39 protein-coding genes (1 of these 39 only partly in view) are annotated in these 42543 nt (G+C 69.8%); 13 read left to right on the top strand and 26 right to left on the bottom strand.

Features of this window, described 5'->3' with window-relative positions; all coding sequences use genetic code 11:
- Positions 1 to 76: 76 nt before the first annotated feature.
- The 5 genes from HCR68_RS02875 to HCR68_RS02855 all read right to left on the bottom strand — a co-directional run bounded on the left by HCR68_RS02875 (position 77) and on the right by HCR68_RS02855 (position 3696).
- Complete coding sequence (locus HCR68_RS02875) at positions 77 to 373, bottom strand: transposase (protein WP_167145991.1); 297 nt, start codon at positions 371 to 373, stop codon at positions 77 to 79.
- Between the two features lie 85 nt (positions 374 to 458).
- On the bottom strand, positions 459 to 1424 hold the full coding sequence (locus HCR68_RS02870) for a dihydrodipicolinate synthase family protein (RefSeq protein WP_243858889.1): 966 nt from the start codon (positions 1422 to 1424) through the stop codon (positions 459 to 461).
- Positions 1425 to 1445: 21 nt separating this feature from the next.
- On the bottom strand, positions 1446 to 2210 hold the full coding sequence (locus tag HCR68_RS02865) for a hypothetical protein (RefSeq protein WP_167145989.1): 765 nt from the start codon (positions 2208 to 2210) through the stop codon (positions 1446 to 1448).
- Positions 2207 to 2914 (bottom strand): SatD family protein, encoded by a 708-nt coding sequence (locus HCR68_RS02860; RefSeq protein WP_167145988.1) that lies wholly within the window; start codon positions 2912 to 2914, stop codon positions 2207 to 2209. Before HCR68_RS02860 ends, HCR68_RS02865 begins: the two co-directional genes overlap by 4 nt.
- A gap of 134 nt (positions 2915 to 3048) precedes the next feature.
- Entirely contained in the window at positions 3049 to 3696 is a 648-nt protein-coding gene (locus tag HCR68_RS02855) for a thymidine kinase (protein WP_167145986.1), read from the bottom strand.
- Positions 3697 to 3832: 136 nt separating this feature from the next.
- Between HCR68_RS02855 and HCR68_RS02850 the strand changes: the two genes are divergently transcribed.
- On the top strand, positions 3833 to 4576 hold the full coding sequence (locus HCR68_RS02850) for a phosphatase PAP2 family protein (RefSeq protein ID WP_167145984.1): 744 nt from the start codon (positions 3833 to 3835) through the stop codon (positions 4574 to 4576).
- On the opposite strand, the gene HCR68_RS02845 is transcribed toward HCR68_RS02850, so the two are convergent.
- Positions 4541 to 6241, bottom strand: a complete 1701-nt coding sequence (locus HCR68_RS02845; protein ID WP_167145982.1) for a DNA polymerase Y family protein — start codon at positions 6239 to 6241, stop codon at positions 4541 to 4543. The genes HCR68_RS02850 and HCR68_RS02845 overlap by 36 nt on opposite strands.
- Entirely contained in the window at positions 6238 to 7107 is an 870-nt protein-coding gene (locus HCR68_RS02840) for a hypothetical protein (RefSeq protein WP_167145981.1), read from the bottom strand. Before HCR68_RS02840 ends, HCR68_RS02845 begins: the two co-directional genes overlap by 4 nt.
- Before the next feature lie 233 nt (positions 7108 to 7340).
- Between HCR68_RS02840 and HCR68_RS02835 the strand changes: the two genes are divergently transcribed.
- Positions 7341 to 7916, top strand: a complete 576-nt coding sequence (locus HCR68_RS02835; RefSeq protein ID WP_167145979.1) for a YbhB/YbcL family Raf kinase inhibitor-like protein — start codon at positions 7341 to 7343, stop codon at positions 7914 to 7916.
- Positions 7913 to 8773 carry an SDR family oxidoreductase gene (locus tag HCR68_RS02830; RefSeq protein ID WP_167145977.1) on the top strand — a complete coding sequence of 287 codons (861 nt, stop codon included), beginning with the start codon at positions 7913 to 7915 and terminating at the stop codon, positions 8771 to 8773. The genes HCR68_RS02835 and HCR68_RS02830 overlap by 4 nt, the downstream gene beginning before the upstream one ends.
- Positions 8774 to 8806: 33 nt before the next feature.
- On the opposite strand, the gene HCR68_RS02825 is transcribed toward HCR68_RS02830, so the two are convergent.
- The gene (locus HCR68_RS02825) at positions 8807 to 9265 is read right to left on the bottom strand and encodes a tRNA (cytidine(34)-2'-O)-methyltransferase (RefSeq protein ID WP_167145975.1); all 459 of its coding nucleotides are present in this window, start codon (positions 9263 to 9265) and stop codon (positions 8807 to 8809) included.
- A 153-nt stretch (positions 9266 to 9418) separates the two neighbouring features.
- Here HCR68_RS02825 and HCR68_RS02820 point away from each other — a divergent pair, with 153 nt between their 5' ends.
- Entirely contained in the window at positions 9419 to 10012 is a 594-nt protein-coding gene (locus HCR68_RS02820) for a YbaK/EbsC family protein (protein ID WP_167145973.1), read from the top strand.
- A gap of 62 nt (positions 10013 to 10074) precedes the next feature.
- Here HCR68_RS02820 and HCR68_RS02815 read toward each other — a convergent pair whose 3' ends face one another.
- From HCR68_RS02815 to acnA, 4 genes are all read right to left on the bottom strand, one after another.
- Complete coding sequence (locus HCR68_RS02815) at positions 10075 to 11574, bottom strand: FAD-dependent oxidoreductase (protein WP_279586959.1); 1500 nt, start codon at positions 11572 to 11574, stop codon at positions 10075 to 10077.
- Between the two features lie 209 nt (positions 11575 to 11783).
- Positions 11784 to 12371 (bottom strand): TetR/AcrR family transcriptional regulator, encoded by a 588-nt coding sequence (locus HCR68_RS02810; protein ID WP_167145971.1) that lies wholly within the window; start codon positions 12369 to 12371, stop codon positions 11784 to 11786.
- A 1-nt stretch (position 12372) separates the two neighbouring features.
- Positions 12373 to 13152 carry an alpha/beta hydrolase gene (locus HCR68_RS02805; RefSeq protein WP_243858897.1) on the bottom strand — a complete coding sequence of 260 codons (780 nt, stop codon included), beginning with the start codon at positions 13150 to 13152 and terminating at the stop codon, positions 12373 to 12375.
- A 329-nt stretch (positions 13153 to 13481) separates the two neighbouring features.
- Positions 13482 to 16190 (bottom strand): aconitate hydratase AcnA, encoded by a 2709-nt coding sequence (gene acnA / locus HCR68_RS02800; RefSeq protein ID WP_167145967.1) that lies wholly within the window; start codon positions 16188 to 16190, stop codon positions 13482 to 13484.
- Between the two features lie 567 nt (positions 16191 to 16757).
- Between acnA and HCR68_RS02795 the strand changes: the two genes are divergently transcribed.
- Positions 16758 to 18356, top strand: coding sequence for a DUF5979 domain-containing protein (locus tag HCR68_RS02795; protein WP_243858888.1), 1599 nt, complete (start codon positions 16758 to 16760; stop codon positions 18354 to 18356).
- 84 nt (positions 18357 to 18440) lie between these two features.
- Here HCR68_RS02795 and HCR68_RS02790 read toward each other — a convergent pair whose 3' ends face one another.
- Positions 18441 to 19838 carry a TRAM domain-containing protein gene (locus HCR68_RS02790; RefSeq protein WP_167145963.1) on the bottom strand — a complete coding sequence of 466 codons (1398 nt, stop codon included), beginning with the start codon at positions 19836 to 19838 and terminating at the stop codon, positions 18441 to 18443.
- A complete protein-coding gene (locus tag HCR68_RS02785; RefSeq protein WP_167145961.1) occupies positions 19835 to 21943 on the bottom strand; it encodes an APC family permease in 2109 nt (702 codons plus the stop codon). The genes HCR68_RS02790 and HCR68_RS02785 overlap by 4 nt, the downstream gene beginning before the upstream one ends.
- Positions 21944 to 22034: 91 nt before the next feature.
- On the opposite strand from HCR68_RS02785, the gene HCR68_RS02780 reads away from it, so the two are divergent.
- Complete coding sequence (locus HCR68_RS02780) at positions 22035 to 22658, top strand: TrkA family potassium uptake protein (RefSeq protein ID WP_232023278.1); 624 nt, start codon at positions 22035 to 22037, stop codon at positions 22656 to 22658.
- Between the two features lie 3 nt (positions 22659 to 22661).
- Positions 22662 to 23324 (top strand): TrkA family potassium uptake protein, encoded by a 663-nt coding sequence (locus HCR68_RS02775; RefSeq protein ID WP_167145959.1) that lies wholly within the window; start codon positions 22662 to 22664, stop codon positions 23322 to 23324.
- Positions 23325 to 23339: 15 nt separating this feature from the next.
- Here HCR68_RS02775 and HCR68_RS02770 read toward each other — a convergent pair whose 3' ends face one another.
- From HCR68_RS02770 to HCR68_RS02755, 4 genes are read right to left on the bottom strand one after another with little or no spacing between them, the layout of a single operon-like run.
- On the bottom strand, positions 23340 to 24131 hold the full coding sequence (locus tag HCR68_RS02770; RefSeq protein ID WP_167145957.1) for a DUF3159 domain-containing protein: 792 nt from the start codon (positions 24129 to 24131) through the stop codon (positions 23340 to 23342).
- A gap of 45 nt (positions 24132 to 24176) precedes the next feature.
- Positions 24177 to 24554: an OB-fold nucleic acid binding domain-containing protein gene (locus HCR68_RS02765; RefSeq protein WP_167145955.1), complete on the bottom strand. Its 378-nt coding sequence runs from the start codon at positions 24552 to 24554 to the stop codon at positions 24177 to 24179.
- The gene (locus tag HCR68_RS02760; protein ID WP_167145953.1) at positions 24555 to 25268 is read right to left on the bottom strand and encodes a DUF3710 domain-containing protein; all 714 of its coding nucleotides are present in this window, start codon (positions 25266 to 25268) and stop codon (positions 24555 to 24557) included. It abuts the gene before it with no gap.
- Positions 25269 to 25292: 24 nt separating this feature from the next.
- A complete protein-coding gene (locus HCR68_RS02755; RefSeq protein WP_004565030.1) occupies positions 25293 to 25598 on the bottom strand; it encodes a DUF4193 domain-containing protein in 306 nt (101 codons plus the stop codon).
- 320 nt (positions 25599 to 25918) lie between these two features.
- Here HCR68_RS02755 and sepH point away from each other — a divergent pair, with 320 nt between their 5' ends.
- The gene (gene sepH / locus HCR68_RS02750; protein WP_167145951.1) at positions 25919 to 27394 is read left to right on the top strand and encodes a septation protein SepH; all 1476 of its coding nucleotides are present in this window, start codon (positions 25919 to 25921) and stop codon (positions 27392 to 27394) included.
- Between the two features lie 56 nt (positions 27395 to 27450).
- Here sepH and HCR68_RS02745 read toward each other — a convergent pair whose 3' ends face one another.
- On the bottom strand, positions 27451 to 28755 hold the full coding sequence (locus HCR68_RS02745) for an alkaline phosphatase family protein (protein WP_167145949.1): 1305 nt from the start codon (positions 28753 to 28755) through the stop codon (positions 27451 to 27453).
- 11 nt (positions 28756 to 28766) lie between these two features.
- Entirely contained in the window at positions 28767 to 29387 is a 621-nt protein-coding gene (locus HCR68_RS02740) for a DUF5998 family protein (protein WP_208320480.1), read from the bottom strand.
- 150 nt (positions 29388 to 29537) lie between these two features.
- Here HCR68_RS02740 and HCR68_RS02735 point away from each other — a divergent pair, with 150 nt between their 5' ends.
- Positions 29538 to 32096, top strand: a complete 2559-nt coding sequence (locus HCR68_RS02735; RefSeq protein ID WP_167145947.1) for a DNA topoisomerase (ATP-hydrolyzing) — start codon at positions 29538 to 29540, stop codon at positions 32094 to 32096.
- Positions 32097 to 32167: 71 nt separating this feature from the next.
- Complete coding sequence (locus HCR68_RS02730) at positions 32168 to 33811, top strand: amidohydrolase family protein (protein WP_167145945.1); 1644 nt, start codon at positions 32168 to 32170, stop codon at positions 33809 to 33811.
- Positions 33812 to 33840: 29 nt separating this feature from the next.
- Here the strand turns inward: HCR68_RS02730 and HCR68_RS02725 are convergent, their stop codons facing one another.
- The 3 genes from HCR68_RS02725 to HCR68_RS02715 form a co-directional block, all read right to left on the bottom strand.
- Positions 33841 to 34893, bottom strand: a complete 1053-nt coding sequence (locus tag HCR68_RS02725; RefSeq protein WP_167145943.1) for a GNAT family N-acetyltransferase — start codon at positions 34891 to 34893, stop codon at positions 33841 to 33843.
- Positions 34894 to 35040: 147 nt separating this feature from the next.
- Positions 35041 to 37293 (bottom strand): DNA topoisomerase IV subunit B, encoded by a 2253-nt coding sequence (locus tag HCR68_RS02720; RefSeq protein WP_167145941.1) that lies wholly within the window; start codon positions 37291 to 37293, stop codon positions 35041 to 35043.
- 56 nt (positions 37294 to 37349) lie between these two features.
- Positions 37350 to 38087, bottom strand: a complete 738-nt coding sequence (locus HCR68_RS02715; protein ID WP_243858887.1) for a hypothetical protein — start codon at positions 38085 to 38087, stop codon at positions 37350 to 37352.
- A gap of 235 nt (positions 38088 to 38322) precedes the next feature.
- Here HCR68_RS02715 and HCR68_RS02710 point away from each other — a divergent pair, with 235 nt between their 5' ends.
- Together HCR68_RS02710 and HCR68_RS02705 are read left to right on the top strand one after the other, a co-directional pair.
- The gene (locus tag HCR68_RS02710) at positions 38323 to 38595 is read left to right on the top strand and encodes a hypothetical protein (protein WP_208320479.1); all 273 of its coding nucleotides are present in this window, start codon (positions 38323 to 38325) and stop codon (positions 38593 to 38595) included.
- 201 nt (positions 38596 to 38796) lie between these two features.
- Positions 38797 to 39207 carry a rhodanese-like domain-containing protein gene (locus tag HCR68_RS02705; RefSeq protein ID WP_167145935.1) on the top strand — a complete coding sequence of 137 codons (411 nt, stop codon included), beginning with the start codon at positions 38797 to 38799 and terminating at the stop codon, positions 39205 to 39207.
- Positions 39208 to 39260: 53 nt separating this feature from the next.
- Here the strand turns inward: HCR68_RS02705 and HCR68_RS02700 are convergent, their stop codons facing one another.
- The gene (locus tag HCR68_RS02700; protein ID WP_167145933.1) at positions 39261 to 40163 is read right to left on the bottom strand and encodes an arginase family protein; all 903 of its coding nucleotides are present in this window, start codon (positions 40161 to 40163) and stop codon (positions 39261 to 39263) included.
- Positions 40164 to 40460: 297 nt separating this feature from the next.
- Between HCR68_RS02700 and HCR68_RS02695 the strand changes: the two genes are divergently transcribed.
- Positions 40461 to 40784, top strand: coding sequence for a hypothetical protein (locus tag HCR68_RS02695; RefSeq protein WP_167145931.1), 324 nt, complete (start codon positions 40461 to 40463; stop codon positions 40782 to 40784).
- Between the two features lie 20 nt (positions 40785 to 40804).
- Here the strand turns inward: HCR68_RS02695 and HCR68_RS02690 are convergent, their stop codons facing one another.
- Complete coding sequence (locus HCR68_RS02690; protein WP_243858886.1) at positions 40805 to 41833, bottom strand: hypothetical protein; 1029 nt, start codon at positions 41831 to 41833, stop codon at positions 40805 to 40807.
- A gap of 169 nt (positions 41834 to 42002) precedes the next feature.
- Positions 42003 to 42543, bottom strand: partial view of a bifunctional hydroxymethylpyrimidine kinase/phosphomethylpyrimidine kinase gene (gene thiD / locus HCR68_RS02685; protein WP_167145927.1) — the 3' portion only. It continues 296 nt past the right edge of the window; only the last 541 of its 837 coding nucleotides appear in the window; its start codon lies off the right edge, out of view — the gene reads right to left on this strand; its stop codon occupies positions 42003 to 42005.

Below are 42543 nucleotides of genomic sequence, written 5' to 3'. Positions count from 1 at the left end.
AAGCCATCATCCGCACAACGACTTCGAGGGGCCACAACCCTCATCATCTACGCAACACCATCCAGAAGCTACAGAACTACACCCACAGCTCCCTTCCGTTCAGGACACACGAAGGCCGCCGCTTTTTCAGGAACTCGTTCTCCTGACGCAGCTCCCTGTTTTCCGCTCTCAGCTTCGCGATCTCGGCTGACTCGGAGGCTTTCTTGCGGTCCTGATCGGTAGCATGATCTTTTCTGTACTTTGCGACCCAGTTACCCACCGTCTGGGCCACAAGATCATACGAGGCGGCTACCGAGGCGATCGTGCGGTCCTTCTCAATGACCTCACGCACGACCTGGGCCTTGAACTCCTCTGAGTATTTCGCTGCTGGCATGGTCTCCATCCTATCGACTCACGGGAAGAAAAACTCCCCCTGTCCGAGAAACACCACGCACTCCAATCCAGGGTCCTTACGACACTCAAGCAAGACCGAGCTCAGTCACCACATCGATAACGCGTTCGCGCTGAGGGCCAGTCAGGCCCCGGATCGGCAATGGCAGGCAGGATGGCGGAACCAGACCGAGATGCTCGGCGATCACCGCGGTCACACGCAGGCTCCCACCGAGCTCAGTGAACAGGTCCCACAGCGGCGCGAGCCGCTGTGATTCCGCAGCAGCCTCCCACACCCGGCCCGCCTGGGAGGCCCGGGTGATCGAGAGCGCAGGGACCGGGAGAGTGCCTCCAATCACCGAGTACCAGGCGTCGCAGCCGGCGTTCAGGCCGGTAGCTGCGAGTGCGTCACCAGACACGCCGATGGTGACGTGCCCGGGAATCGCGGCCCGAATCGTCGCGACATACTCGCGCGCCGCGGTCGGGTCGACGGGGACACCGGGGATCTTGATCGATGCAACGCCGGGAATCTCAGCGATACGTGCGTACAGCTCCGTAGTGAATGTGAAATGCGTGGTACCGGGGTTGTCGTAGACGATGACCGGAAGGTCGGTGTGATCGGCGACAGTGCGGAACAGCCCGAGCACGTCGTCGTCAGTGAGAGGCTGGTAGGTCATCGGGGCCAGCAGGATTCCGGCCGCACCGGCCTCCTGCGCGCTGTCCACATGGGCGAGAACACGCGAGGTACGAAGGTCACCGACCCCGATGAACACCGGCGTCGGTCCGGCATGCTCGACGGCGAGGCGAGCCACCCGGGCGCGCTCGGTCGGCGTGAGGTACGCATAAGAACCAGTCGAGCCGAGGGCGGTGATGGAGTCCACCCCGGCCGCAGTCAGCCGCTCGACGAGCCCCACGAAGGCGCGCTCATCGACGACGTCGTCGCGAAGCGGCGTAAGGGGGAAGGCGCTGAGCCCGGCGAAGCGCTTCCCCTGATCAACGGGTACGTCAAGGAAGTCGTTCGAGCTCATTGGCGGGTTATTCGTCGAAGTCACCATGTACACAGCCTCTTCCACGACTCAGGCGAGATGAACGGCGACAGCACCGAGAACGGCCAGGATCCATGAGGCGAAGGAGCCGATGAGGAACTCCTCCGCCTTTTGCCCTCCCTCATCCTTACTGATCTCAGGGAATCGGATGACGCCTTTGGCGGCAACGATCGCAGCGACCGCGGCGGGCGCCTCGACGGAGGCGAGCAGGAGAATGAGAATCCGCTCAAGCGGACCGATCCAACGACCGCCACGCATCGGCGCCTCCGGGTCGCGCAACTCGTCATTCTTCTCAGAAGACTGACGGGCGACAGCAAGAATGTCGGAGACGACTCGATTAGCAGGAGCAGTCAGGAAGATGAATACTCCGACGGCGGCCACCACCTTGGCGGCCCGCGAGCCAAGCGGCTGAGACGCAACGACGCCGACCGCCACGATCAGGAGCAGGACGCCCTCGCGAGCAAGTCGCACACGCCGCACCGCTCGGTCCAGACCACCCTCGAAGCCTCCCCGCCCGGCCTGTCCCTGCCGACGGAACCCCGGTAGCCTTGCCCACCACGCCAGTGGAACAAGGTCCCAGCACAGCCACGCGATGGAGACCAGAACGGCGGCGGCAACACCGCCAGCATGAAGACGAAGAACCACCCACCCCACCAAGACACCAAGGACAGTCGGAACCGAGGCCACTACCAGCAACCCGACTACCGGATACGGCCCCCACAGCCTCCGCCCCGCCCGAGCACGGCCACTGAGCGCGGATGCCGTAGCCAGCAGAAGAACCAGGAGCGCCGTCACGAGACCTCACCTTTTCCGCTTCTCCCGCTCATTCCATCAAGGATCTTCTGGACCTCCAACAAAGAGGATCCGACACCGCGAGCGAAATCAGAGACGGCCTGCTGGCTCACCTTCTCCTGGCGAGCGACCTCAACCTGGGTCTGCCCCATCACAAGTCCTGCCATCATGCGACGCTGACGCGGCTGAAAACGGAACACCGCCTGGTCCCGCAGAATGAGCACGGAATTGACGAAGCCCTCACGCTCACTCCTTTTCTCCCCCGATCCGTTCACCGTGTCCGGGTGGATGCGCAGCCAGGTGCGGATGAAGGACCTCCCCTCATCCTGGAGGGTGTGAGCCCTCTCGATCGCCTCACGTGCGGCCCACCACGCCGAGCCGTCCTGGATGGGGCGCCCGGGACCGCCGTCAGACCCGCCTCCCACCGGGTCACCGACTTCAGAGATTGTTCCGGCTCCGACGCCGAAGCGCAGGCCGATCCCTTCAGGCAGAAGAAGATGCGTACGCAGTGTGAGGGTCAGTGCGTCGGCGAGGGTCGCGGAGACCGCCTGCAGCTCATCACCAACCGTGGCGTACGGACGCTGGATCAGCGCCAGCCCCTCAGCGGCGCGGCCCAGGGTCTCGTAGATGACCTGCTGAGCATGCCTGCGGTCGGGCAGCTCGCGAGAGCGGACGATGTCTGCGATGAGCGCGTAGGAGACGTTCACAGTTTCACGATAACGCTTGTAATGCACCCGCTACAAGGAAGATCTCGGAGCATTACCGACCCACCTCTCCACTCCACCCCTTCTCGACCTGCCTTGTACTCCAGTCAGTACAAGCACGCCCCCGGAGCCTCGGCTCACTGGCCGGAAAGCCTCCCACCGGCGGCGAGGTAGCACTTGCCGCACAGCGACTCATAGGTGACGTCCCCGGAGTCGATGGCCACCTGGTCGCCGTCGAAGACGAAGGACTCCCCCACCTTACGGGCGTTGAAGATGGCCTTGCGCCCGCAGCGGCAGATGGTCTTCAGCTCCTCCAGGGAGTGGGCGATCTCCAGCAGTCTCCGCGATCCGGGAAAGCTGACGGTGCGGAAGTCGGTGCGGATCCCGTAGGCCAGGACGGGAACATCGTCGACCAGCACGATCTCCATGAGCTGGTCCACCTGAAGGGGTGTGAGGAACTGGGCCTCGTCAATGAGCACGCAGTCCAGGACCTCCCGCAGCCGCACCACCCCCTGCGGACCGCCATCCCCGGCAGGGGTGGTCTGAGCGCCGGCCAGGGCCCGTCGATGCACCAGGGTGCGCAGGTCGTCGTCGGCGTCGACGAGGAGGTCGACGCGACGCGACACCCCGAGCCGTGAGACCACCGAGTCCTCACCCTTGGTGTCGACCACCGCCTTGATGAGCAGGACGCGTTGACCGCGCTCCTCGTAGTTGTAGGCGGTCTGAAGCAGTCCCGTGGACTTACCGGAGTTCATGGCGCCGTAGCGGAAGTAGAGCTTGGCCACGCGGGTCCTCCTGGCCTGGGGTGGGCACTCGCGCCGGATGCTACCCGCCAAACGGCGCGGACGCGGGCAACACCACTCAGCCATCCCATGGTCTACGCATAGCCTCACCCCGACTGTCGCCGATAGCCTCGCACTCATGCTCTCACTCGACCACCTGCCCGACACCTGGCGCACCAGGCGTGCCGGCACCCTGGCCGTGACCGCCGTCATCACGCTGTCGGTCTTCTCCTGGCTGGCCCTGACCACGAGCGCCGGAACGGGCCTGGCGCCCCACGACCAGAGTGTCACCACCTGGGCCGTAGACGGGCGCCACCCGACCCTGACCGCCATCATGCAGGTGTTCACCTCCCTGGGCTCCACCACGGGGCTGACGATCCTGACCGCGATCTGCGCCGCCCTTCTCTTCCTGCGGGGACACCAGGTGCGCGCCCTGGTTCTGCCCCTCACGATGGTCGGCTCCAGCCTGCTGACGGTGGGACTCAAGGAGATCTTCGGACGCGCACGCCCTTCCACCGACACCCTCCTGGGCTCACCCGCCCTGACGACGTCCTTCCCCTCAGGGCACTCCTTCAACACAGCCGTCTTCGCCGGTCTATTGGCGGGAATGGTTCTTCTGTCCACTGCGACGACCCTGTACCGGGCGCTGGCGATCATGGCGGCCGCGGGGGCGACCCTGCTGGTGGGGGCCTCTCGCGTCTACCTGGGCTACCACTGGATAACCGACGTCCTGGCCGGCTGGTCCCTGGGGCTGGCCTGGCTGTGCCTGGTGGCGCTGGCGCTTCTGTGGCTGCAGGGACGACGGCGCCCGGCCCGGCTCCCTGCAGACGCATCATCAGATGCACTGTCAGGAGTACACGGCATCGAGCCACCATCGACCTGAGCGCACCAGCAGCCGGGGCGGCCCGACGGCGGTGACCACCTGGAGGTAGGCGCGACGCGAGGGCCCCTGCGGGGTCCACCAGCCCTCATCGACCGGCCAGGGCCCGGCCCACAGGAGCACGGGTTCCGGACTCCCTCCGTCAACGGCAGCATCACCCATGCCATCACCCTCGCCGTCCCCGACGCTCAGGAAGCCGGGGACGCCGTCGAGCTGACCGTGAATGTCGACACCGAGCTCGCGTCCCCGGACATCGGTGAGACGTACGGGAACCGGCCGGGGCAGGACGATCGAGGGCGAGGGCTCGGGCAGGGCGCCGGCCCAGGGAGCCGAGCCGTCACCGGCGGACTCATTCACACGTTCCCCCTCGCCCCAGGGGACCAGATGCACCCGCGAGCGCGGGTCGCGTCCGGGCACGATCCTGGGGACCTGGACGGTGCCGGCTCCGATGAGGGACTCCACGCGCTCGGCGGCGCGGCGTGCACGCGCCTCGGCCTGCTGACCGGGTGCCTGCCACAGTCCTGTCTGGGTGGCTGCGGCGGGGCTCAGCTCGAGGGCCGTCAGGCTCAGGCGGGTCAGTCCGAAGGAGGGAGGGCGCCCGGAGCGTCCGGAGAGCCAGCCCTCGAGCTGCCAGCGCACGCGGTCGGTGAGCTCCGTGGTGGTGGGGGTGGTCTCCAGCATCCAGGTGCGGGCCAGCTCGGTGCCGTCCTCGCACCGGGCCTCGATGGCGAGGCGTCCGACGGCGAGCCCTTCGGACAGGAGACGGGCGGCCAGGGTCTCGGCGAGGCGGCGGGAGGCGAAGGCGGCGGTGTCCGTGCGTTCCACGGGCGGGTCGAGGTCGGAGGTGACGGTGATGTCCTGGGCGGGCCGGGTCATGGCGGGGGCATCGTGGTAGGTGCCGGCGGCCAGGTGGTGGAGCCGCTCCCCCAGGGGGCCGAAGCGGGCGGTGACGTCCTTTCGGGGCAGGCGGGCCAGGTCTGCCAGGGTGCGCAGGCCGAGCCGGGTGAAGGTCTCCAGCAGGGGGTGGGCCTCGCGCCTCAGGCGCCTGAGGGGCAGGCAGGCCAGGAGTGCCTCCAGGGGCCAGGGGGCCAGGAAGTCGGGGGTCCGCCCTGGTTCGACGATGATGCCTCGGCGGGCGGCCAGGACGGCTCCGGACAGGGAGTCGGCGATGCCGATCTGGCACTCGACGTCGGCCTCCTGGGTGACGGACTCAACGAGGGCTGCGGCGAGGGGTTCTTCTCCACCGGCCCAGGCGGCGGGTCCTCCGGCTCCGGACAGGGCCAGTCCGGGGCGGGCCACGATGGGGGCCGCCAGGAGGGAGGTGAGGGCCTCCATGACGGTTTCGAAGGCTCTTGCCTCGCGTTCCTCCTGGGGTGGCAGGACGGTGAGAGCCGGGCACAGGGACCGGGCGGTGCGCAGTCGCATGCCGATGGTGACGCCGGAGCCGCGGGCGGGGGCGGAGGCGGCCAGGACCCCATGAGCGCCGACGACGGCGACGGGTTCGGTGGCGGGGTCCGGCAGGTGAAGGCTGCTGTGGCGCGCTCGGGGGTGGCGGCGCTGCCGACGGGCCTCCAGGGTGAGGGCGACGACGGGCCAGTCTGGTACCCAGATGGCCACGAGTCGGGAGGCGGGCGGGCCGGGCGTCCGGCTTGGTTGCGGCTGGGTCATCCGGTCGCCTCCTGTGGCCTGGGGGTCGTCTGGGCGATGTCGTGGGAGCCGGCCTGCAGGCCCTCGGCGGACAGGGAGAGCGTGGGGACGCCGGTGGTGGCGAGCTGGGGGCGCTGGGGATCGGTCAGTGTCCAGGTGAGGCGTCGCAGGTAGCCGGCCGGCATCTCCACGGCCTGCACCGGGGGGCGAGGGCCCTTTCGCCCGATGGGGATGACGACGCCGTCGGCCGCGGAGTTGGACTCCACCGGGGGCTGTGAGGGGGATGTGTCCACGGTTCCGGTGTCGGAGGGCAGGGGGTCGGCCCGAAGGGTGCGGGCACCCTCCCAGGGGGTGGGAGTCAGGATGAGGTGACCGCGTTCGCGGGCCCGGGCCAGCAGGCGCCTGCGGTGCTGGGGTCGCAGCCGCGCGGCGACGGAAGTGCCGATGAGGATGGCGTCGACGCCGTCGAGCAGAGTGGAGACGACGGTCAGGGCGGAGGCGTCATCGAGGGCCGGGGCCGGAACGGTGAGGACCCGACTGAGGTCGAGGCCGGTCTCAGCGGCGGCGCACCAGCCCAGATCCTCTCCCCCGATGACGGCGCACCAGCCGGCGCCGCCCTGGCGCAGGGCGAGGACGGCCAGGAGAAGGGTGGTGGACCCTTGCAGGCTGAGAGCGCCCGCGTCCTGTGAGGCCGCGAGCGCCATGAGGGACGTCGCCTGTGATGAGTCGGCCGAGGTGCCGATCGGTGTGGAGGAGACGGCGCGCTGCACCTCCAGGGCTGCCGAGTCTCGCAGGCCGGTGCGCTCCTCGGCCAGCTTCAGGGCGAGGCGGGCCCGGGCGAGACGGTCCTGGGCACCTGATGGCGCGCGCCTGGTCACGGCCCTCATGACACCTCCTCTTAAGTCGAACACGCGTTCGATGAATGAGGTTCAGGATAGCGCTCCGGTGTGACATCAATCAGGGCCACCAGTAACAAAGCGGCCTCAAGGCAGTGACAAACCTCTTTGAGCCCTCACTCAGGAAATCCACAGGGACGGGCTTACTGAGGGCCGTCTACAGTGGTGGACGTGCCCTAACGGAAGGTCACCGTCCCATCCACAACCTGCCTGGAGGTACACCTATGACAGCCGACCTCACTCGCTCCCGCCCGCCGGCCCCCACCGGATTCCTGCCCTCGGCCCCCTCCTTCACCCTGACCTCTGCGGACCTGACGGAGGAGGGGCGGATCCCGGATGTCTTCACCGCCGTCCACGACAACGTCTCCCCGGCCCTGAGCTGGTCGGGATTCCCCGAGCAGACGCAGTCCTTCGTCGTGTCCTGCTTCGACCCGGACGCTCCGACCATGTCCGGCTGGTGGCACTGGACCATCGTGGACCTGGACGCCTCGGTGACCTCGCTGGAGCGGGGCGCGGGGGCCAGCGACCTTCAGCTCAACGGCGCCGCCTTCCACCTGGCTGGGGACTCGGGTGATCACGCCTGGTTCGGCCCCTACCCGCCCGCGGGCGACGGCGACCACCGTTACGTCTTCACCGTCTCGGCTCTGGACGTGGACACGCTGGGCCTGGACGATGAGGCCAGTCCCGCCATGGCCGCCTTCACTCTGGCTCCGCACTGCATCGCACGGGCCACCCTCACCGCCACCTACTCCGTGCCCGGTCAGCCCGGGGCCGCCGCCTTCCTCAGGGACGGCAAGTGAGCCCACAGATCGCCCAGGTCGACGCGGCCTCCAAGTCGGGCCGACGTCGTCGACAGGGGGAGTCCGTCCCCTTCACCCCCGCCCGCGGTTTCACGCGCGCCGGATCCGGCCGTCACCAGCGCCGCCCCATCGCCCTGATCACCGGGGCGACCTCCGGGATCGGCCTGGCCGTGGCCAGGGACCTGGCCCGGGACCACAACCTCATCCTGCTGGCCCGCTCCACCAACGATCTTGAGGAGCTGGCGCTCGCGCTGGAGGAGGAGTCCCAGACCGCGGTCCTCATCTGCCCGGTCGACCTGACCGATGACTCGGCCCTGGCCAGGCTGATCAGCCGGATCGACATCGAGAGCCTTGACGTGCTGGTGCACAGTGCGGGAATGGAGGCGCCCGGTGCGGTCGGAAAGATCACGCCCACCCGTTGGCGCGCGGTGCTGAACCTCAACCTGGTAGCGGCTGCGTACCTGACGAGCCTGCTGCTGCCGGCCCTGCGGGAGGCTCGCGGGCTGACGGTGTTCATCAACTCCGGTGCCGGAGTGAATCCCCGCTCGGGCAACGCCCTCTACTCCGCATCCAAGGCGGGGCTGAAGTCCCTGGCCGACACGCTGCGCCAGGAGGAGGCGGGCAAGGTGCGGGTGACCTCGATCTATCCGGGGCGGGTGGACACCCCCATGCAGGAGCGGCTGCAGGCCTTCAAAGCGGCACGCCTGCGCACCGAGGGGATCATGGCCACCCCCGCGTACCGAGCGGCGGACCACATGACGCCGCAGTCGGTGGCCGCGGCCGTGCGTCTGGCCGTGGACACCCCGCTGGACGCGGTGGTGGAGGACCTGGCGATCCGTCCCGCCGGCATGCTCTGAAGGGCCGGGAAAGGGCGGATCTGAGACCAGGGCTCATGCCCCACCGGTAAAGCCCAGGGACCGCCAGGCCTCGTACAGGCCGATGGCGGCGGAGTTGGCGAGGTTGAGGGAGCGGTTGCCCTCCACCATGGGGATGCGCAGGTGGGCGCTCACCCGCGGGTGGTCGAGGATCTCCTGGGGCAGGCCGGTGGGCTCGGGGCCGAACAGGAGGGCGTCGTCGCCCCGCCAGTCGACCTGGGTGTAGAGGCGCTCGGTGTGGGAGGTGAAGGCGAAGATGCGCCCGGGGACCTGCTCCAGGCACTCGCGCCAGGTGGCGTGGACGCGCGTGTTGGCCAGGTCGTGGTAGTCCAGGCCGGCGCGGCGCAGCTTGGCGTCGTCCATGTCGAACAGGGGGTCCACGAGGTGGAGCATGGAGCCGGTGTTGGCACTCAGGCGGATCGCGGCCCCGGTGTTACCGGGGATGCGCGGGGAGAAGAAGATGACGTGCAGCACGGGGACAATGAGACCACATGCTGAGGCGCCCCGACGACGACCGAGCTCCGGCTGCCATGATCTCAGCATCACTCCGGAGCAGTGGCCTCAGGTCAGGTCGCTCCTGGAGGATCGCATCAAGAGACGCTCCACGTCGTCGAGAGGATGAGAGACATGACTGACCTGCGTGATCCGGCTGAGGTCTTCGCCGTTGAGATCGGCTGGCAGCCGGCCCTGGAGCGCACCGACCTGCTCGCCGCGCCCGTGGCCGCGGCCCTCAAGGCGCTGGAGGCCTCCTCCCCCGAGGGCGCGGGCCTGGCCCGCCGGGCACAGGTGGTCCCGATCGAGCCGCAGTACTCCGACACCGATGCGCTCAACGCGCACTACCACCTGGACCCCGAGGCGACCGGGAACTGCGTGCTCGTGGCCGGCAAGCGCACCGGCGAGGAGCGTATCGCCGCCTGCGTCGTGCGGGCGCCCGACTTCGCCGACGTCAACCACGTCGTCAAGAAGCGCATCGACGTGCGCAAGGCCTCGTTCCTGCCGGTGGAGCGGGCCGTGGAGATGAGCTCGATGGAGTACGGCGGGATCACGCCGGTCGGCCTGCCCGAGGACTGGCGCCTCCTCATCGACGGCGCCGTGGCTGATCGGGACACGGTGCTCATCGGCTCGGGCGTGCGCCACTCCAAGCTCCTGGTCCCCGGGGCGCTGCTGGCGGCGCTGCCGGGCGCCGAGCGTGTCGACGACCTGGGGATGCGCCCCGCCTGAGCGAGTCCGTCGAGAGACCGCTCAGGCAGGGCTCGGCCCCTTGCCCGTCCTCGCCCGGTCTCTCAGCCCAGGGAGTCCAGGACGATGTTGAGTCCCTCGCTCATGGTGGGGTGGGTGATGACGGCGTCGCGCACCTGCTGCCACCTCAATCCCCCAAGCATCGCCATCTGGATGCTGGTGACGACCTCGCTGGCCTCGGCGCCGATGATGGCGGCCCCCAGGATGAGATCGGTGCGGGCGTCGATGACGACCTTGAAGAAGCCCTCGGTGCGGCCCAGGGTCTTGGCGCGTGGGACGGCGGCCGTGGGGGTCTTGGCGACGCGGACCTCGTAGCCGGCCTGGCGGGCCTCGGTCTCGGTGAGCCCGACGTGCCCGAGCTCGGGCGTGGTGAAGACGGCCCACGGGATGAGGCGCCCGGTGGTGGAGGCCTCCTTGCCGGACAGGATGTCGCGCAGGACGCGGAAGTCGTTCCAGGAGGCGTGGGTGAACTGGGGCGTGCCGGCCACGTCCCCGGCGGCGTAGACGCCCTCGGCAGTGGTGCGCAGGTGGTCGTCGACGCGCACGAAGCCGCGCTCGGTCAGCTCCACGCCGGCGGCCTCCAGGCCGAGCCCGGCGGTGACGGGGGTGCGGCCCAGGGCCACGAGCAGGTGGGAGCCGGTCGCCTCGCGCCCGTCAGCGGTGGTGACGACGACGCCCCGCCCGTCGGCGGCGGCGTCGACCCGGGAGGCACGCGCACCGGTGAGGACCGTGACGCCCAGGGCCTCGAGGCCGGCGGTCACCTCGGCGGCGACGTCGTCGTCCTCGCGGTCCAGGATGTGCGCTCCGGCGTGGACGATGGTGACCGGCACACCGAGGAGCCCCATGAGGGAGGCCATCTCGACACCGATGACGCCGCCTCCCAGGACGACGAGGCCGGTGGGCAGCTCGGGCAGGGTGAGCAGGTCCTCACTGGTCCAGTAGCGCACGTCGGCCAGGCCCTCGATCGGGGGGACCGACGGCGTGGTGCCGGTGTTGATGAGGACCTTGGCGCCGCGAACGCGCCGCAGGCCGCCGTCGTTCAGCTGGATCTCGACGGTGCGCTCCCCCACGAAGTGGGCCGTGCCCTTGACGAAGTCCATGCCGGAGGCGGGGAACATCTTCTCGTGGGCGGCCACCATGCCGGAGACGACGGCCTCCTTGCGTGCACGGAAGGAGGCCAGGTCGATGCGGGCCTGAGCCAGGGCGTCGGCGCCGCCGTCCCGCTCGGGCAGGGTAACGCCGTAGGTTGCCGAGCCCTGGACCTCGCGGAGGGTCCGGGCGGCGGAGATGAGGGTCTTGGTAGGGATGCAGGCGACGTTGATGCAGGTGCCGCCCACCTTGTCGCGCTCCACCATGACGACCTTGTCACCCGCCTTGGCGCGCAGCATCGCCAGGGACTTGCCGGCCTTTCCTCCGCCGACGACGAGCAGGTCGACCTCCTCGAGCGGAGCTCCGGACCCTCCGGCCGGGCCATGGGAGACGGCGGCGCTCTGGTTGGTGTGCTGAGAGGTGGGCTGGAGGCTGGACGATGACGACGTTGACATGGTGTTTCCTTCGGCGGTGCCGCTTGGAGTAGCTCGGTGATCGAAGTGATCCGGACACCTGGGCAACGAGGGGCGCGAAGCCGCTATTCCGCTCTGAGCAGGGCGTTCATGCCGCAGACCCGGGCGCAGGCCGGCTTCCGGCTACCGCTCGGGCACCATCCGACCGGTCATCGACTGCTCTTATTCGTTGACGATTACTCATACGATCTCTAGGTGGACGGCTTCCCCAGAGCGGTCAGTGCCGCATCGAGGGAGTCGATGAGCGTAGCGAAACTCACATCAATGGGGGCGCCCATGGCGAAGCCCCCGCGCAGCTCGATGTCGACGAATCCGTGCAGCGCGGAGCGGGTCATCCTCACCGCGTCGACGATCCGTTCATCGGGGATGCGATAGCCGGACAGCGCCGCGGTCACGACATCGATCGTGCGCCGGGCCGCCGTCGATCGCATCGGGTCCGAGCCCCCGCCCGACACCTCCCTGGGGAACTGGGTCATCGGATAGAGCCCGGGGTGCTCGTGGGCGAAGGCGCGGTAGGCCTCAGCCAGGGCCCGCAACGCGTCACGCCCGGCCCGCCCCATGAGGGAGGCGGCCAAGCACTCGGCGAGCTCGTCCACTGCTTGCACCGACACCTGCTGAACCAGGTCGCTCATGCCTGCAACGTGCTTGTACAGGCTCGGCGGCGCGACTCCGAGGTCGGCGGCCAGCCGGCTCAGGGACAGCGCCTCGTAGCCGTGCTCGTCAACGATCTGGGCCGCCCGTTCCACCACGCGCTGGGCGCTCAGTCCTGCCCGGGGCATCTCACTCCCCCCGCCTCTCCCCCACCGGCCTCGGGATATCGGCGTCAGGGACGATACGCCCGAGGAAGTCGACCACCCTCGGCCCAACGACGTCGGGGCGTTCGAGCATGGGGGCGTGCCCCGCACCGGGAACCATCATGACCTCCGCCGTCTCTCGCGGGTCTCCGCCGACGACGCGAGCAACCCAGGTGGCCTCGGTCTCCGGGTCCTTCCAGTCGGGGTCATCCGACCCCATGACCACGAGGACCGGGCAGTCAACCCTGTCCATCCACGGGGCGACGACGCGGTGGTCGGTGCGAGTCGTGGCCCAGAAGGCGCGCCAGCGGCCCGGACGGCGCAGCAGGGTCACCAGGCGTGCCGCCCGCTGCCGGGCGTCGGGCAGCCCGGGCCACAGCCGGGCCGAGTAGCTGTTCCATACGGCCGGCCCCCAGGGGCGCAGTAGCGCCAGCCCCAGCACAGTGCGCTGCAGGAACGCCCCGACCCGGTTCTCCGGGCCGCGCAGGAAGGGGCAGATGAGGACCAGACCGCGAACCAGATCGGGCCGGCGTCCGGCGGCAATGACCGCAGCAGCCCCGGACATGGAGGCTCCTATGAGGATGGCCGGGCCGGCGTCGAGGGCCTCGATGAGGGAGATGAGGTCCGTGGCAGTGGCCTCGTCACCGTAGTCGGCGAAGGTCGCCGAGCTGTCTCCGTGACCACGTAGGTCTGCCACCGCAACACGAAAGCCCGCCTCGGTCAGGGACCGCGCCAACGGATCATAGGCGCCCCGCACATCCCCCATGGCAGGCGAGCAGATGACAAGAGGCCGACTCGGTGCCGGGAATCCGGAACCCGGACCAGAGGGATCGTGCACCTCGTAGGCGATAGTGCCACCCGGCACCTCAAGTTGGCTAATGTTCATAGCCAATAGGTTACTGATATGTTCTTTCTGGAGCAAGCAGGTCTTCGACAAACCGTCACTTCCCCGAACGCCGGTCCGCAGAGTTGCGCAGTACTCGCCACTCGACTGAGGCGGAGACCTGTTGCTGCTGCGCGGCTGGGATCATCGGTTTCGAGCGGCACAAGGGCACTCTTGTTCACCTGGCCATCACCCGCCGCGCCGCCGCCCGACTACGTCAGGGCAGACGCACCGACACCGTCTGAGGTGCTGGAACTGGCCAGCTGACGCAGCACGTACTGGAGGATGCCGCCGTGGCGGAAGTAGTCGGCCTCACCGGGGGTGTCGATGCGCACGACGGCGTCGAAGGAGACGACCGAGCCATCGTCCTTGCTCGCCTTGACCGCGACGGTGCGAGGCGTGACGCCCTCGTTGAGCGCCGTCAGGCCCGTGATGGAGAAGGTCTCGGTGCCGTCCAGGCCGAGGGACTCGGCGCTCTGGCCCGCCGGGAACTGGAGGGGCACCACGCCCATGCCGATCAGGTTGGAGCGGTGAATGCGTTCGAAGGACTCAGCGATGACCGCCCTGACGCCCAGCAGGGCCGTGCCCTTGGCGGCCCAGTCACGTGAGGAGCCCGAGCCGTACTCCTTGCCGCCCAGGACCACAAGCGGGATACCCGCGGCCTGGTAGGCCTGGGAGGCGTCGAAGATCGACTCCTGCTCGCCGGAGAGGAAGTTGCGGGTGTAGCCGCCCTCGACGCCGTCGAGCAGCCGGTTGCGCAGGCGGATGTTGGCGAAGGTGCCGCGGATCATGACCTCGTGGTTGCCGCGGCGCGAGCCGTAGGAGTTGAAGTCCACGCGGGCCACGCCGTGCTCGGCCAGGTAGCGGCCGGCCGGGGAGTCGGCCTTGATGGCTCCGGCCGGGGAGATGTGGTCGGTGGTCACCGAGTCGCCCAGCAGCGCGAGCACCCGGGCCCCCTCGATGTCGGTCACCGGGGTGAGCTCCATGGTCAGGCCCTCGAAGAAGGGGGCCTTGCGCACGTAGGTGGACTCCTCGTCCCAGGCGAAGGTGTCCCCCTCGGGGGTGTCCAGGCCCTGCCAGCGCTCGTCGCCGGCGAAGACGTCGGCATAGTCGCGCGTGTACATCTCCCGGTCGATCGTGGCGTCGATGACGGCCTGGACCTCGGTGGGGTCGGGCCAGATGTCGGCCAGGAAGACGTCACGGCCCTCGGGGTCCTGGCCCAGCGGCTCCGTGTCGAAGTCGATGTCCATGGTCCCGGCCAGCGCGTAGGCGATGACCAGGGGCGGAGAGGCCAGGTAGTTCATCTTGACGTCGGGGTTGATGCGCCCCTCGAAGTTGCGGTTGCCCGAGAGCACCGAGACCACCGCCAGGTCGGCGTCGTTGACCGCCTGGGAGACCTCGGCCGGCAGGGGGCCGGAGTTGCCGATGCAGGTGGCGCAGCCGTAGCCGACGACGTTGAAGCCCAGCTCGTTGAGGGCCGGCCACAGCCCGGCCTTCTCGTAGTAGTCGGTGACGACCTGGCTGCCCGGGGCGGTGGAGGTCTTCACCCAGGGCTTGGAGCGCAGGCCCCGGGCCACGGCGTTGCGGGCCAGCAGGCCGGCCGCCATCATCACCGAGGGGTTGGAGGTGTTGGTGCACGAGGTGATCGAGGCGATGGCGACATGCCCGTGGTCGAGCTCGGTGGCGGTGCCGTCGGCCAGGGTCACCGGCGTCGGCTTGGAGGGCTGGGCGGCATAGGTGGGCAGGACCTCCTTGAAGGACTCCTTGGCCCCCGACAGGACGATGCGGTCCTGGGGGCGCTTGGGACCGGCGATGGAGGGCACCACCGTGGACAGGTCCAGCTCGAGGTACTCGGAGTAGACGGGCTCGCGGGCCGGGTCGTGCCACATGCCCTGGGCCTTGGTGTAGGCCTCCACGAGACGGACGCGCTCCTCGGAGCGGCCGGTCAGGCGCAGGTAGTCCAGGGTGACCTCGTCGATCGGGAAGATCGCGGCGGTGGAGCCGAACTCGGGGCTCATGTTGCCGATCGTGGCGCGGTTGGCCAGCGGCACCTCGGCGACGCCCTCGCCGTAGAACTCGACGAACTTACCCACGACCCCGTGGGCTCGCAGCATCTGGGTGATGGTCAGGACCACGTCGGTGGCGGTGGCGCCGGCCGGAATGGCGCCGGAGAGCTTGAAGCCCACCACCTTGGGGATGAGCATGGACACGGGCTGGCCCAGCATGGCGGCCTCGGCCTCGATGCCGCCCACGCCCCACCCCAGGACGCCCAGACCGTTGACCATGGTGGTGTGGGAGTCGGTGCCCACGCAGGTGTCGGGGTAGGCCTGGGTGACGCCGTCGGCCTCCCGGGTGAAGACGATGCGGGCCAGGTACTCGATGTTGACCTGGTGGACGATGCCGGTGCCCGGGGGGACGACGCGGAAGTTGGACAGCGCTCCCTGGCCCCAGCGCAGGAACTGATAGCGCTCGGCGTTGCGCTCGTACTCGCGCTCCTTGTTGCGCTCCAGGGAACCGGGCAGACCGAAGGAGTCGATCTGCACGGAGTGGTCGATGACCATCTCGGCAGGGGCCAGGGGGTTGATGACCTCGGGGTCACCGCCGAGGTCGGCGACCGCCTCTCGCATGGTGGCCAGGTCCACGATGCAGGGGACGCCCGTGAAGTCCTGCATGACGACGCGGGCCGGAGTGAACTGGATCTCCGTGCTGGGCTCGGCGCCGGGGTCCCAGGCGGCCAGGGCCCGCACGTGGTCGGCGGTGATGTTGGCGCCGTCCTCGGTGCGCAGCAGGTTCTCGGCCAGCACCTTGAGACTGTAGGGCAGACGCTCCAGGCCGGGAACGGCATCGAGGCGGTAGATCTCGTAGTCGCGACCGTCGACGTCGAGGGTGCTGCGCGAGGCGAAGGTGTTGAGGCTGGTCACCGGGGCTCACTTCCAGTTGTCGTACCGATCCGACCGTCGCGCCCTCACAGGTCCGGCCGCGGAACCGTTGGGACGGTCGGGCGGCGACAGGCCGGAGGGGCAGCAGGCGGACGCTCCGGTGTGGACCGTAGCCCACGGCGTGTCATCCGTTGTCAATACGTAGGCGTGCCTGGCCAAACCTGACGGCCGGAGCGGGTGACGGCACGGCAATTAGGCAACACCCGACGCGCGCAACGAGGGCGGACGCCCTGAAAACGCGTTGTACATCACTCGTGCCAGTACCTCGGTCTCCAAGAGATATCAATGCAGCAACACAGCGGTCACAAAAGGCGCATGAGGTGCTCAGCGATAGACCCATCGCCATAAGATCGCGACGAATGCCTGTGTGATCCCCTGAAACACAGGTTTATTTTCCCCTCATGAAAATGGAGACAAAGGATGCATTTACAGCACCTCTCTGTGCCCCGTAAGCATATGGCGACCCTGCTCGTCAGTGTGCTGCTGGTGGCGCTGGGCAGCTTCGTCGCACTTATCGCACCGAGTGCGAGCGCTGACCAGAATACCGGCGTGAAGGTATCCTTCAGCCCCCTCATTCTCGCTGACAAGGACGGCACGGAATATCCGGATAAGCCTGCGCACCTCGAGGACCCCGTTCGTATGAAGTTCGCCTGGGACGCATCCACCGCCAACCCGCAGCCCGGCCAGTCCTTCAGCATCGGTCTTCCAGCGGAGTACCGGTACCGTGAGACAGGTCGGCACGACGACCTCGTCCTTGGAAACGGCACCAAGGTGGGCGACTGCGTCACAACCGGCGGGACCCTCACCTGCACCTTCAACGCCTCGATCAGCGCCGCCACCGAGCTCAAGGGGTCGGGCAACCAGATGATCGTGGCCCAGAAGGTCACCCAGGACAACAAGACCACGTTCAACGCCAACGGCACCGATGTTGAGGTCTTCCACCCCAACAACGAGCGGATTCTGCCCATCGCCTGGGTGGAGAAGGACCTCGGCAAGTACGCCAACTCCCTCAAGCGCGAGTCCAGCGCCCTGACCTGGCACATCCAGTTCAGCGGTACGACCATCGCCAACCACCTGGGAGCGGAGGCGGGCAGCGTCAACACCGTCACGTTCAACGACGTCTCCGGGGGCGGACAGACCCTCAACCCGGATCTCGGCTCCTGGTACGTACGGGTCAACCCCGAGGAGTACGGCGGTGGGGCCGACGGATACTTCGACGTCGCCAAGGCCGATGGCACGGCGATGAACACCGACCACGGCTCATTCGTCCTGAAGCCGACCATCGGCGCGGACGGGAACACCGCGTCCATCACCCTGACCCGCACGGACGGTACCTTCGCCAAGAACGCGAACTACGAGATCGTCTACCAGTCCCTGGCAGAGGGCGGCAAGATCGTCCCGGGGCGCGTCTACACCAACAGCGCCACCCTGAGCGGCGGTAAGAACACCACGGTGTCGGCACAGATGGCCTACAAGGACCCGATCTCCTACGACGTGCAGCTGACGCAGGGCTTCGGCTCCTTCGGGGTCAAGAAGTACGTCACCGGCGCCCACCAGGACGATGTCACCTCGGACACCAAGGTCCGTGTGAACGTCTCCTACGAGCTTCCCAATGGGACGACCGAGGCCGACTACCCGACCTGGGCCAACAAGCCGACGTCGAACCCCTACACCGTCGAGGTGGCCGTGGGCCAGCAGCAGGCCGCGGACACCCTGCGTGAGTTCCCCAAGGGAACCAAGATCACGCTGACGGAGGACACCTCCGCCGCAGCACTTCCCGGAGCCCTTGAGTGGGGAAGCAAGACCTTCTCGGTGAACGGCACCGAGACGCAGGACAGCACGACGTTCTCAGTCGACACCACCGTGCAGGCCGTGAGCCTGTACAACGATGTCACTCAGAAGGAGGAGCCGACGCCCACACCGACGCCCACCCCCACTGAGGAGCCGACACCGACCTCCACCGAGGAGCCCACACCGACCTCCACCGAGGAGGTCCCCGTGCCCAGCGCAACAGCCGACACGCCTTCGGGTGATGGAGGCAGCAACCTGGCGAGCACCGGCTCCAACGCCGGGACAGTGATCGCAGCCGTCGTTGCCCTCATGGCAACGGGGTACGTGTTCCTGGCCGTTCGCCGTCGCGCATCGTGACCGGCTCTCAGCAGCTGACAAGACTCCTTCCCGGAGCATGAGATGGGTCCCAGTCCGCGAGGACTGGGACCCATCGCCGTTTTCTCAGCCTCGATCGAGCACGGCGATCGTCTCGAAGTGGTGCGTGTGCGGGAACATGTCCAGTGCGCTCAGGGAGCCGAGGACGTAGCCGGCGCGCAGGAGGGTTCCCAGGTCCCGAGCCAGGGCCGCCGGGTCGCAGGCCACGAGGACGATCCGCTCGGGTCCCAGGGCGGCAACCGCCTCGATGACCTCCCGGCCGGCCCCCTGTCGCGGCGGATCGAGGACGACGACGTCGGGGCGGGAGCCGGTGAAGGAGTCTGCGAGGTCGCGCACCGATCGGGCACTGACGCGTCCTGCGGCCAGGCGGGCGCCGGGCTGGTCATGCAGGGTGCGCCGGGCGTCGCGGACGGCCTGCTCACTGCCCTCCAGGGAGACGACCTGGCCGCCGCCTCCCACGAGGGCGGCCAGTGGCAGGGTGAACAGGCCCGCCCCCGAGTAGAGCTCGAGGACGCGACTGCCCGAAGCTCCTTGGAGGTCCTCGCCCAGGGCGGCTCGTACAACCCGCTCGACCAGCACCCGAGGAGCATCGACGTGCACCTGCCAGAAGCCCTCGGCGTGAACGGAGTAGGTCAGCTCCCCCAGCCCCAGGGCAGAGGCGTCCACGACCTCCTGGACACGGCGTCGCCCGGTACTGCGCGCCTGGGCGGTCAGGATCCGGTCGTCGAGCAGGACGACGGGCTCACCACCGCTGGGGGCGATGGCCTCGATACGCATGCCGGGCCGGAAGTGGGCGCGCCAGCGGGAACGCTCCAGCAGACCGATCTCGCCGATGGCGGGCACGGCCAGAGGCGTGCGGTGCAGGGGAAGGACCGTCCCGGAGCGGAAGGCGTGCATGCCGGGCTCGCCGTCGTCGTTGACCGTCAGGCTCACGCGGGTGCGGGTGGCCGTCCCGGCCAGGGCTCGCCTGCGGGCACTGGTGGAGGCCTGGGCCGCGGCGTCGGTGGGCATGGGCTCGATCGGCACGGCGGCTCCGGTGGAGGCCTCCGGCAGGGAGGCGACGGCGTCGGCCACCTCCTGTCCCCCGATCCGGCGCAGGCAGTCGGCCAGGACCCAGCGCTTCCAGGTGCGTTGGGCGTCCAGGGCCACGTGGGCCAGCTCTCCCCCACCCACGCCCCCCGCTCCGGCCTCGGGCCAGACGGACTCGACGCGGTCCGGGGAGGACTGAAGGATCTCGACGGCGTCGGCGCGCCAGGTCCGCGACGTCATCTCGGTCAGTCGGGCCCGCACCGTCTCACCGGGCAGGGCGTGGTGCACGAAGATGACGCGGCCGCCCGGATCGTCCACCGGACGGGCCACGCAGTGCCCGCCATGCGCCGGGGCGCCGACGGCCAGGGTGAGCTCGCGGGGGCGCCCGCGGCTGGGGGCGGGCTGATCGCCGGGCAGGCTGGGCTGGGGTGTCATCGGTTCTCCTGGTGGTCCGCACCGACGGCGCCGGCGACTGGGCTGCTGGGCCGGCTCGGGTGACTGAGGTGGCTGTCCACGTGACGGCGCATGGCGACGTCGGCGTCGATGATGCCCTCGGCGGTGCGAGCGCGCACGCCGTGGTGGAAGTGGCGCTGGCCGGGCAGTCCCAGCTGCCAGGGCACGGAGGCGACGACGACGCCAGGGGTGAACAGCAGGACGGTCTTGAGGCGCAGGGCGGTCTGGTTGTGGAGGATCTGCTCCCACCAGTGGCGCACGATGTACTCGGGCAGGAAGACGACGACGAGGTCGCGGGGGGACTCGCGACGCACCGAGCGCACGTAGTTGATGACCGGGCGGGTGATGTCCCGGTAGGGCGAGTCCAGGACCGTCAGAGGTACCGCGATGTCGGCCTCCTCCCAGGCGTCCAGGAGACGCTCGGCGCCGCCGTCGCCGGTGTCCACCGTCAGGGCCTCCAGGGCCGTCGGGTGGGTCGACTGGGCGTAGGTCAGGGCCCGCAGCGTCGGCTGGTGGAGGCGGGAGGCCAGGACGATGGCGTGGACGTGGGCCGGTAGGACCCGGGCGTCGTGCAGGTCGGAGATGGCCACCTCCTCGCTGACCCTCCGGTAGTGGCGGCGGATCCGGTTCATCACCAGGTAGAGCAGCGCCATGATCGTCAGGGTGATCCAGGCCCCTCGGGTGAGCTTGGTGAGCAGGACGATCACCAGGACCGTCCCGGTCCCCAGCACCCCGATGGCGTTGATGATGCGGGCGCGCTGCATGCGCGAGCGGGCCCTGGAGTCGGTGGCGATCGTCAGCTCGCGCGTCCAGTGGCGCACCATGCCCACCTGGGAGAGTGTGAAGGAGATGAAGACGCCCACGATGTAGAGCTGGATGAGGCGGGTGGTACTGGCCTCGAAACCCACGAGGAAGGCCACGGCTCCCAGCCACAGGACGATGATGCCGTTGGAGAAGGCCAGGCGGTCGCCGCGCTGGGAGAGCTGGCGGGGCAGGAACTCGTCGCGGGCCAGGACACTGGCCAGGACCGGGAACCCGTTGAAGGCGGTGTTGGCGGCCAGCACCAGGATGAGGCCGGTGACGGCGGCGACCAGGTAGAACATCGGCCGGAAACCGGAGAAGACGGTGGCGGCGATCTGTCCGATCGCGGGGTCCTGGTGGTAGCCGGCCCCCACCGGCACGCCGTCGCGCAGGAGCTGGCGGGCCGGGTCCTCCACCATGCGCACGCCGACGGCGCCGGCCAGGTGGATGACACTCATGAGCATCAGGGCGGCGATCCCGCCCAGGAGCAGCAGGGTGGTGGCGGCGTTGCGGGACTTGGGGCGCTGGAAGCTGGGGACGCCGTTGGAGATCGCCTCCACACCGGTCAGGGCCGCGCAGCCCGAGGAGAAGGCCCGCAGGACCAGGAATCCTCCTGCCAGGCCGGTCAGGCCCTGCTCCCAGCCGGCGTGGGTGACGACGTCGAGGCCGGCGGACTCGGCCTGGCCGAGCGTGCCGGTCATCTCCTGAATGAGGCCGACGACGGCCATGATGCCGATAACGCCCATGTACAGGTAGGTGGGGATGGCGAAGGCGCGGCCCGACTCCCTTGAGCCGCGCATGTTGAGCACGGCCAGGACGGTGACGACGGCGACGGCGATCTCCACCTTGTAGGGGGCCAGCCCCGGAAGGGCCGCAGCGAGGTAGGAGGTGCCTGAGGACACTGAGACCGCGACGGTCAGGACGTAGTCGCTCAGCAGGGCCGAGGCCACCAGGAGGCCGGCGTGGGAGCCGAGGTTGGCCGAGACCACCTCGTAGTCGCCGCCGCCCGACGGGTAGGCGTAGACGGTCTGACGGTAGGACGCCACCACGACCGCGAGAACGCCGACGACGGCCAGAGCGACCCAGGGGGACAGAGAGGTGGCGGCGACCCCCGCCACCGCCAGGGTGATGAGCACCTCATCAGGGGCATAGCCCACGGAGGACAGGGCGTCGGAGGCGAACACCGGCAGGGCGATTCTCTTGGGCAGGAGCGTCTCGCCCAGAGCCCCACTGGGGACGGGACGGCCAACGAGAAGCCGCTTGATGCGGTCTGCGAAATCACGCACGCCTCCAGATGTTACGTCCGCGGCCCGACAACGGAGTACCGTCCTCCTCGTGCACTTCGTCATCATGGGCTGTGGTCGCGTCGGAGCGTCCATGGCCGTCCAGCTCGACCGCATGGGGCACTCGGTGTCCGTCATCGACCGGTCCTCAGACTCCTTCCGCCGTCTGCCCTCCGACTTCAACGGCCGCAAGGTCAAGGGGGTCGGCTTCGACCGCGACGCCCTGGAGCAGGCCGGCATTGACGAGGCCTACGCCTTCGTGGCCGTGTCCAACGGGGACAACTCGAACATCGTCGCGGCGCGCGTGGCCCGGGAGAGCTTCGGCGTGGACAACGTCGTCGCCCGCATCTACGACTCTCGCCGGGCCGACGTCTATGAGCGCCTGGGCATCCCCACGGTGGCCACCGTGCGCCAGACCGCCGACCAGATGATGCGTCGGATCCTCCCCGGATCCAGCGCTCGCGAGCTCGAGGACCCCTCGGGCACGATCGCCCTCATCCAGCCCAGTGCCTCACCCCAGTGGGTGGGCACGACGATCGGGGCGCTCGAGGACCGTCTGAGGGTGCGCGTCGCCTGGATCTCGCGGGATGCCACGGCGCTGCTGCCCGAGGCCGCCACCGTCATCCAGGAGCATGACCGCCTGCACCTCGCGGTGAGCACCGACCGCATCGGCCAGGTGCGCCGAGCCCTGTCGCACGCCCCGTCACAGGAGGCCTGAGCCATGCAGATCGTGATTGCCGGAGCCGGATCCGTGGGTCGCTCCATCGCCCGCGAGCTCATCAGCCACGGCCATGAGGTCACGCTCATCGACCGATCCGCCGAGGCCATGCGCATCGCCTCGGTGCCGGAGGCCGACTGGCAGCTGGCGGACGCCTGCGACATCGACGCGCTGGAGCGAGCCGGAGCCGAGACCTGCGACGTCATCGTGGCCGCCACCGGGGACGACAAGGCCAACCTGGTCATCTCCCTGCTGGCCAAGACCGAGTACGGGGTGCCCCGCACCGTCGCCAGAGTCAACAACCCCAAGAGCGAGTGGCTCTTCGATGAGACCTGGGGCGTGGACGTCGCCGTGTCGACCCCTCGCTTCATGACGGCCCTGGTGGAGGAGGCCGTCAGTGTGGGCAGTCTGGTCAGCATCTTCCACTTCCACCAGTCCGGCGCCTCCATGCACGAGCTGACCCTGCCGGAGGACTCACCGGTCATCGGCGAGCTCGTCTCCGACATCGAGCTGCCGCCCCACACGGTGCTGGTGGCGATCCTGCGCGACTACCGACCCATCACGCCGGACCGCGACGAGCGCTTCGAGCGCGGGGACGAGCTCATCTTCCTCACGGCGCGTGAGGGAGAGTCCAGCCTGGAGGAGCTGCCGCTCATCTTCACGTGACTGCGAGCCGGAGGGCTACTGGTCGGCGGCAGCCTGGGCCTGCGCGATCCGGCTGGGGGCGACCAGCAGCCAGATGAACCACAGGGTCACGGCGTACAGCGGCACCCCCAGGACGAGGCGGGCGGCGCCCAGGTAGGACACGGCCTGCTCTCCGGCCAGGTAGAGGGGGACCTCGACGACGAGGCGCAGGGCGAACATCAGGGTGAGGACCCAGGTGCCCGCGTGGTAGCGGAGCCTCACGTTGCGCAGGGCGGGCTCGGTGCGCCAGGCCGACGGGTGCGCGGCCGGATCGTCGTCGGCGCCCTGCGGCTTCCTCGAGCCGTCACTATCCTCGCTATCCTCACTGTCCCGACTCGCCGCTGCGTCGTCCGACTCGTCGGTGACCCGGTGCCACAGGGTGATGAGGGCGCCCACGATCGGCCAGCCGATGAGCAGGGAGACCAGGCAGGCGACCAGCCAGGCCGCGTTGATCATGAGGCCGGTGGCGTAGAAGTTGGAGGCCTCGCCGCTGTACCAGGCCCACAGGGCCGAGACGAGGACCAGCACGATGCCGCCCACGACCTGGGCCGGCGACTGCCGCTGCACCAGGCGGGCCACGAGGCCGACGGCACTGACGACCAGGGAGGCGGCCAGGGCTGCCACCAGGGCGGTGGGCCGCACCGCCATGACGAGGACGAACACGAGGGTGGGCACGACGGACTCGAGGATGCCGCGCCACCCGCCCACGGCGGCCATGGCGTCGAAGCGCTCGGAGTCGATCGCGCCCAGGCCCGTGCGACGAGTGGTGCCCTCAGAACGGCTGCTCATTCGTAAGTCCTTCCCCGGCTCTTTCCTCAAGGTCGCTGTTGGTCACTACTGCCCCGGTCCCAGCAGCTGGTAGGCGGGGTTGTGGATCTGCAGACGGTGGGTGCCGTCGGCGACCCGGCCCTCGGCCAGCAGGTGAGTACCCGGCTTGATGCCGGCGATGCGTCGTCGCCCCCACCACACCAGGTCGATGCTGCCGGTACCGTCGTAGAGCTGTCCGACGAGAATGGGCTTGTCCTGGCTGGAACGGTAGGTGACCGCCTGCAGGACACCTGAGACGCGGGTCCGCCGACGGGGCACCAGGGACCCGATCGGATCGGTGCCCCGCCGACTGGCGGAACGCTCCTCGTCCTCGGCCTCCAGATGCTCACGACTGGTGCGAAGCGACCTGGCCAGCCGCTTCAGGCGGGTGGACAGCGCCGGCATCTAGCGCACTTCGGCGATGGTCGGGCCGGGAGCCAGCGGGTCGATGCCGGGCAGGTCCTCCGCCTCGGGGCCGGCCGCGGCTCCGGGCGCGTGCAGGGGAAGAATCTCCCGAGGCGGGCGGGCCTGACCATCACGGACGACGACGATGCCCCGCAGCACCTCGCGCAGGGCCTGGGCCGACTGCTCGGAGGAGGCCGCGTGTCCCTGAAGCACGCCCCGCAGGAACCAGCGGGGGCCGTCGATCCCCAGGAAGCGGATCGTGCCGGTCGTCGTCGTGCCGTCAGGACCGCGCATGGGCAGGTGAGCGACCAGCTCAGTGCCGTACTCCCCGTAGCTCTCCTCGTAACGGGCGCCGTTTCCGGCGAGCTCATCTGCGATGTCGCCTCGAAGCTCGTCCCAGATGCCGGCCGTGCGCGGTGCGGCGAAGGCCCGCAGCTCGAGCGCCGAGCCGCCCAGCGCGAGGACGACGGCGGTGACGGTACCGTCGGGGGCCTGCTCCATGCGCAGCTGCATTCCGTCAACGGCCGGGATCTGCAACGCCCCCAGGTCGATGCGGGGCACGTCCTCCTGGTCCTCGGGAAGCTCGCTGAGGTCCCAGGGGCCGGAGGCGCCGGGCTCGTTGAGGTCGTCGACATCGGCCTCGGCGTCGCGCTCGAGGGCGGACTCGTCGGTTTCGGTGGATGCGTCGTCACGGCGGCGCGAGAACAGTCCCATGGGGTTCTCCTGAGTTGGGGGGTGTCAGCCGGCGCAGTCGGCGCACACGGGAAGGCCGGTCGCCTCGTCGACGAAGGCAAGCTGGCTGCGGTGATGGACGAGGAAGCACTCCGAGCAGGTGAACTCGTCCTCGAGCTGAGGAACGACGTGAACGCTCAGCTCCTCGCGGGACAGGTCCGCCCCGGGAAGCTCGAAGCCCTCAGCGGCCTCATTCTCGTCCTCCTCGATCGCGGCGGAGGACTGGTCCTTCTGCCGCGAGGTCAGCTCCTCGATGGAATCGGCCTCGGGCTCGTCATCATTCTTGCGCGGGGCGTCGTAGTCGGTCGCCATGGCCTCGTCACTCTTTCTGTCGACGGCTCTCGGGTGACCTCCGAGGACGGACGTCGAGCCGCACGCGCACAGATGGCGTCGTGCCGATGATCGAAGCATCCGCCCCGGAAGGCACGCGCACAATAGCACCGCCAGGCGGCCCGTCAAGCCAAATCGCCCGATGAAAGAACACAGTTCGCTTGCAGTGTGCTCGACCCGAGGGTTTTCACGAGGGTATTCACACGTGCTTCACATGTGGCACACCGCTGCGCCTCCCACGGCTTGGCACCTGCGGATGGCAGGCTGTGAAGCACAGTGGAGCATATCGTGCTGACGTCGGGATGAAGGAGGCCCCACCCATGGTCGAACTCGAGCTGCTGGGTGCCAACGGTGACACGATTGTCATGACGGACGAGAACGGCGAGCGCTACAGCATCGTCGTCGACGACGCCCTCAGGGCCGCGGTGCGCCGTGACCGCGGCGCGATCGTGCCCCCGTCGGGGACGACCAACGAGGGACCGGCACCCCTGCGCCCCCGCCAGCTCCAGGCGTACATGCGCGCCGGCGCCACCGCGGTCGAGGTCGCCATCAGCACGGGCATGGACGTGGAGCACGTGCGCCGCTTCGAGGGACCGGTGCTCGCAGAGCGTCAGTGGGCCGTCTCGCAGGCCCAGTCCTGCCGCATCGGCTGGGAGAAGGACTCCCCCCTGCTCGGCGAGCTGGTGGTGGACCGGCTGGCCACGCGCGGCGTCGACCCCTCCAGTCTGGAGTGGGACGCGCTGCGCGAGGGCCGGGACCCGTGGCTCATCATGGTGACCTTCGTACAGTCCGCTGAGGAGAAGCAGGCCCGCTGGTCGCTGGACCTGACGGCCCGGGCGGTTCACGCGCTGGATGACGAGGCGCGATGGCTCACCGAGGCCGGAGCGGGATCCAATCGTCCGGCCGTCTTCGACCAGGACTCGAAGGCCCCCGGGGCCTCGGCCACCGCACCGTCGGCCCAGTCGGGTCACTCCCCCGCCTCCGTGGGCTCCTCCGGTGCCAGCGCGGTGTCGGCCGTCTCCGCTCCGGCCGCCGCATCCGGTGAGCCCTCCGGCCTGGCCGTCGAGATGCCCGGGATGCTGCCGGTGCGGGAGTACGCCCGTCCCACCGGCGGGGCCATGTCGACGGACGACACCGACGCGCTGCTGGCCGACCTGGCCTCCAGCCGAGGCCGACGTGTCGAGGTCGAGGTGCCCCCGGAGGAGGGCATGAGTGGTTTTCCCGGTGAGGGGCACGGCGACGAGGACGCCTTCACCGATCCTCACGGCATCGACTACACCAGCAGCCCGGACAGCCCCGAGGTCCCCTCGCCCCCGGCCAGGGGGATCGAGGAGCACCGCACCGCAGCCCGAGCCGGGTCGGCCGACGAGCCCCTGGAGCAGGCCGCGGGCCTGAGCGCACAGGTCTACTCGATGTCGGAGCGTCGGCGCCTGCACACCGGCAACCACCCGGCCGGGACCAGGCTGGTGACGGCCTCCAGCGCTCCCTCAGCAGCGCCGTCGGCCCCGAGCCCCGCCGTTGGCCGTGTCCCGGTGGGAAGCCAGGCACCGGTGGGAGCGGACAGTCCCACCGAGCCGGTTCCGGAGATCCCCATGCCCTCACGCTCAGAGGTCATGGCCAAGGCCTCGCCCGGAGCGTCGGCCGCCTCGGGTGCGGGCACGCAGGAGACGCTGCCCGACATGCCCAGAACGGTTCCGGCCAAGAAGAAGTCGCGTCGCCGCTCACGCCGCTCCGTCCCCTCCTGGGACGAGATCGTCTTCGGCGCCAGGCCAGAGTAACCGGGTAGTAACTGGGTGTCCGGGCCGGGCCCGGACACCCGGGAGGCTTGGGGCCTTCAGGCCTCGGTGATGAGCAGCGGCACCTCGGTCTCGGCCGGTGTGAAGGAGCCGTGGACACCGGGCATGGCGATGGCGGACTCGGAGTGGACCCGGGGGTCCACGAGCACCCAGGTACCCGCCATGGCCACGACGACGTCGCCGACGACTCCTCGTGCCCGCGGGCTGAGAGTCCCCAGGTGCTCGGCGGCCTGCTCACGAGTCCCGATCCACGCAGCCCGATCCCCCAGGACGCGGCGGTAGCGATGGGCCACCTCGGCGGCGAGGTCCGCGTCACCGTCGGCGACGTGCAGGTGCGTCAGGCGGGGCTCACCGGCCACGGCGACGACGTCGCGCGTCAGCTCGCGGTGGGCACTGAGGTCGATGCGGTGGTCGGCGTCGGTGTCGACCATGCCGTGGTCGGTGCTCAGGATGATCCGGGTGCCGGCAGGGACCCGGCGGGCCAGCTCGGTCATCGCGGCGTCGAGGCGCTCGAGCTGAGCCAGCCACTGCTCACTGAGCCAGCCGTGCTTGTGGCCGATCTTGTCCAGCTCGCCGACATAGAGGTAGACCAGGGGCGTGCCGCGGCGCAGGGCGCCTGCGGCCAGGCCAGGACGGTCCTCCAGACGGTCCGCCCCCAGGTGCGAGGCGCCTCGCAGGGCCGCCTCGGTCAGGCCGGAGCCGGCGAAGCGGGCCGGTCCGATGCTCACGGCGCTTCCCGCGGGGAGGCGCTCGAAGACGGTGGGCACGTCCTGCCAGGCCCGGGGACTGGGGGCGTCATCGCCCTTCCAGGTGATGAGACTGAGGATCTGGTCGGGGCCGGGCACCGTCGAGGCGGGGAGGGCGGGCCCCAGGCGGGGCTTGAGCACCGAGTAGCCGACCATGCCGGTGGTGCCGGGCAGGGCGGAGGTTCCCAGCATAGTCAGGGCCGCTGCCGTCGTCGAGGGTCGGCAGGTGAGGATCCTGGAGTCGTGGCCGTTGTCGCCCTGCCCCAGCCACCGGCGCAGGGTGGGGGTGTGTCCGCGCCGCTGACGGAGCATCTCCAGGCCCAGACCGTCCACGAGGACGACGACGGTTCCCGGGCCGTCCCCGGGAGCGTCGCCGAGCCCATCGGCCGGCGCGACCCCCCAGCTGCGGGCGACGTGACGCGCCTCGGCGTCGGTGACGACCGAGCCGCCGTCTGAGCCGCCGTCGTTCCCGGGATCGCTGAGGGTCAGCCCGGCGCTGACGGCTCCGACCGCCAGGACGTAGCGGAGCGCCGGATCCTGCGGGGAGTCCGAGGCAGGAGCCGGTGAGGGTTCCTCGGCGACGGTACGGGACCTCATCGCGGGTCCCGTCACAGGGAGGCGGCGCGGGCCGTCATCTGGGAGAGCCTGCTGGCGAAGGTCTCGGCGCGGGCCAGGGCGGCCGCGCCCTCGACGCCGGCGGCGACGCGGATGACGACGTCGTCGGGCACGGACACGCCGGTCATGCCGTGGTCGGCCTGGCAGTCGGGGTCGCCGCAGGTGGCCGGTTCCATGTCGATGCGGCGCACCGACCCCCAGGAGACCGCGATCGTCATCTCGGTCAGGGTGCCGCCGCCCTGGGCCGGATCGGACACGCCCCGGGTCAGGGCCATGGAGCGGATACGGCTGAGCGGAACGGCCTCGCTGGTGGCCAGGGCGCCGGGGCTGCCGTCGTCGCGGGGGGCGTCGTCGACGTGGACGATGATGAGGCGGGTGGAGGTCAGTGACAGGACGGTCAGGTGCCGGTGGACGGCCTCGGCGAAGGTGGTCTCGGCCTGGACCATGCCGGAGACGATCTCCTCCTGCCCCGCCGCCAGTCGGAGGGTGTCGAGCACCAGCTCGGGGTAGTAGCCGGCGAGCTCCACCTGCTGCGCCAGGTCGGCGAACGCGTCCTGCGTGGCCTGGGACGGGGCCGGGCCGGCGGCCGAGTTCCGGCGTGAGTGGGTCGTCATGGTCGCCATTGTGCCATCGTCTGCGCCATCGCCGTCGAGCTCGGGCGGCCCCGGTTCCAGGCAGGTCGATCGCTCCGAGCGGGCGCGTCTGACCTGTCACGCCCGGGTGTCGTGGTTTGTTTTCGGCCCGATTCCTCGGACAATGCGCCCATGCCGAAGTCTGCCTCCACCCAGACTCCTCCCCCGACCGACGGGGAGATCGTCGACCTCGACCTGTCCACGGAGATGCGTACCAGCTTCCTGGAGTACGCCTACTCCGTCATCTACGCGCGCGCCCTGCCCGACGCCCGTGACGGGCTCAAGCCGGTGCAGCGCCGCATCCTGTTCCAGATGGACCGCATGGGCCTGCGCCCCGACCGCCCGCACGTGAAGTCCTCCCGGGTCGTGGGCGACGTCATGGGCCGGCTCCACCCGCACGGCGACACCGCGATCTATGAGGCGCTGGTGCGCCTGGCCCAGCCCTTCACGATGCGTCTGCCGCTCATCGACGGGCACGGCAACTTCGGCTCCCTGGATGATGGTCCGGCAGCCCCCCGCTACACCGAGGCGCGTCTGGCCGCGCCGGCACTGGCGCTGACGGCGGACCTGGATGAGGACACGGTCGACTTCGCCCCCAACTACGACTACACGCTCACCGAGCCCGAGGTCCTGCCCGCGGCCTTCCCGAACCTGCTGGTCAACGGCGCGGCCGGTATCGCGGTGGGGATGGCCACGAACATGCCGCCGCACAACCTCGTGGAGGTCGTGGCGGCGGCTCGGCACCTCCTGACCCATCCCGAGGCGAGTCTGGAGGACCTCATGGCCTTCGTGCCGGGTCCGGACCTGCCCGCCGGCGGCATGATCGTGGGTCTGGACGGGATCCGGGAGGCCTACCGCACGGGGCGCGGCAAGTTCCTCACGCGGGCGACCGCCCACGTGGAGTCCGTCTCCCCGCGCCGCAAGGGCATCGTGGTCACCGAGCTGCCCTACATGGTGGGGCCGGAGAAGATCATCGCCCGGATCAAGGAGGCGGTGGGCTCCAAGAAGCTCCAGGGAATCACCGACGTCGCCGACCTCACCGACCGCAGGCACGGCACCCGTCTGGTCATCAGCGTCAAGAACGGCTACAACCCCGAGGCCGTCCTGGCTCAGCTCTACAAGCACACGCCGCTGGAGGACTCCTTCGGCATCAACAACGTCTCCCTCGTGGACGGCCAGCCCCACACCCTGGGACTGCGCGAGCTGCTGGAGGTGTTCGTGCGCCACCGCCTCACGGTGGTCACCCGGCGCACCCGGTTCCGCCTGGGCAAGCGCCGCGAGCGCGCCCACCTGGTGGACGGCCTGCTCATCGCCATCCTCGACATCGACGAGGTCATCGCCGTCATCCGCTCCTCCGACGACGCCGCCACGGCGCGCACGCGGCTCATGCAGGTCTTCGACCTCACCGAGCCGCAGGCCAGCTACATCCTAGAGCTCCAGCTGCGTCGGCTCACGAAGTTCTCGGTCATCGAGCTGGAGAAGGAGCGCGACGAGCTGGCTCGGGAGATCGAGGCGCTTGAGGCGATCCTGGCCGACGACGTCCTGCTGCGGCGCGTGGTCTCCCGCGAGCTGGCGGCCGTGGCCGAGCAGTTCGGCACCCCGCGGCGCACGGTGCTGCTGGAGGCCTCCGGTGAGCGCGTGACGTCGTCGGCAGGCAGCGCGGCAAGCCCGGACGACGCCGCAGGGGCAACCGGCTCCGGCAGCGGCGCCTCCAAGCGGGCCGGCGCCTCCCCGCAGCCGATGACGCTGATGCCGAGCTCGTCCCCGGTTCCACTCACCGTTCCCGACGACCCGTGCCGGGTGATGCTGTCGGCCACCGGTCTGGTGGCGCGCACCCCTGGTGCTGAGCCGGTCGCCCGCACCGGTGGGCGCCAGCCCCATGACGCTCTGACCTCGCAGGTGGCAACCACGGCGCGGGGGCGGCTCGGCGCGGTCACCGACACTGGCCGGCTGGTGCTGCTCGACGTCGTCTCCACCTCGGAGGTGCCCCGCACCGAGGGGGCCCCGGGTCTGGCCGGTGCGACTCCGGTGCGTCAGCTGGTCGACATCGCCCCCGAGGAGAAGGTGGTGGGCCTGGTCCCGGTGGGCTCGGCCGGCGCCCCTCCGATCGCTCTGGCCACGGCCGGCGGTGTCATCAAGCGGGTCAAGCCCGGTGATGAGCCGAGGAACGCCGAGAGCTGGGAGGTCATCTCCCTGTCCGACGACGACCGGGTGGTCTTCGCCGGCACGGCGGCCGACACGGACTTCCTGGCCCTGGTGACCTCTGACGCCCAGCTGCTGCGGTTCCAGGCCGCCAAGGTGCGCCCGCAGGGCCGTGGCGCGGGCGGCATGGCGGGGATCTCGCTGCGTGAGGGTGCCCGGGTCATCGCCGGTGCGGCGGTTCCCGAGGAGCTCCTGGCCGAGGCCGTGGTGGTGACCGTGGCCGGTTCCGAGGGCTCGCTGCCGGGAACCGGCGGCGGGAGCGTCAAGGTCACCCCGTTGGACCGCTACCCGGCCAAGGGGCGGGCCACGGGCGGGGTCCGCTCCCACCGCTTCCTGCGCGGTGAGGACGAGCTCGTGGCCGCCTGGGTGGGCGTGGCACCGGCGCGGGCGCTGCGCGAGGGCGGCAGGCCGGTCGCGCTTCCGGAGGCCGATGAGCGGCGTGACGGCTCCGGTTCACCGCTGCCCTCCCCCATCGTCGGAATCGGCTGAGCGGGTCGCGCGCCTGGCTGGGCCTCCCCGAAAACCGCCCGTGAGCAGGCCGGATGTGCCTAGAGTGGCCCATGGCTGATAGACCGTCCGGCAACCTGCTCATCAGGGACGCACGCATCGTCCCCTTCCGCTCCCGCACCGAGCTGGGTGTGCTGCGCCGTGGCGGTTCGGGCCCGGGTGGTCTGAATGCGCCGTCCTCCCCCGGCGGGCCCGTCGACGTGCGCGTGGTGGGCGGCCGCGTCGTCGAGGTGGGGCCAGGGCTCAGCGCCTCCGGGGCTCGGGTGCTGGATGTGGATGGGGCCTTCCTCATCCCCGGCCTGTGGGACGCCCACGCCCACCTGGACATGGAGGCGGCGCGCTCGGCGCGCATCGACACGCTGGCCACCCGCAGCGCCGAGGAGGCCCTGGACCTGGTGGCCCAGGCGCTGCGGAACCTGCCGGCAGGCTCACCTCCGGCCACGGTCCAGGGTTTCGGGCACCGTCTGTCCAACTGGCCCCGGGTCCCCACCGTGGCCGAGCTCGACGCCGTCACCGGAGACGTTCCCACGCTGCTGATCTCCGGGGACGTGCACTCCGGGTGGCTGAACTCCTCGGCGCTGCGCGTCTTCGGCCTGCCGGAGGCCAGTGCCCAGGATCCCGGGGCGCCGATGAAGGAGGATCCGTGGTTCGCCCTGCTGGACCGGCTCGATGAGGTCCCGGGCACGCGTGAGCTGCGGGAGTCCGGTTACCGGCAGGTCCTGACCGGCATGCTGGCCAGAGGGGTGACCGGCGTAGTGGATATGAGCTGGTCGGAGGATCCCGACGACTGGCCGATGCGCCTGAGGGCCATGGCGACCCGGGGCGTCCTGCCTGAAGTGCTGCCCCGCATCCGGGTCGCCGTCTACCGCGACAAGCTGGAGCGCTGGATGGAGCGGGGCCTGCGCACCGGGAGCGAGCTGGCCGGCTCGCCCCGCCTGGCCGACGGATCCCCGGTGCTGGTGCAGGGGCCGCTCAAGGTCATCGCCGACGGGTCGATGGGATCGGGAAGTGCGCACATGCGTGAGCCCTACCCGGCCGAGCTGGGCCTGGATCACCCCTGCGGCGTGGTCAATATCGACCGTGCCGAGCTCACTGAGCTCATGAGCGGAGCCGGTCGGCAGGGCTATGAGATGGCCATCCACGCCATCGGGGACGCGGCCGTCGACGACGTCGCCGCCGCCTTCGCGCTCTCGGGGGCCACCGGGCGCCTGGAGCACGCCCAGCTGCTGCCTGCCGACGCGCTCGATGAGCCGGGGGGTGCCCTGAGGCGCCTGGTGGGGTGCGGCGTCGAGCTGTCCGTTCAACCGGCCCACCTCATCGACGACTGGGCGGCGGTGGGCCGGGTGTGGCCGGGGCTGGAGGAGCGCACCTACGCCTTCGCGGACATGGTGACCGCCGGGGCCCTGCTGCAGCTGGGATCGGACGCACCCGTGGCTCCGCTGGACCCGTGGCTGGCCATGTCGGCGGCGGTGGGCCGTGCGACACCGGACGGATCGGTGTGGTCACCCTCCCAGCGGCTGACGGCCGAGGAGGCGCTGGCGGCCAGCGTCAACGGGGCCGGCCCGGTGGCGGTGGGCTCTCCGGCCGACCTGGTGCTCCTGGCCGAGGACCCGGTGCGCCTCGGGGCCGAGGCGCTGGCGTTGGTGCGGCCCCTGGCCACGATCGTGGCCGGCGCCGTGGCCCACCAGCGCGCCTGAACCGCGCAGGAAGGTGCGGAACGGCCCTCTTAGACGTCGAGGGCGTAGAGGATGGTGCCGCGGGTGGGCACGTAGCCCAGGGACTCGTACAGGCCCACGGCGCCGCTGGGGTTGTCGGTGTCGACGCCGGCGGCGGCGTACTCCATGCCGTCGGCCGCGTAGGCGCGCATGGCGGCCACGAGCAGCGCGGGTCCGATCCGGCGGTGGCGGTAGTCGCTGAGGACCCCGAGCACGTCGGTGTATCCCTCGCGCCAACCCAGGGCCTCCCAGTCCTGCTCATAGCGGCCCGAGCGCAGGTACCCGGCCACGCGGGCCCGGTCACCGGAGCGGTCCATGGCCACGAAGCTCCACTGGGGGGCGAAGTAGGCGCTACCGGCGGTCCAGTCCTCGGGGGTGACGTTCTCGGCCTTCCAGGTCTCGGCCATGGCCTGGTCGTAGGCGCGCCGCACGTCGCCGTCGATCTCGGGGGTCCAGGGGTCGATGGTGATGAAGCCGTCCAGGTCCACCTCGGGGATCGCCTCGCCGAGGAAGCGACGCACCTCGCGGTACCAGCGCATCGGCTCGAAGCCCATGTCCCTGAGGTGTCCCTGCATGCGCTCGTCGTCCTCCATGACGGTGGTGACCACGTGCGCGGGTACCTGGGTCGCGCTCCTGCCCGGTACGGAGCCGGCCCGCTCGGCGCCCACGAGGTGGCGGGCCCGCTCGGCCTGCCAGTGCAGGAGGGCCCGGCCGATGCCGCGCTTGCGCACAGCCGGGTCCACGGTGCCGGTCATGGAGGCGTAGATCTCGCCGGCCGGGCGCAGCCGCACCAGGCCGAAGGCGCGCATGACGCCGTCGGCGTCGCGGCCGGCGACCCCGGAGTAGGTGGGGTCGAGGAAGTACTCGGCCGTCTCCTGCTCACTGGTGCGGTAGGGAGGGTTGTCGACCTCCTCGGCCCGAGCGATGAGCGCGGCCAGCTCGTGATTGTCCTCCGGGCCCAGGGGCCGCCAGGACAGCTCACGTGACAGCGCCGAGCGGGGACCCGGACGCAGGATGGGCCACGGCGAGGAGCCTGCTCGGCGGATACCGTAACCGGGTGCCATAGCGCACCTCCCTCATAAGGACGAAAGAACGACGAAGAATGACGGCGGACCGATGATGCCGCTGATGTCGTGCCCCGGCCACCGACGGGCCGTGACACGAAGGTTACCGAGACTACCTGAAGGAACTGCTAGAACCTGACGCTTTCGTCAGGCGTCAATGCGCTCGCGATCAACGTCACGGGCGCCTTCGACGATGAAGTCGCGGCGGGGCTCGACCGACGAGCCCATGAGGAGCTCGAAGACGGACTCGGCCTCCATGACCTGGGCCTCGTCCCCCAGCGTGATGCGCCGCAGGGTGCGGTGCTGGGGCTCCATGGTGGTCTCGGCGAGCTGGTGGGCGTCCATCTCCCCCAGGCCCTTGTAGCGCTGGGGCTCCTTGAAGCTGCGTCCCGAACGCTCCAGACGGCGCAGGGTGGTGACGAGCTCCTCGTCGGAGTAGGTGTAGATGATCTCCTTCTTGCGCCGCCACGAGCCGGAGACCTCGATGCGGTGCAGGGGCGGGACGGCCGCGAAGACCCGACCCGCCTCGATCATGGGCCGCATGTAGCGGAAGAAGAGGGTCAGCAGGAGGGTGCGGATGTGGGCGCCGTCGACGTCGGCGTCGGTCATGAGGATGACCTTGCCGTAGCGGGCGGCCTCGAGGTCGAAGGTACGCCCGCTGCCGGCACCGACCACCTGGATGATGGCCGAGCACTCGGCGTTGCGCAGCATGTCGGCCTGGGAGGCCTTCTGCACGTTGAGGATCTTGCCGCGGATCGGCAGCAGCGCCTGGAACTCGGAGTTTCGCGCGTTCTTGGCGGTGCCCAGGGCGGAGTCGCCCTCGACGATGAACAGCTCGGAGGCGGAGACGTCGTCACTGCGGCAGTCGGCGAGCTTGGCTGGCAGGGAGGAGGTCTCCAGGGCAGTCTTGCGGCGGGTGATCTCCTTGTGCAGGCGCGCCGAGACGCGGGCGCGCATCTCCCCGACGATCTTCTCCTCCAGGGCGCGGGCCTGGGTCTTGAGGTCCCGTTTGGAGGAGGTCAGCAGGGCGGTGAGCTCGCGCTCGACCACTTTGGAGACGATCTGGCGCACGGGGCCGGTGCCGAGCACCTCCTTGGTCTGGCCCTCGAACTGGGGCTCGGGCACGCGCACGGTGATGACGGCGGTCAGGCCCGCCATGATGTCGTCCTTCTCGACCCGGCCGTCCTTGGAGGTGATCTTCAGGGCCCGGGAGTCGGCCTCGATGCGTTTGCGCAGCACCCTGGCCAGGGCCTGCTCGAAGCCGGTCAGGTGGGTGCCGCCCATGGGGGTGGCGATGATGTTGACGAAGGAGCGCTCGGTGGTCTCATACCCGATACCCCAGCGCAGGGCGACGTCGACGATGCAGGTGCGCTCGACCTCCACGGGCCGCAGGTGGCCGCTGGCGCGGTCGAGCTGCTGAACGGTCTCGGTGTAGGTGCCCTCGCCGGTGAGGCGGAAGGTGTCGGTGACCGAGCCGTCGGAGGCCAGGAAGTCGACGAAGTCGGCGGTGCCGCCCAGGGCCTGGAAGACCTCGACGCCGTCATCGTCGCCGGTGTCGAACAGGTCGCCGCGGTTCTCGGTGGCGTTCTTGGCGGCCGCCCGCAGGGAGACCTCGTGGACGGCGTCGTCGGTCTCACCGGCGTCGGCGGCGGGCGTGTTGGAGGCGGCGATGGCCTCGGCCTCGGGGCGCCGGTCCTCCAGGCGCAGGGTGAGCCCGGGCACGAGGAAGCTGGTCTGGCGCAGCCGGGCGCGCAGGGCGGCGGCGTCGTACTCGGTGGGGCGGGGGAAGATCTGGGGGTCGGCCCAGTAGCGCACACGGGTGCCGGTCACGCCGCGGCGCACCTTGCCGATGACGCGCAGCTCGGAGGCCTTCGTGAACTCGGTGAAGGGCGAGGAGGGGCTGCGCCCGGCGGAGTCGTCGAAGACGCCGGGCTCGCCGCGGTGGAAGCTCATGGCGTAGGTCTTGCCGCCGCGATCGACCTCGACGTCCATGCGCTCGGCCAGGGCGTTGACCACCGAGGCGCCCACACCGTGCAGGCCGCCTGCGGCGCCGTAGGACCCGCCGCCGAACTTCCCCCCGGCGTGCAGCTTGGTGTAGACCAGCTCGACACCGGTCAGGCCGGAGGAGGGCTCGATGTCGACGGGCACACCGCGCCCGTTATCACGCACCTCGATGGAGCCGTCGTCGTGGACGGTCACCGAGATGTCGTCGCCGTGCCCCTCGAGGGCCTCGTCGACGGCGTTGTCGACGATCTCCCACACGCAGTGCATGAGGCCACGCTGGTCGGTGGAGCCGATATACATTCCCGGGCGCTTGCGCACGGCCTCGAGCCCCTCCAGGACGGAGAGGTGGCGGGCGGAGTAGTCGCCCCGGCTGGTCTTGTTCTCGGATGAGGGCACGCCGGGAATCTAGCCGATCAGCGCAGCCGGCGCCTTGTGCCCCGCCGCGAGTCCGCTCACTGAAGCGGGAGGGCCGGGCTCACCCGGGCGCTGCCAATCCCCCGGTGGGCCTTGCCCAGGCGGAAGCGCACCCGCTTCTTGAGCACCGTGCCGGAGACGGCCCGGCCGTCCACCAGCCCCTCGGCGGGGAGGAGGGTGAAGGTCCACCGCTCGGCGTAGTCGGAGTCGGGAACCAGGCCGGGCGGGCACTGCAGCAGGCGGGCGCCCCAGACCTGGCGGGTCATGAGGGCGCGGGTGTCGACGCCGTCGACCTCGAAGCGCTCTAAGGGGGCTGAGGTGATGTCCTGATGGCTTCCCGCCGAGATCCCGTACTGGCCGACGACGCCGACCAGTACCATCCAGCCGTCGCGCTCCAGCGTGAGTCCGCTCAGGTCGATCCCCTCCCCCATGGCCGGGTCGACGAGGTCCTCGACCAGGTCGGGCTGCTGGCCGTGGCGGATGCGAGGATCCACGGCACCGCGGGTGTCGAGCCGCTCCACGGCGGGGATCGCGAGCAGCCCGTAGTCGACGTCGTCGGCGAAGCGGAAGGAGGCGAAGTGCTCGCGCAGGCGGGCCACCGCGCGCTCGGCCCGCTCCCAGCCGGCACCGGCGCCCTCGTCCAGGCACTCGGTCACGACCCGGGCGGGCGGCCGCAGCCCCGTTGCGTCCAGCCTCTGGCGGAGAGCCGCGTTGGTCGCCCAGCCCGAGCGCTCCAGACGCGCGATCTCACGGTCACGGAACTCCTGCACCGACATCACGGTCCTCCTGTCTCTTTCTTCTCCCCGGTTCCCTCCCGTCGACGCCGCCTCCACGGCGGCCCCGAGACGGCCCCGAAGCGGCAACGACGTCACTGAGGTCTCCAGCATCCGCCCGATCGGTCGGTTCTACGGTGAGGTGCGCCATGACGGCGCTGCGCCGTGGGCGAAAGCTCGTGCGCCTCAGGCGGAAACGGTGCTTTCGGACGGTCGGGAGAGCCCCGGACGTGATGCAATGCGGTCCATGAGCACAACCGGAACCTCGACCGCCGCCCAGGCGGTGACCACCCTGGACGAGCAGACCGCCTCTGCCACCGACTCCTCCGAGCGCCCGCTGACCACAGCAGACCGCTGCGACGTCTGCGACGCGCAGGCCTACGTCCGAGTCGTCATGCTGACCGGCGAGCTGTTCTTCTGCGCTCACCACGCCCGTCGGCACGGGGAGAAGCTCAAGGAGGTCGCCCTGCTCTTCCAGGACGAGACCGCGAGCCTAACCGCCGGCAGCTGACGTGGATTTCTTCACTGAAATTCACGTCGCGGTTCGCTGAGTATCACTGCCGTTATCACCGGAAGCCGTTTATCCTCGTCTCCGAGGCCCTGCCCCTGTTCCCGCCCCGAGTCTCCCGGCACAGAGCCTTACGCTGATCCAGCGTCCCACCCGCTCCCACCCAGGCTCGACGAAGCCGCGTGACTCCCGAAGGAACCCTCTGTGAAACGCCCCATCCGCGTCCTGGCCGTCTCCACTCTGCTCGTCTCCTGCGGTGCGCTGGCACTGACCGGATGCTCGGGATCCACCGACTCCAGCGCCTCCGCCACGGCGCACACCACCCCGGCGGACGCCAAGGCGACCGGCCCCGTGGTCATCATCGACCTGCGCTCGGCCGACGAGTACAAGCAGGGGCACCTGGAGGGGGCCGTCAACTACGACTTCTCCTCCGGTGACTTCTCCAGCCAGATCTCGGGCTTGGACCGCAACTCCCAGTACCAGATCTACGGGAGCGACGACCAGCCCAAGATGGCCAGCGCCGTCATGCGCAACGCCGGTTTCCCCAGCGTCACCGACCTGGGAACCATTGACGCGGCGAAGAACACGACCGGCGCGAAGATCGTCACCGACTGAGGCCGGCCGGGCCGGCCGCCCTGCTGGCCGGTTCGACGCCCTGCCCCACTTCCTCACAGAAGCGGCAGCCCCTCCAGGAGGTGGGTGAGGGCGACCACCTGCCGGGGCACGTACTCGGCGATCGTCAGCCCGACGACGTCGGCCACCCGCCCCAGGTCCTTGACCAGGCGGTTGGTCTGGGCAGTACTCAGGCCCCCGCGGTCGTAGCCCAGTCCCAGACGGACCTCGTCGGCGTCCACGGTGTCGACGTCGAGGTGGATGGCTACGCGACCGCACCCGGTGGTCCTCAGCCATGTGAGCAGGGGCGTGGTTGAATCGCGCAGATCGGCGGGGCTGAAGGCATGCAGTCCCCACTTCGCGATGTTCGGGTAGTCGTCCTCGGTCCAGGAGTGCAGGCCCGCCAGGGCCACGCGGGTCGGGGAGACGAAGGCCGCCAGCTCCTCCATCACCTCGGGGTCGCCGACGCCGATGATCTGGGAGACCGCCATGGCGTGGTAGCCGGGGTACTGGGAGTGCGCGGTGCCGATGTCCGGGTGGGAGTCGATCCAGACGACGGCCAGGTCCTGCCCGTAGCGGGCGGCGAGCTCGGTGAAGGGGACGACGGACACGGCGCAGTCCCCGCCCAGGGTGAGGATCCTGGCGGCGTCGTGCCGGGCGATGGCCGCGCGGGCCTCGCGGATCCCGGCCAGGATCTGGGCGCGCGACTCCATGCCGTCGGTGATAAGCACCTCCTCGCCTGCGGGCTCATCGCTGACGGGGACGATCTCCGTGGGGCCGGGGTGCTCGGGCAGGACGGCCGTGAGCACCTGGGTCCCCAGTGCGTACACGCGCCGCGCCTCCCCGTAGGGCAGGTCGGGCAGGAGGCTGCGCACCGAGGACTCCCCCGCCCCCTGCCACTGGGGCCAGACGAGGCGGAGAGTGTCGGACTGGGCAAGGGCGGTACGTGCGTGAACCATCTCAGCGCTCCTGAGTGAGAACATCTCCCGTTCTACAGCCTACGAGCCCGGGCTGTGCACCACCTGACTCAGTCCTGAGTCGCACGAGGAGATCAGGAGGACGCGTCGGTAGATTCGGACGCCGCCGAACGGCCGATCAGATCGGCACTCTCCTCGTGGTGCCGGTGCACACTGCACGGGCCTTGGGCGCTGCTGGCGTACTCAGGCATCTCCCCGGCAAGTGACAGACCCCGCCTCCATCATGGGTGAGGACGCACCGCCGCGGGATCGACGAGATGATCAAGGAGAGAAACGGGTATGAACCGGTACTCAAAGGTCAGGACCGACCTTGACGGCACCCTATCCGTCAGCGCCCTGACTGCTGCGGTTGCAGGCGCAGTCCTGCTAGTGCCCATACCATTCATCGGAGTACCACTGGCTCTCGTCTCCCTGGTCATGGGCATCGTGCAGGTGCGCAGCGCTCGCCGGAACAGGCGCTTCGCATGGGCGGCCGTGGTGATTGCCTCAGCGACCCTGGTTGCGACCCTAGTGCTCGCCGCGACTCTTCTGACCGTCAGCTCGACGACGCGCTCCGACCCGGTGCAGACCGCGCCGTCGGTCTCAGGAGGCGGCCAAGGCTGATGCCCTGAGGCGGGCGCTGGTCAGTCTCCGGCGGTCGCGTCCAGCATGGTCTTGACCGCCTCGGTGAAGTAGGGGCCGCGGTTCACCCCGCCCAAGGGCCGCCACAGGGAGGTCAAGGAGCGCACGTAGCCGAGCCCGGTGGCGTCGTCGTAGCGGTAGAGCCAGGGCCCTCCCGAGGCGCCGAAGCCGAAGTCGCAGCCCTCGGTCCTCACCTTGCCCTCCGACTCCTCCGTGGTCCTGACGCAGGAGTGGATGGTGCCACGGCCGTCCGGGTTCGTCTTGTTGTTCGGATACCCGAAGATCGTGGCGTGGAAGACGTAGCCGCCTCCCCAGGCCAGCCCGTGACCGCCGACGACGTCGACGATCGGCTTGTTCGCGTCTCCGCCGTCGTTGAGCGTCACGTAGGCGACGTCGTTGCGGTAGTCGGTCTGATCGGCTCGCCAGCTGTCGAAGGTGCGCATCGACCGGGCCGTCCAGACTCCCACCGGATCCGGATCGGCCTGGGTGCGGTCGTAGTCGGGGACGAAGACCGCATCCTTGGCCCAGCCTTCCTGAGCGCTGTAGACGCAGTGAGCGGCGGTGATGATAACGCTCCTGGACGGCGTGTTAAGGACCGAGGCGCTGCAGTAGACGTTGTCGGCCTTGTAGCCGTTGAAGAACAGCTTGCCCTTCGTCCTGGCGGGCAGGGCCGTGCCTCCGTCGGCAGCCGGAGCGACGGGCTCGGTCGTTCCCGCCGGATCCGTCGAGCTGGAGCTGTCCCCGTCGTCTGCGGCCGCCGGCCGCTCCTGGGCGGGATCGTCGGCCGCATCGGCGTCCAGGGGCTTGGCCGCGGCCATGCGCTCGTGCGTCCAATAGCTCAGAACATCCTGGTCCGCCTCATGGCTCGCCTCGGCCGCCGGCCGTTCCTCGGGGATCGTCGCGGCGTCCTTGCCGAAGCTGGTGGGTGCGGTTACCGCCGTCGAAGCAGCCCCTGTGCCTCCGCTCGGTCCGGTTTCTGCACCGTGAGCCGGGGTGGTGAGCAGCGGCAGAGGGATGAGGCCTGCCGTCATCAGCACAAGGACAGGCAGGAGAGCTGCTCCCCTGCCTGAAAAAACAGATGTGTCTTTCATTGGTCAACTCCCATGGAGGCGGGGCGCTTTTCAGGAACGGACATACACGCCGACTCGTTTCAGTAGATGCACCACGGTTGGTTCACGTCGACGACAATCACGTAATTTATCACCCAGATTGGCTCCACGCCCGGTAGAAATGATGGACCGGACCATGCCCGTGCCCGATCCCCAAAGTGTCGGCGTGCGCGATGGCCCTCGTGAGATAGGTTTTGGCGCCCCGCACCGCCTCCAGCCAGGTCGCCCTGCGCGGTCGCAGCGAGGTGATCGCCGAGGAGAGCGTGCAGCCCGTGCCATGGGTGTTCCCCGTCGCCACGCGGCGGCCACGGAGGAGTCTGACGACGTCGCCATCGACGTAGACATCAACAGCATCACCCGCCTCACCCGCGCCGGTGAGATGGCCACCTTTGACCAGCACCCGTTGTGCACCCAGATCTCTCAGGCGCTGCGCCTGGCTGCGCAGATCATCGAGGCTCACCGCGGGCTCCTCGTTCAGCAGGACCGCCGCCTCGTGGAGGTTGGGGGTGATGAGGTCGACCGTGGCGCACAGACGGCGTACGGCCCCGATCGCCTCCTCGTCCAGGAGGCGGTCTCCGGAGGTGGCGACCATGACCGGGTCGAGGACCGTGTGAGTCAGGCCGGGCAGGTAC

The sequence above is a fragment of the Actinomyces sp. ZJ308 genome (assembly GCF_011752065.1).
Classification (GTDB): Bacteria; Actinomycetota; Actinomycetes; order Actinomycetales; family Actinomycetaceae; genus Actinomyces.
This window is presented reverse-complemented; position numbering and strand designations above follow the sequence as displayed.

Coding starts and splice junctions, on each gene's coding strand:
- HCR68_RS02850 (WP_167145984.1), top strand. CDS start 3,833: ATGCTCTCACTCGACCACCTGCCCGACACCTGGCGCACCAGGCGTGCC.
- HCR68_RS02735 (WP_167145947.1), top strand. CDS start 29,538: ATGCCGAAGTCTGCCTCCACCCAGACTCCTCCCCCGACCGACGGGGAG.
- HCR68_RS02710 (WP_208320479.1), top strand. CDS start 38,323: ATGCGGTCCATGAGCACAACCGGAACCTCGACCGCCGCCCAGGCGGTG.
- HCR68_RS02835 (WP_167145979.1), top strand. CDS start 7,341: ATGACAGCCGACCTCACTCGCTCCCGCCCGCCGGCCCCCACCGGATTC.
- HCR68_RS02775 (WP_167145959.1), top strand. CDS start 22,662: ATGCAGATCGTGATTGCCGGAGCCGGATCCGTGGGTCGCTCCATCGCC.
- HCR68_RS02695 (WP_167145931.1), top strand. CDS start 40,461: ATGAACCGGTACTCAAAGGTCAGGACCGACCTTGACGGCACCCTATCC.
- HCR68_RS02700 (WP_167145933.1), bottom strand. CDS start 40,163: ATGGTTCACGCACGTACCGCCCTTGCCCAGTCCGACACTCTCCGCCTC.
- HCR68_RS02760 (WP_167145953.1), bottom strand. CDS start 25,268: ATGGGACTGTTCTCGCGCCGCCGTGACGACGCATCCACCGAAACCGAC.
- HCR68_RS02790 (WP_167145963.1), bottom strand. CDS start 19,838: ATGACACCCCAGCCCAGCCTGCCCGGCGATCAGCCCGCCCCCAGCCGC.
- HCR68_RS02770 (WP_167145957.1), bottom strand. CDS start 24,131: ATGAGCAGCCGTTCTGAGGGCACCACTCGTCGCACGGGCCTGGGCGCG.
- HCR68_RS02715 (WP_243858887.1), bottom strand. CDS start 38,087: ATGTCGGTGCAGGAGTTCCGTGACCGTGAGATCGCGCGTCTGGAGCGC.
- HCR68_RS02765 (WP_167145955.1), bottom strand. CDS start 24,554: ATGCCGGCGCTGTCCACCCGCCTGAAGCGGCTGGCCAGGTCGCTTCGC.
- HCR68_RS02730 (WP_167145945.1), top strand. CDS start 32,168: ATGGCTGATAGACCGTCCGGCAACCTGCTCATCAGGGACGCACGCATC.
- HCR68_RS02815 (WP_279586959.1), bottom strand. CDS start 11,574: ATGTCAACGTCGTCATCGTCCAGCCTCCAGCCCACCTCTCAGCACACC.
- HCR68_RS02740 (WP_208320480.1), bottom strand. CDS start 29,387: ATGACGACCCACTCACGCCGGAACTCGGCCGCCGGCCCGGCCCCGTCC.
- HCR68_RS02745 (WP_167145949.1), bottom strand. CDS start 28,755: ATGAGGTCCCGTACCGTCGCCGAGGAACCCTCACCGGCTCCTGCCTCG.
- HCR68_RS02845 (WP_167145982.1), bottom strand. CDS start 6,241: ATGACCCAGCCGCAACCAAGCCGGACGCCCGGCCCGCCCGCCTCCCGA.
- HCR68_RS02810 (WP_167145971.1), bottom strand. CDS start 12,371: ATGCCCCGGGCAGGACTGAGCGCCCAGCGCGTGGTGGAACGGGCGGCC.
- HCR68_RS02805 (WP_243858897.1), bottom strand. CDS start 13,152: ATGGGGGATGTGCGGGGCGCCTATGATCCGTTGGCGCGGTCCCTGACC.
- HCR68_RS02820 (WP_167145973.1), top strand. CDS start 9,419: ATGACTGACCTGCGTGATCCGGCTGAGGTCTTCGCCGTTGAGATCGGC.
- HCR68_RS02725 (WP_167145943.1), bottom strand. CDS start 34,893: ATGGCACCCGGTTACGGTATCCGCCGAGCAGGCTCCTCGCCGTGGCCC.
- HCR68_RS02690 (WP_243858886.1), bottom strand. CDS start 41,833: ATGACGGCAGGCCTCATCCCTCTGCCGCTGCTCACCACCCCGGCTCAC.
- HCR68_RS02875 (WP_167145991.1), bottom strand. CDS start 373: ATGCCAGCAGCGAAATACTCAGAGGAGTTCAAGGCCCAGGTCGTGCGT.
- HCR68_RS02840 (WP_167145981.1), bottom strand. CDS start 7,107: ATGAGGGCCGTGACCAGGCGCGCGCCATCAGGTGCCCAGGACCGTCTC.
- HCR68_RS02755 (WP_004565030.1), bottom strand. CDS start 25,598: ATGGCGACCGACTACGACGCCCCGCGCAAGAATGATGACGAGCCCGAG.
- HCR68_RS02780 (WP_232023278.1), top strand. CDS start 22,035: ATGGCCGTCCAGCTCGACCGCATGGGGCACTCGGTGTCCGTCATCGAC.
- sepH (WP_167145951.1), top strand. CDS start 25,919: ATGAAGGAGGCCCCACCCATGGTCGAACTCGAGCTGCTGGGTGCCAAC.
- HCR68_RS02870 (WP_243858889.1), bottom strand. CDS start 1,424: ATGGTGACTTCGACGAATAACCCGCCAATGAGCTCGAACGACTTCCTT.